This is a genomic window from Nostoc linckia z4 (assembly GCF_002608075.1).
GTDB classification, from domain to species: domain Bacteria; phylum Cyanobacteriota; class Cyanobacteriia; order Cyanobacteriales; family Nostocaceae; genus Nostoc; species Nostoc linckia.
In genome coordinates this window covers 1-57671 of sequence record NZ_LAHA01000038.1, presented here as the reverse complement: position 1 = coordinate 57671, position 57671 = coordinate 1, and the positions used below count along the sequence as shown (strand labels likewise).

52 protein-coding genes and 1 pseudogene are annotated in these 57671 nt (G+C 38.9%); 28 read left to right on the top strand and 25 right to left on the bottom strand.

The genetic code is table 11. From position 1 onward, the window contains the following. The first annotated feature begins 317 nt into the window (after positions 1–317). Complete coding sequence (locus VF06_RS25230) at positions 318–1040, top strand: FkbM family methyltransferase (protein ID WP_180267559.1); 723 nt, start codon at positions 318–320, stop codon at positions 1038–1040. 242 nt (positions 1041–1282) lie between these two features. Here VF06_RS25230 and VF06_RS25225 read toward each other — a convergent pair whose 3' ends face one another. Then, positions 1283–3937: a non-ribosomal peptide synthetase gene (locus VF06_RS25225; protein WP_244918102.1), complete on the bottom strand. Its 2655-nt coding sequence runs from the start codon at positions 3935–3937 to the stop codon at positions 1283–1285. 1105 nt (positions 3938–5042) lie between these two features. Further along, a complete protein-coding gene (locus VF06_RS25220) occupies positions 5043–5834 on the bottom strand; it encodes an ion transporter (RefSeq protein ID WP_099071253.1) in 792 nt (263 codons plus the stop codon). 93 nt (positions 5835–5927) lie between these two features. Between VF06_RS25220 and VF06_RS25215 the strand changes: the two genes are divergently transcribed. Beyond that, entirely contained in the window at positions 5928–6353 is a 426-nt protein-coding gene (locus VF06_RS25215) for a nucleoside deaminase (protein WP_099071268.1), read from the top strand. A gap of 309 nt (positions 6354–6662) precedes the next feature. Here VF06_RS25215 and VF06_RS25210 read toward each other — a convergent pair whose 3' ends face one another. Beyond that, on the bottom strand, positions 6663–7328 hold the full coding sequence (locus VF06_RS25210) for a response regulator (RefSeq protein WP_099071252.1): 666 nt from the start codon (positions 7326–7328) through the stop codon (positions 6663–6665). Continuing rightward, on the bottom strand, positions 7325–8590 hold the full coding sequence (locus VF06_RS25205) for a sensor histidine kinase (RefSeq protein WP_099071251.1): 1266 nt from the start codon (positions 8588–8590) through the stop codon (positions 7325–7327). Before VF06_RS25205 ends, VF06_RS25210 begins: the two co-directional genes overlap by 4 nt. A 200-nt stretch (positions 8591–8790) precedes the next feature. Here VF06_RS25205 and VF06_RS25200 point away from each other — a divergent pair, with 200 nt between their 5' ends. The 10 genes from VF06_RS25200 to VF06_RS25155 all read left to right on the top strand — a co-directional run bounded on the left by VF06_RS25200 (position 8791) and on the right by VF06_RS25155 (position 16930). Then, positions 8791–9294, top strand: coding sequence for a Spy/CpxP family protein refolding chaperone (locus VF06_RS25200; protein ID WP_099071250.1), 504 nt, complete (start codon positions 8791–8793; stop codon positions 9292–9294). Between the two features lie 627 nt (positions 9295–9921). Continuing rightward, positions 9922–10164, top strand: coding sequence for a regulatory protein SipA (sipA, locus tag VF06_RS25195; RefSeq protein WP_099071249.1), 243 nt, complete (start codon positions 9922–9924; stop codon positions 10162–10164). Between the two features lie 57 nt (positions 10165–10221). After that, the gene (locus tag VF06_RS25190; protein WP_099071248.1) at positions 10222–10779 is read left to right on the top strand and encodes a peroxiredoxin; all 558 of its coding nucleotides are present in this window, start codon (positions 10222–10224) and stop codon (positions 10777–10779) included. Between the two features lie 280 nt (positions 10780–11059). Beyond that, the gene (locus VF06_RS25185) at positions 11060–12022 is read left to right on the top strand and encodes a homogentisate phytyltransferase (protein WP_099071247.1); all 963 of its coding nucleotides are present in this window, start codon (positions 11060–11062) and stop codon (positions 12020–12022) included. Positions 12023–12025: 3 nt separating this feature from the next. Continuing rightward, the gene (locus VF06_RS25180; RefSeq protein ID WP_099071246.1) at positions 12026–12502 is read left to right on the top strand and encodes a tetratricopeptide repeat protein; all 477 of its coding nucleotides are present in this window, start codon (positions 12026–12028) and stop codon (positions 12500–12502) included. Positions 12503–12766: 264 nt separating this feature from the next. Further along, positions 12767–13792 carry a tetratricopeptide repeat protein gene (locus tag VF06_RS25175; RefSeq protein ID WP_099071245.1) on the top strand — a complete coding sequence of 342 codons (1026 nt, stop codon included), beginning with the start codon at positions 12767–12769 and terminating at the stop codon, positions 13790–13792. Between the two features lie 11 nt (positions 13793–13803). Beyond that, complete coding sequence (locus VF06_RS41235) at positions 13804–13992, top strand: hypothetical protein (RefSeq protein ID WP_143861994.1); 189 nt, start codon at positions 13804–13806, stop codon at positions 13990–13992. After that, entirely contained in the window at positions 13962–15575 is a 1614-nt protein-coding gene (cobA, locus tag VF06_RS25165; RefSeq protein ID WP_099072965.1) for a uroporphyrinogen-III C-methyltransferase, read from the top strand. Before VF06_RS41235 ends, cobA begins: the two co-directional genes overlap by 31 nt. Positions 15576–15643: 68 nt before the next feature. Continuing rightward, complete coding sequence (gene coaE, locus VF06_RS25160; RefSeq protein WP_099072966.1) at positions 15644–16240, top strand: dephospho-CoA kinase; 597 nt, start codon at positions 15644–15646, stop codon at positions 16238–16240. Between the two features lie 390 nt (positions 16241–16630). Continuing rightward, positions 16631–16930: a hypothetical protein gene (locus VF06_RS25155; RefSeq protein WP_099071764.1), complete on the top strand. Its 300-nt coding sequence runs from the start codon at positions 16631–16633 to the stop codon at positions 16928–16930. A gap of 111 nt (positions 16931–17041) precedes the next feature. Here VF06_RS25155 and VF06_RS25150 read toward each other — a convergent pair whose 3' ends face one another. From VF06_RS25150 to VF06_RS25130, 5 genes are all read right to left on the bottom strand, one after another. After that, a complete protein-coding gene (locus VF06_RS25150; RefSeq protein ID WP_099071748.1) occupies positions 17042–18469 on the bottom strand; it encodes a hypothetical protein in 1428 nt (475 codons plus the stop codon). A gap of 274 nt (positions 18470–18743) precedes the next feature. Then, positions 18744–20138 carry a TldD/PmbA family protein gene (locus VF06_RS25145; protein ID WP_099071749.1) on the bottom strand — a complete coding sequence of 465 codons (1395 nt, stop codon included), beginning with the start codon at positions 20136–20138 and terminating at the stop codon, positions 18744–18746. 190 nt (positions 20139–20328) lie between these two features. Next, complete coding sequence (locus tag VF06_RS25140; protein ID WP_244918101.1) at positions 20329–20556, bottom strand: DUF5615 family PIN-like protein; 228 nt, start codon at positions 20554–20556, stop codon at positions 20329–20331. Positions 20557–20558: 2 nt separating this feature from the next. Beyond that, positions 20559–20933, bottom strand: a complete 375-nt coding sequence (locus VF06_RS25135; RefSeq protein WP_099071750.1) for a DUF433 domain-containing protein — start codon at positions 20931–20933, stop codon at positions 20559–20561. A gap of 243 nt (positions 20934–21176) precedes the next feature. Then, positions 21177–21641, bottom strand: coding sequence for a hypothetical protein (locus VF06_RS25130; protein WP_099071751.1), 465 nt, complete (start codon positions 21639–21641; stop codon positions 21177–21179). A gap of 507 nt (positions 21642–22148) precedes the next feature. Between VF06_RS25130 and VF06_RS25125 the strand changes: the two genes are divergently transcribed. Together VF06_RS25125 and VF06_RS25120 are read left to right on the top strand one after the other, a co-directional pair. Continuing rightward, the gene (locus VF06_RS25125) at positions 22149–22550 is read left to right on the top strand and encodes a hypothetical protein (protein ID WP_099071765.1); all 402 of its coding nucleotides are present in this window, start codon (positions 22149–22151) and stop codon (positions 22548–22550) included. Then, complete coding sequence (locus VF06_RS25120; RefSeq protein ID WP_099071752.1) at positions 22543–23532, top strand: caspase family protein; 990 nt, start codon at positions 22543–22545, stop codon at positions 23530–23532. Before VF06_RS25125 ends, VF06_RS25120 begins: the two co-directional genes overlap by 8 nt. A gap of 59 nt (positions 23533–23591) precedes the next feature. Here the strand turns inward: VF06_RS25120 and VF06_RS25115 are convergent, their stop codons facing one another. The 3 genes from VF06_RS25115 to VF06_RS25105 form a co-directional block, all read right to left on the bottom strand. Further along, on the bottom strand, positions 23592–24074 hold the full coding sequence (locus tag VF06_RS25115; RefSeq protein WP_099071753.1) for a hypothetical protein: 483 nt from the start codon (positions 24072–24074) through the stop codon (positions 23592–23594). 93 nt (positions 24075–24167) lie between these two features. Next, positions 24168–24419, bottom strand: a complete 252-nt coding sequence (locus tag VF06_RS25110) for a hypothetical protein (RefSeq protein ID WP_099071754.1) — start codon at positions 24417–24419, stop codon at positions 24168–24170. A 7-nt stretch (positions 24420–24426) separates the two neighbouring features. Further along, positions 24427–26880 carry a DUF4350 domain-containing protein gene (locus VF06_RS25105; protein ID WP_099071755.1) on the bottom strand — a complete coding sequence of 818 codons (2454 nt, stop codon included), beginning with the start codon at positions 26878–26880 and terminating at the stop codon, positions 24427–24429. 354 nt (positions 26881–27234) lie between these two features. Between VF06_RS25105 and ileS the strand changes: the two genes are divergently transcribed. From ileS to VF06_RS25095, 3 genes are all read left to right on the top strand, one after another. Next, a complete protein-coding gene (ileS, locus tag VF06_RS25100; RefSeq protein WP_099071756.1) occupies positions 27235–30171 on the top strand; it encodes an isoleucine--tRNA ligase in 2937 nt (978 codons plus the stop codon). Positions 30172–30412: 241 nt separating this feature from the next. Then, positions 30413–30640 (top strand): hypothetical protein, encoded by a 228-nt coding sequence (locus tag VF06_RS39500; protein WP_143861648.1) that lies wholly within the window; start codon positions 30413–30415, stop codon positions 30638–30640. Between the two features lie 351 nt (positions 30641–30991). After that, the gene (locus VF06_RS25095) at positions 30992–31795 is read left to right on the top strand and encodes a PEP-CTERM sorting domain-containing protein (RefSeq protein WP_143861647.1); all 804 of its coding nucleotides are present in this window, start codon (positions 30992–30994) and stop codon (positions 31793–31795) included. 546 nt (positions 31796–32341) lie between these two features. Here VF06_RS25095 and VF06_RS25090 read toward each other — a convergent pair. Beyond that, on the bottom strand, positions 32342–32746 hold the full coding sequence (locus VF06_RS25090; protein ID WP_099071758.1) for a hypothetical protein: 405 nt from the start codon (positions 32744–32746) through the stop codon (positions 32342–32344). Positions 32747–33099: 353 nt separating this feature from the next. On the opposite strand from VF06_RS25090, the gene ppsA reads away from it, so the two are divergent. The 11 genes from ppsA (at position 33100) to VF06_RS25030 (ending at position 49527) form a co-directional block, all read left to right on the top strand. Then, on the top strand, positions 33100–35571 hold the full coding sequence (gene ppsA, locus VF06_RS25085; RefSeq protein WP_099071759.1) for a phosphoenolpyruvate synthase: 2472 nt from the start codon (positions 33100–33102) through the stop codon (positions 35569–35571). Between the two features lie 231 nt (positions 35572–35802). Continuing rightward, positions 35803–36366: a GNAT family N-acetyltransferase gene (locus VF06_RS25080; RefSeq protein ID WP_099071760.1), complete on the top strand. Its 564-nt coding sequence runs from the start codon at positions 35803–35805 to the stop codon at positions 36364–36366. 38 nt (positions 36367–36404) lie between these two features. Continuing rightward, positions 36405–36548, top strand: a complete 144-nt coding sequence (locus VF06_RS41230; protein WP_180267560.1) for a hypothetical protein — start codon at positions 36405–36407, stop codon at positions 36546–36548. Between the two features lie 31 nt (positions 36549–36579). After that, the gene (locus VF06_RS25070) at positions 36580–38181 is read left to right on the top strand and encodes a dolichyl-phosphate-mannose--protein mannosyltransferase (protein WP_099071761.1); all 1602 of its coding nucleotides are present in this window, start codon (positions 36580–36582) and stop codon (positions 38179–38181) included. Between the two features lie 526 nt (positions 38182–38707). Next, a complete protein-coding gene (locus VF06_RS25065; protein WP_099071762.1) occupies positions 38708–41014 on the top strand; it encodes a sensor histidine kinase in 2307 nt (768 codons plus the stop codon). After that, positions 40959–41405: a response regulator gene (locus VF06_RS25060; protein WP_099071763.1), complete on the top strand. Its 447-nt coding sequence runs from the start codon at positions 40959–40961 to the stop codon at positions 41403–41405. The genes VF06_RS25065 and VF06_RS25060 overlap by 56 nt, the downstream gene beginning before the upstream one ends. A gap of 165 nt (positions 41406–41570) precedes the next feature. Further along, the gene (locus tag VF06_RS25055; RefSeq protein WP_099068314.1) at positions 41571–42734 is read left to right on the top strand and encodes a hybrid sensor histidine kinase/response regulator; all 1164 of its coding nucleotides are present in this window, start codon (positions 41571–41573) and stop codon (positions 42732–42734) included. 1040 nt (positions 42735–43774) lie between these two features. Next, entirely contained in the window at positions 43775–44476 is a 702-nt protein-coding gene (locus VF06_RS25045; protein WP_099068312.1) for a helix-turn-helix domain-containing protein, read from the top strand. Then, positions 44391–47117, top strand: coding sequence for an ABC transporter transmembrane domain-containing protein (locus tag VF06_RS25040; RefSeq protein WP_099068311.1), 2727 nt, complete (start codon positions 44391–44393; stop codon positions 47115–47117). Before VF06_RS25045 ends, VF06_RS25040 begins: the two co-directional genes overlap by 86 nt. Positions 47118–47195: 78 nt before the next feature. After that, positions 47196–48722, top strand: a complete 1527-nt coding sequence (locus VF06_RS25035) for a beta-barrel domain-containing protein (protein ID WP_099068310.1) — start codon at positions 47196–47198, stop codon at positions 48720–48722. 58 nt (positions 48723–48780) lie between these two features. Beyond that, positions 48781–49527 (top strand): peptidylprolyl isomerase, encoded by a 747-nt coding sequence (locus tag VF06_RS25030; protein ID WP_099068309.1) that lies wholly within the window; start codon positions 48781–48783, stop codon positions 49525–49527. Positions 49528–49859: 332 nt separating this feature from the next. On the opposite strand, the gene VF06_RS25025 is transcribed toward VF06_RS25030, so the two are convergent. From VF06_RS25025 to VF06_RS42165, 12 genes and pseudogenes are all read right to left on the bottom strand, one after another. Beyond that, positions 49860–50753, bottom strand: coding sequence for a CPBP family intramembrane glutamic endopeptidase (locus tag VF06_RS25025; RefSeq protein WP_099068308.1), 894 nt, complete (start codon positions 50751–50753; stop codon positions 49860–49862). A gap of 143 nt (positions 50754–50896) precedes the next feature. Then, entirely contained in the window at positions 50897–51703 is an 807-nt protein-coding gene (locus VF06_RS25020; RefSeq protein WP_099068307.1) for a peptidylprolyl isomerase, read from the bottom strand. A 5-nt stretch (positions 51704–51708) separates the two neighbouring features. Further along, positions 51709–52719 (bottom strand): aldo-keto reductase family protein, encoded by a 1011-nt coding sequence (locus VF06_RS25015; protein ID WP_099068306.1) that lies wholly within the window; start codon positions 52717–52719, stop codon positions 51709–51711. Continuing rightward, positions 52719–53840, bottom strand: coding sequence for a T3SS effector HopA1 family protein (locus VF06_RS25010; protein ID WP_099068319.1), 1122 nt, complete (start codon positions 53838–53840; stop codon positions 52719–52721). The genes VF06_RS25015 and VF06_RS25010 overlap by 1 nt, the downstream gene beginning before the upstream one ends. A 109-nt stretch (positions 53841–53949) precedes the next feature. Then, positions 53950–54120 (bottom strand): bacteriocin, encoded by a 171-nt coding sequence (locus VF06_RS39495; RefSeq protein ID WP_143861646.1) that lies wholly within the window; start codon positions 54118–54120, stop codon positions 53950–53952. A gap of 55 nt (positions 54121–54175) precedes the next feature. Next, complete coding sequence (locus VF06_RS39490; protein ID WP_143861645.1) at positions 54176–54352, bottom strand: bacteriocin; 177 nt, start codon at positions 54350–54352, stop codon at positions 54176–54178. 445 nt (positions 54353–54797) lie between these two features. After that, positions 54798–54986 carry a hypothetical protein gene (locus VF06_RS25005; protein ID WP_099068305.1) on the bottom strand — a complete coding sequence of 63 codons (189 nt, stop codon included), beginning with the start codon at positions 54984–54986 and terminating at the stop codon, positions 54798–54800. A 43-nt stretch (positions 54987–55029) separates the two neighbouring features. Further along, complete coding sequence (locus tag VF06_RS41225; RefSeq protein WP_180267630.1) at positions 55030–55197, bottom strand: hypothetical protein; 168 nt, start codon at positions 55195–55197, stop codon at positions 55030–55032. A 92-nt stretch (positions 55198–55289) separates the two neighbouring features. Then, positions 55290–55475: a protein-tyrosine phosphatase family protein gene (locus tag VF06_RS25000; protein ID WP_099068304.1), complete on the bottom strand. Its 186-nt coding sequence runs from the start codon at positions 55473–55475 to the stop codon at positions 55290–55292. A gap of 91 nt (positions 55476–55566) precedes the next feature. Continuing rightward, positions 55567–55752, bottom strand: coding sequence for a hypothetical protein (locus tag VF06_RS24995; RefSeq protein ID WP_099068303.1), 186 nt, complete (start codon positions 55750–55752; stop codon positions 55567–55569). A 521-nt stretch (positions 55753–56273) separates the two neighbouring features. After that, positions 56274–57470, bottom strand: coding sequence for an aminoglycoside phosphotransferase family protein (locus tag VF06_RS24990; RefSeq protein WP_099068302.1), 1197 nt, complete (start codon positions 57468–57470; stop codon positions 56274–56276). Between the two features lie 19 nt (positions 57471–57489). Next, positions 57490–57671 (bottom strand): annotated as a pseudogene (locus VF06_RS42165) (hypothetical protein); the annotation flags it as partial.

The following is a 57671-nucleotide window of genomic DNA, read 5'->3' as shown; positions in this document are numbered from 1 at the left end:
AAAATACTTTTTATCCTGTTTTCCAGGAAAGTTTTGTTCTCTTACTCTTAAGAAAGTAGCATTATGTCTGCTGAATTGTACGTATACCCAAAGAAATAAAAAATAGAATTTTTTAGGCGTTTCTGTATATATTTATACTTTTTCTTTTTTTCAATACTTTTTTATAAATAGATATTCCAATTAATATTTTTCTCTGGAAATAAAATATTTAATAATATATCTATAGATAGATTTTATATTTTGCAAGTAACTCTTATTGTTACTAACGAACATGTAATATAAAGTTAATATCACTCAGAAATAGAGCAGGGGAAAACGTGAAAACACAACTGGTTTCTGGGGTATTTCAGAAAGTATTTCACAGCATATTTCATCTACTGAGCATAGATGAAATAACTGGTACAAAAATCTTATCACGCAAGGATTTATTACATATAGGCACAGATTATGGTGGTTGGGTAGTTCCGAAAGAGCTACTCAACCCAAATTCTATATGTTATTGCGTTGGTTGTGGGGAAGACATTACATTTGACTTGGGGTTGATAGAAGAATTTAACTGTAACATCTATGCTTTCGATCCTACTCCTCGTGCAATCAAGCACGTTCGAGAAAAGGCCGCACATTATGATAAGTATCATTTTTTTGATATAGGACTGTGGGATCGAGAGGAAAAACTAAGATTTTACGCTCCAAAAGATTCAGCGCACGTATCACACTCTGCCTTAAATCTACAAAAAACTCAAGAGTTTTTCGTAGCTCAGGTAGATAGACTGGCAAACGTGATGCACAAGAATGGACACACTCATCTCGACTTACTCAAACTAGACATTGAAGGAGCCGAGTATAAGGTTGTAAACTCCATTATTGAAGACGAATTGGATATTAAAATACTATGCGTTGAATACGATGAATGCTTCAATCCTTTAGATACAAACTATAGGGACAGGATCAAAGAGTCTGTAGCTAGTCTCCTGCAATTTGGCTATTCACTTGTGTATGCTCAAGGTAATGGAAATTATACGTTTTTCAAAGACGTATAAGCTGTTTTGCATTTAAGTTGCAGATTAACTCTATTAGATTCTTGACTGTTGACCGTTAACAGTTAACGGTTAACAACCACACTAATGTAGTGGTCTGCCAACCCAAAAATGCTGGGTGAGGGCTGGGGAAAGGGGAAAGGGAAAAGGGTAAGGGATTTAAAACCTTTCCCCCTTCCCCCTTACCCTTTACCCTTTAAAGAGCCAAGCTTACTTGGCGAACTACTAGCAGGGATTGTGGTTTTTTAAAGACTCTGAACCCGATCTAAACAAGCTTTTAATTTTTCCGCTAAAACTTGTACATGGGGTTCTATAAGTATGCTGTTGTGGTCTCCGGGAATTTCATGAATCTCTATACCCTGCGAAGCCAGTCCGCCCCAGCCCCCTTGAGGATCGAAGTAATATCTTGAAGATCTTAATTTGGCTCGAAACAGGGTGATATGGCTGGGATAAACTTGCGGTACGTAGTTTTTGCTGGCGTGGATGTTAGCTTCTAAAACACTCAGATTGTGTAGAGTTTGAGGCGAACGTTCCACATTACCTGATATCAGAGAAAGTTGATGAATAGGCTTGGCGATTCTTTTGCAGATTTGCCACTTTAACCTTTGCCAGATATAGACTAGTTGTTCTTGAGGTTTGAGTTGTGCAAGATTATTTACATGCCCAGAAATTAAATCAAAGAATGTGGTGGGTAAATTATTCAATCCAGCACTATCGAACAACGATAGCAAAGCGACTTTTTCACCTTGGGCATAGAGTTGTTGAGCCATCTCGAAAACTACTGTACCCCCAAAGGAAGCCCCTCCCAAAAAATAAGGGCCATTGGGTTGGATGGTACGTATTTCTTTGATGTATTGAGCTGCCATATCTTCGATTCTGGTGTGTGGGGCAGTTTTTCCATCCAAACCTTGAGCTTGTAGCCCATAAACTGGTTGATTTAAACCCAAATGGCGTGCTAAATCGCAGTAAGAAAGAATGTTACCACCTACGGCATGGACAAGAAAAAAAGGAGGTTTAGAACCATTGGGTTGAATTGGTACTAAGGAAGACCAAGGCTTTACCCATTCTGGTTGGCGTAAGATGTTAGCTAGTTCCTCAATAGTAGGAGCTTGTAGGAGGGTAACCAAAGGTAGATTTTTACCAAAAGTCTTCTCAATTTCTGCAAACAAGCGTACTGCAAGTAAGGAATGTCCTCCCATATCAAAGAAATTATTTTTGATACTCATGGGTTGGATACCTAAAACTTTTTCCCAAATCTTTGTCAACCTTAGTTCTAATTCATCGCGGGGAGGTACAAAAATCTTGTTTGATGGTTGTATGTTTTGGTTAGAGACCCTGAGAGCGCGTGAGTCTACTTTTCCATTGGGAGTTAAAGGTAGAGCATCTAAGACTACCAAAGAGTTTGGCAACATGTAATAAGGTAGTTTTTGTTTGAGAAATTCACGTAGTTCAGTAAAGGTAGGTGTCTGTTCTTTCTTGGGAACAATATAGGCTATTAATCGCTGGTCGCCGGGGTTATCTTCTCTTGCTATGACCACAGTCTGTTGTATGCCTGGGTGTTGTGCGAGAATTGCTTCAACTTCTGCAAGTTCGATGCGAAAACCCCGCACCTTAACTTGATTGTCAAGGCGACCGAGAAACTCAATGTTGCCATTATCAAGGTAACGGGCTAAATCACCGGTCTTATATAATCTTGCTTTTGGCTCATTGCTCAAAGGGTTGGGAATAAATTTTTCATTGGTGAGGTGGGGACGGTTGAGGTAACCACGAGCAAGTCCAGCACCGCCAATATGTAGTTCCCCTAATTGACCAATAGCTACAGGTTCCAAATTTTCATTCAGGATATAAATCTGTGTGTTGGCGATCGCGCAACCAATGGGAGCAATGAGATAATTGCTATTGCGATGACATTTCCAAAAAGTGGCATCAATGGAAGCTTCTGTCGGGCCATAGCAATTATATAGAACGTCGTCTAAGTTCAATTTCGTAAAGAAACGTTCTATGAGTTCCACAGGTAAAGCTTCGCCACCGCAAGTAATGTGTCTGAGAGATTGACAATTCTCAATTTGCTTCTCTTCCAGTAATACTCGCAGCATGGAAGGTACTAAAGCCATAACAGTGATTTGCTGTTGGAGAATTAACTCAACAAGATATCTACTATCTAGATTTCCACTAGGACGAGCCATAATCAATTGCGCTCCCCAACACAAAGGCCAGAAAATCTGCCACACGGAAGGGTCAAAGCTCAAAGAAATGTTTTGTAAAACTTTGTCTGCTGGAGTCAATCTAAAAGTTGTTTGTCTCCAGGTAATTTGGTTGCAAATCCCACCATGAGTAATCATTACACCTTTGGGTTGTCCTGTAGAACCAGAAGTGTAAATCGTATATATCAAGTTATCAGGGGTGGTATTACAAACGAGATTTTCTCGATTGTTCTCACTAATCACATGCCAATCTGAATCCAGACAAACGATGTGGGTTATACCATCGGGTAAACTACTTACTAATTGCTGTGTGGTGACGATCGCTGATATCCGGCTGTCTTTTAAGATATAAGTTAAACGTTCTGATGGATATGCTGGGTCTAGAGGTAAGTATGCACCTCCGGCCTTGAGAATTCCCAACAGTCCTACCACCATTTCTAAAGACCGTTCCAGGTAAATACCAACAAGCACCTCAGATTTAACGCCTAAAGTACGTAGGTGATGCGCCAGTTGATTTGCTTGTTGGTTTAACTGCTCATAAGACAGTTGGTCATTTTCAAATACTACAGCAGTTGCTTGGGGCGATCGCTCTACCTGAATTTCAAACATCTGATGAATACATTGATGTGGAGCAGATGTTTGACTAACTTGACTATTTCTGAGATTGATTTGCTCTAAATTATTATTAGTACTCATTTCTAATATTTTGAATACCTCACGAAATTGTTGATATAGCAATCGGTTTGATTTGGAGAAATTACTTGTGTGGTTAGGTAATAGTGACTAATGACTAAGGCTAATATAATTCCCTACTACACAGGCGTTCGTGTAGCGTATTTTAGAGAAGTCCGCCTGCACTTACTGAAAAATCAAGGGTTTGAAACCCAGTAACGGTAGCTTTTGTCTGTATAGCCACGATTTTTAATGGCCGAGGCTGGTATTAATTTAGACTTTTCAAACAAACTCTTAGAACGGTTAGAAACTTAAAACTATAGGAATCCGCTTTGATTCGCTGAAATTCTTTGTGTGGTGCGCGTTCGCGCAGCGCAAGCGCGATAGGAAGGGAACTCTTAACAGGGAATAGGGAATAGGTCAGAAAGAATCAAAGTGTACCTAGCTTAACAAAAATCAAATACGAATCCTATAAAAGAAATAAGCAATCGGTCTGTAATTATGGAGAGAAAGAAAACTATCGTTTAAATCAATTGATTCATTCATTTTCTGGAAGTCCCTTATCGATTATCAATTCTCACCAGCAGATACTATTTTTTAGAAAACTTTTGTAAGGCACTAGTTTATCTTTGGTGCTGAATTTTTATCTAAGATATTAAACGCGTTTTAGAGCTTTTAAATTGATTTTTTTGTAAAATTCAGGATCGAAGCCTTTAAATAATCTTCAAAATATCTAATTGAGAGCCGATGTTTGTTGTTGAATTAGTGAAAATTCAACTAAACTAAACCATTAAATCAAGCTAATATCGCTCTAGCCTTACTTCTCAAGACATAAAATCATCATTATATTGTTAGATATTTGTATTAAAAATGACATTAATATCAATTTTGTCTTAAGGGACTAGTAGTTCGCCAAGTTTACTTGGCTCTTTAAAGGGGAAAGGGGAAAGGGGAAAGGTTTTAAATCCCTCACAAGCGTATTTTTGGGTTGGTAGACCACTAGAAGTTGCGGCTATACAAACAAAACCCACCTGCGTGTTAAAAATCTTGATTTTTAATTAGTTCGTGCAGGTAGATTTTGCTTGTGTGGTAGGAAATTATATTCGGCTAAAACTTTTGCCTTGTTTGGTCAATTAACCCTTCGACTGGGTAACTTAGTTCCACAGCTTTTACAAAACACAGCATCAATATCGTGGAAAGCTAAACCACAATTTGAACACACTGTTTGTACTTGATTGGCTGTTTTCACCACTTGCTTAATCAAATCTCCTACTTGCCAAGGAATCAAGGCTATTCCTGTAAAAATCATCAATACTGTTAGCAAGCGTCCTAATTTTGAAATGGGGATTACATCGCCAAATCCGACAGTTGTCATTGTGACAACAGAGAAATAAAATGCATCCAAAAATGTAGCGTATTTTTCAGGATTAACCGGATGCTCGACTTGATAAATTAAGCCGGAGTAAACAAAGACAATGGCAAATAATGTAAATAATATTCGCGCAAAAATCAAGCCATCTTCGGTGCTGATACTGGCGAATAAATATTTTCTATCTATAAATCTAATTAATCGTAAAATTCTAAACCATCGCAGTAAGCGGATAAATCTGATATCTACTATTCCGAGAAATAATGGTAAAATTGCCATTAAATCAATAATCGAATAAAAACTAAAAATATACTTACTTTTATTTTCTGCACTCCAGAGACGGAGTAAATATTCTATTAGAAAAATAATGGCGATCGCAGTATCCGCTACGCTCAATTGAAAGCGAACAGAATCAGGAATATTATAAGTTTCTGCAACAAAAATTCCTGATGAAATTAACACCAATACTGCAAGTGTTAAATTAATGGCTTGACCTAATGGTGTTTCCAAGTCTTTTAAGTAAAAATCTGTTGTTTTTCTAGTCAATAACATATTCGACCGTTAACTAATTTTACTTCATAGGAATAACATTCGGAATAGGATATGATTAAACATTGTGTTGTCTTGATGTTATCTCCAGGTTATATGAACTCAGAATATTTTATGCATTTAGCATTGGCAGAAGCCAAAAAAGGTGATGCGCCTTACGGTGCAGTAATTGTTAAAGATAACGAAGTTGTTGCCATAGGTCATAATACTGTCAAAAGAGATAACGATCCATCCGCTCATGCAGAAATCAACGTCATTCGGAGTTTAACAGCTAAACTTAAAAACCCCTCTTTAGAAGGTTATAGCATATATACCACTGGTGAACCTTGTCCGATGTGTGCAACTGCTTGTGTTTGGAGTGGTTTATCAGAAATTATCTATGGTGCTTCAATCCAAGATTTAATCTCGGTTAATCAATCACAAATTAATATATCTTGCGAAGAAGTGATTGCTCAGTCATTTACAAACATCAAAGTAACTAAAGGTGTTTTAAAAAAAGAATGCTTGGAGTTATTTAAATAATTTTCAAAGAAAACAGGGAACAGGGAACGGGCAACAGTTCAATACCCCAGACTTAACCAGTTGCGTAAGTCCTAATAAATAAATTTAGTTGCTCTGAACCCAGTATTTTGGGAGGTTTTGAAAGCTGTTAGGGACTTCCAAGGAAAAAAATATTCCACAGAAGACTGTTAACTCTTGATGGTTGACAGTCAGTAGTCAACAGCCAACGACCTGAATCGGAACAATTTATTTTTTGGAGTTCTGTTACCTGTTCCCTACTTCTACGAGTAATTCTCCAAATCAACTAAATTTCTATTATAATAATTATTTTTAATTTGGCTCATTCAAATAAGATAAATAACTATTTGCCCAAATTGCAGCTTGAGTGCGATCGCGCAAATTCAATCTGTTTAAAATATTGGTAACGTGGTTTTTTACTGTCCCCTCAGAAATGTAGAGTTCCTGAGCAATTTCTCGGTTACTAGCACCTGTAGCAATTAACCGCAAAACCTCCTTTTCTCTGGGAGTGAGTTCAGTTAAACCAGATGGTATGGGTGGTGACTGAATTGGTGTAGCCTCAGAAAACTGGGTCAACAGTTTTTTAACTATGCCTGGGCCTAATTGAGTATATCCTTTATAAACAGCGCGAATAGCAACAGCTAATTCTTCTGAGGGTGTATCTTTCAATAAATAACCCATTGCGCCATTTTGCAAAGCTGCGGAAACATATTCATTATCATCAAAAGTTGTAAGTACTAAAATCTTGGTTTTGCTAAAATGTTTTTGGATTTCTCGTGTGGCTGCAACTCCATCCATAATCGGCATTCTGATGTCTAATAATACGACATCTGGCTGAAATTGAGCAACAAAATTAATTGCTTCTTTACCGTTTTCGGCTTCACCTACTATTTCTAAATCTGGTTCTAATTCTAATAAAGCTCTTAATCCTTGACGAATTAAACTTTGGTCATCTACTAGCAATACTTTAATACTCATATAAACCTCGTTAAGGGGATATTAACTATAATTTTGCAGCCAGAACCAGGAGTGGTGTTAATATTAAATTCACCTCCCAGGGCTAAAGTGCGATCGCGCATACTATGAAGCCCAAAACCAGTGGTATTTTGTCTAATATCAAAACCTCTACCATTATCCTGAATTATTAATCTTAAATTATTTCTAATGCCAGTGAGTTCTATTTTAACCTCTGTGGCAGAAGCATATTTAGAAATATTAGTCAAAGATTCTTGAATAATCCGATAAATAGCAGTATTGATGTCAGGAGGTAAAGAATATTCGAGATTGATTTTATAAATTGGGAGAATACCATTTGAGTGATGAAAATTTTCTACAAGACCAGCGATCGCCAGTTCTAAAGACTGTTCTTGTAAAGGATTAGAACGCATAGTTGAAACAGATTGACGCACATCTTTGAGCGCTTTTGAACCTAATTCCTTTGCAGTTGCTAGAAATGTTTCAGCCTTAACTGGATTCGATTGCCACAGTTTTAAAGCAGTTTCTAATTGGAGATTTAAAGCAGTTAGTGAGTGTCCTAATGAATCATGAATCTCGCGAGCAATGCGGTTGCGTTCTTCCAAGGTGGCTTGATTTTCTATTCGCATAGCATATTGGCGAAGTTTTTCATTAGCAATGGCAAGTTTTTCGCGACTGTAGCGTTCAGATAACACAGCATTCATCATCAACAACACGAAAACTAAACTCAGACCAAACACTAATGACCAATTTAAACTTAGAAATCGAAAACGCTCTTGAGCTTGCGGTGAAGATTGAAAACTGAATAATTGATATTTTAATTGTGTGGTCAATAAAAATAAAGTAAATGACAGACTCGTCATGAATAAACGTCCAGGTAACTGAAAAATTAGACAACTACGAGTCACTAAAATTATATAAAGAAAGGGAAAAAGCCGAGCAAATCTTTCACCAAAAAGTCCAGTCAATAAAATCAAGAAAATTTGAATAGCTGTGTATGTTAATTTACTTTTACGATTGTTTTGGGGTAACCATAACCCCATTAATGCAAAAATAACCAGGCTATAAATTGACAATTCTGGTAAGAAATTACACACTGACAAATCTGGAAATGTTCCACAAATTGATAGCTCTGCCCGTCTCGGACGAAACCGTCGTAAAGGAGGTGGGATAACTGCTATTACAGCCGTAATTGTCAATAATATCCATTCTAAATAAAGTAGAGATGGAAAAGGATGTTTTTTAATTTGAATTAGAGGATTCATGATGATAACACCTGATTGTTAACTCTTAACTCCTAACTCCTAACTCTTAACTCTCAACTTCTATTATTGTCAGTCACATTAGTCATAATTGAATCATGACTTTAGTCATAGGCATAACCGTGACTTTCTCCTCATGTAAGTTTTGAATCTAAATTCTTATGATGGTGGCATCCACACAGGCAAGAACCACGAAATAAATAATGAAACTCAAAACATTATCATTAATTGCTGGAGCGATCGCTTTAAGTTTAAGTGCAACTTCCTTTGCTGTAGTAGCTCAAACAGCTTCTCCCTCACCCCTGCAACTCGCACAAACTCCACAAAAACCAAAGGGCCCCTGGGCAGAATTAGGGCTAACCGATGCACAAAAAAACCAAATTCAGACAATTCGCCGAGACAGTCGCGCCAAAATTGAAGCAGTTTTCACTCCAGAACAAAAAGCAAAATTAGAAGCTGCTAAGCAAGCGCGTCAAGCTCAGCGCCAAGCCGGTCAACAAGGTCAACGTCAACCCGGTCAGCGTCGCGGTGGATGGAAGAACTTTGCAGAATTAAATCTCACTGAAGCACAAAAAACTCAAATCCGACAAATCCGAGAATCCGAAAAACAACAAGTTCAAGCAGTTTTAACCCCCGAACAGCGGCAAAAACTCGAACAAATCCAGCAAAACTTCAAACAGCGTCGTCAACAACGCAATACTCAATAATCTTGAACAATAGTTTGGGATGGGCAATATCGCCCATCTCATCCGAAACTAGCTCAGGATAGTAAATCCCACAACCATAAATGAAAAAGGAATCTAACCTACTTCCCACTCCCTTTTTCAAAATAAATTTATGATGCAACCTTCTACCGCTTCCCCAAATCTTTCTCCCCGCATACTTTGGATTTGAGATTTGGGATTAAGAATGCCTTTTATATCTCGGTTTTATTAATCCCTTAATATCAAAATTAAAAAATTATACAGACTTCTTGCAGAAGATGGGAAAGGAGAAACAATCGAACTCCTTTCCCTTTCCCTATTGGGGAATAAAACAGCCCTGCTGCTTTTTAAGGGTGTTGGGGTATCTAATATCATGTCATCACTCAACATGATTTTCAAATCAAACTAGAAATTTGAAAAATTTTAGGTTAGCCCAGTTGCATTAACTACTGTGAGTTGCTACTATAACAAACAGAACAAGAGTAGAAAAATCTCTTGACCCCTAAACCCCGTAGTGGTTTGGCATCGCTAAACCACTACTCCCCATATTTTTATTAGAAGCTAGTCAATTACGGGAAGGTTCCCCATTTCCCATTACCCATTCCCTACCTTGAATCTAGCTTTTTTATCATGTCTAAAGAATTTTCTATTGGTAGTAAAGTCCGCGTTGTAGCACTACCACCTTACGTCAAAACTGCCGAACCTATGCCCATGCTCCGCCCCCCTGATGTGATTCACATTGGTGAGGAGGGTACAGTCATTGACCGGAGACCAGGTGGATATTGGGGTATTCGCTTTGCTAAAGGAGCCTTTCTCTTAGATAGCCAATACATCGAAAGTACAGATATCCCTCTTGAATCTGAATCACAGTGAGATTATTAGTAACCAGCAATTGTAAACTTGTGTAAAGTTGTCATTCTGGTTTACACCATGATTTCCCGCCGCACTTTTATAAGCGTATTACTTGCCAGCTGTATTTCTATTATTAGCTGGCTGAATTTTATCCCTACAGCTAATGCTCTTGGTGGTAAACTTCCTGCAATTAATCAACCCGCACCAGAATTTACTTTACCAACTAACACAGGTGATGGTAAGATTTCCCTCTCTGATTTTCGTGGTAAGTGGGTAGTTTTATACTTTTATCCCAAAGATTTCACCTCTGGTTGTACTATAGAAGCTCGTCGTTTTCAGGAAGATTTACCGAAATATCTGGCAAAAAACACTCAAATTCTTGGTGTCAGTGCTGATGACATTGATTCCCACGCGAAATTTTGTGATTCAGAGGGACTAAAATTTCCTCTGTTAGCTGACACTGACGGTTCGGTGAGTAAAGCTTATGGTTCGTGGTTAAGTTTCTTATCTATGCGCCACAGTTTTATTATCGATCCTCAAGGGATTTTGCGCGAGACTTTTGTGAAAGTTAACCCCACTATTCACAGTTCAGAAGTACTAGCACGACTAGAAAAATTACAATCGGTGTCTTCTTAGGGACTTCCAAGAAATTAATTACCACTACTTGTGGGGTGGACATACGCCTTAATTTTGATCGACAAGTATCAAAGACTCGTTGGTGAATATTAAAGACTTTTGCAGATGAGGGAGACAAGGGAGACAAGGGAGACAAGGAGAATAATTCCCAACTCCCAACTCCCAACTCCCAACTCCTAACTCCCAACTCTTAACTCCTAACTCCCAACTCCTAACTCCCAACGCCCAATTTCTGTGACAATGGTTAAGAGTAAGCCGGAATAGAGTATTCAAGCTACTCATGAGTGATTCTCAAAACAGTTCTTTGTCAAGCCAACCTGTTCCATTTTCTTTTGATTGGTTGCAGGCTTTTTGGAAATTCTCTCGCCCGCACACGATTATTGGTACTAGTCTTAGTGTGTTGGGTTTATATTTAATTGCTATTGCTGTTAGTGGAGATGTGATTCATCGCGTCTCTACGAATTCTCTACTGCCTTTGTTGGGGGCATGGATTTCTTGTTTGTGTGGCAATGTCTATATTGTGGGGCTGAATCAATTAGAAGATGTGGAAATTGACAAGGTTAATAAGCCCTATTTACCTTTAGCTTCTGGGGAATTTTCCCGAAAAACTGGGCAATTAATTGTCGGAATTACTGGCATTTTGGGGCTAATTATAGCTTGGCTAACTGGGCCATTTTTGTTCGGTATGGTGGCAATTAGTTTGGCCATTGGGACTGCTTATTCTTTACCGCCAATTCGTTTGAAGCAATTTCCGTTTTGGGCGGCGCTGTGTATTTTTTCGGTGCGCGGTACGATTGTGAATTTGGGATTATATTTACATTACAGTTGGGCATTTGAGCAAAGCCAAACAATTGTACCTGCGGTTTGGGCGCTGACGTTATTCATTTTGGTGTTTACCTTCGCCATTGCCATTTTTAAAGATATACCCGATATTGAAGGCGATCGCCTTTACAATATCTCTACTTTTACTATCCAACTCGGCACCCAAGCTGTGTTTAATCTCGCTCTTTGGGTGATAACTGTGTGCTATTTGGGCATAATTTTAGTTGCGGTGCTTGGTGTCGCCTCGGTTAACCCGATATTTGTGGTGATTACTCATTTAGGATTGCTGCTTTGGATGTGGTTACGGAGTTTCAGGGTAGACTTAGAAGATAAAAGTGCGATCGCCCAGTTTTATCAATTTATCTGGAAACTCTTTTTTATCGAATATCTGATTTTTCCCATCGCCTGTCTTTTGGCTTAGACAATGTTAGAAAACTTGCAAATTAATTCTATTATCGCCGGAATCATAGTTACTATAAGTCTGGTAATCCTTGGATATTTCGCTTGGAAAACTTTGATTACCTCAGATTTATTTCAAAAAGGCATCAATCTCGCTCAAGCAGAAGATTATGAAGGTGCAGAAGCCGCTTTTCGCAAAGTTATTGCCCTCAATTCTACTAATGATGTGGTGCGCTTATTTCTTGGCGATGTTTTAAATCGCCAAAACCGAGCAGCAGAAGCTAAAGAATTATTTTGCGAAGTAATTAACCGCAGCCCGAAAAATCCCGAAGCTTACTTGCGTCTAGCAAATGTCTTAATGCAAGAAGATAAACGAGAAGAAGCAAAAAATAATTTACAACAAGCTAAAGATTTATTACAAAAACAACGCCAACCAGAAAAAGCCGCCAGAATCGCTAATTTGTTGGAAAAAATGAATGCGAAAACTAGAAATGGGGAGTAGGTAATGGAGAATAATATGAAAAATTGCATATAGGAATCTGGTTTGATATGTGAAGTGATTTGCGCGGTGAGGCAATAGGTTTTCAGAGAATCTAGGTGTACGGGATTATTTTCACCCAATCAAATAGGAGTTATATATAAAAAAATACGGCTCAGATAAGCCTGTTTTTTATTACCCTATTCCCTGTTCCCTATTCCCTTACTCCATAAAAAAACTTTCTTAACACCAAGCGTATTGGCATATAAAATAGGTAAATTAATAACAATGGTAAAAATCAATAATTTCCTGGCTATAGCTATTGTTTGCTGGGGTTTGAGCGGTGCGAATGTTGCTTTTGGGCAAGAAATTGACACTGTTTTAGCAACAGTTAAAAACTCTCTTCAAGCTACGCTTCCTCATAATAAAAAAGCACTAACAAACTTTGAACAAGGAGCCAATCTCTACAAAAAAGGAGATTTAAAAGGAGCAGAAGCGGCTTTTCGCCAAGCAATTGCAATAGAACCAAAATTTGTCGAAGCTTATGTAGCTTTGGGAAATACCCTTGATGATGGAGGTAAACAACAAGAAGCCATTGCCCAATATCAAAAAGCCATCAGCATCGATCCTAAATTTGCCAAAGCTCACTTTTTCTTAGGAAATGCTTTCTACGTTCAAGGTAAATTTTCAGAAGCCATCGCCGAATACAAACAAGCGATTAACTTCAATCCCCAAGATGCAGCAGCTCACTATTATTTAGGAAATGCTTTTTATGCTCAAGGGAAGTCAGCAGAAGCAATGGCAGAGTATACAACAGCCATTCGCCTAGAGCCGAAAAATGCCGCAAGTTATAACGCCTTAGGAAATGCACTGTACGCCGAAGGCAAACTAGAAGAAGCCATCGCCCAGTACCAACAAGCCATTAGCATCGATCCTCAAGATGCAGACGCTCATTATAATTTAGCAAGCGCTTTTTACGCCCAAGGCAAACTAGACCAAGCAATAGCCGACTATACCGAAGCAATTCGCCTCGATCCCAAACACGCACAAGCTTACACCGGTTTAGCAAACGCAATGGACGATGGAGGTAAACCCCAAGAAGCCATTGCACATTATAAAAAAGCCATTAGCCTTTTACCAGATTATGCCTACGCTTACTATAATTTGGGGATTACTTTGGGAAGAGAACAACAAACACAAGAAGCGATCGCTAATTTCAAAAAAGCCAGAGAATTATTCCAAGCCGAGGAAAATAACGAGATGGTTGAGCAAATCGATGGATTGATTAAAAAAATTGAGGCGAGTGGTGAGTAGTGACTGGGGAGGTGGGGAGGTGGGGGGATGAGGAGATGGGGGAGATGGGGAGATGGGGAGATGGGGAGACAGGGGAGATGAGTTTTTCTCCTCTGCCCAATGCCCCATGCCCAATGCCCCATGCCCCATGCCCCATGCCCAATGCCCAATGCCCCATGCCCAATGCCCCATGCCCAATAATAAAGGTAAAGTCTATTTAGTAGGTGCTGGCCCTGGAGATGTGGCTTATCTGACGGTAAAAGCTTACAATCTCTTAGCCACTGCTGAGGTGTTAGTCTATGATGCTTTGGTAGATGCTCAATTATTGCAGTGCGTAGCACTTGATTGTTTGAAAGTGGATGTGGGTAAACGCGGTGGTAAGCCCAGTACCAGTCAAGCACAAATTAATCAGTTACTTGTAAATTACTGTCAACAAGGGAAACAAGTGATCCGGCTCAAATCAGGAGATCCTTTTGTTTTTGGGCGTTGCACTTCGGAAATTGAAGCAATGATGGCATCCGGTTGCGATTTTGAAGTGATACCAGGAATTTCTTCAGCCCTGGCTGCACCATTATTGGCAGGAATTCCCCTCACAGATCCGGTTTTAAGTCGTTGTTTTGCAGTGTTTACAGCCCACGAAGTAGAGGCTTTAGATTGGGAAGCGCTATCGCGGTTAGAAACACTGGTAATTTTGATGGGAGGGCAACATGTAGGGGAAATTGTACATCAGTTGTTGCGATATGGGCGATCGCATTTAACACCCATAGCCATCATCCGCTGGGCAGGAACTCCACAGCAACAAATTTGGACAGCAGAACTAGGGAATATTTGCGAACAAATCACCGGATTATCCCTTTCCCCAGTGGTAATTGTGATTGGCGAAGTTGTTGGGCTACGGAAGTACTTGCAACCTGAGAATATATATAGAGAAAGGTACGCCAGTATTCCAAAAGCCCAACCTATGTCAACTAACCCCCCTCTCTCTCCCTCATCTCCCCTTCCCCTTGCTGGCAAAACAATCCTGGTGACACGTTCAGTCGGACAATCAAATCAATTTAGCAATCGTCTCATGGCTATAGGTGCAACTGTCATCGAAATGCCTACCTTAGAGATTGGCCCCCCTTCGAGTTGGGAAAATTTAGATAATGCGATCGCTAGTTTATCTAACTTCCACTGGTTAATTCTGACTTCCACCAATGGCGTAGACTACTTTTTTGCCAGATTAATTGCCCAAGGTAAAGATAGCCGTGCTTTGGCTGGCATCAAAATTGCCGTTGTTGGTGAAAAAACAGCCCAAAGTCTCAAGCAATATTCTCTGCAACCAGATTTTATTCCCCCCAACTTTGTCGCCGATTCTTTAGTGGAAAATTTCCCAGAAGAATTATCTGGTAAAAAGATTTTATTTCCCAGAGTTGAAAGCGGCGGCAGAGAAGTTTTAGTTAAAGAATTGACAGCCAAAAAAGCAGAGGTAATAGAAGTAGCCGCATATCAATCTTGTTGTCCTACTAGTATCCCACCTGCCGCACAATTAGCACTGCAAAATCATAAGGTAGATGTAATTACCTTTGCCAGTTCTAAAACTGTACAATTTTTCTGCCAACTTACTAAAAATATATTTGGAAGCAACTCTAACAGCAGTCAATTCTTAGATGATGTTTGTATTGCCTCCATCGGCCCTCAAACTTCCCAAACCTGTTATTCCTTATTCGGACGTGTAGATGTCGAAGCCCAGGAATACACTTTAGATGGTTTAACAGAAGCACTGATTCTGTGGGGAATGGGGGATGGGGGAATAGAGGGATGAGGAAGCAGGGGAGAAAATCTTCTCCAATGCCCAATGCCCAATGCCCAATGCCCAATGCCCAATGCCCAATGACTAAACGCATAATCGGCTTAACTGGTGGTATTGCCACAGGTAAAACCACTGTCACTAATTATTTAGCTAGCACTTATAATCTGCCGATTTTAGATGCAGATATTTATGCCAGGGAAGCAGTATCACTGGGTTCGCCTGTTCTTGACGCCATCGCTAAGCGTTACGGGCAAGAAATTTTACTAGCAGATGGGAATCTCCATCGCCAAAAGTTGGGCGAAATTATTTTTAATCGAGAAGATGAACGCAACTGGCTAGAGAGTTTGATTCATCCTTATGTGCGCGATCGCTTTGTTGAAGCTATTATCCAATGTTCTTCAGAAATCCTGGTGTTAGTAGTGCCTCTGTTATTTGAAGCTGGGATGACTGATTTGGTTACAGAAATTTGGGTAGTACATTGTTCTCAAGAACAACAATTACAGAGATTGATGCAACGAAATCATTTAAATCAACAACAAGCACAAGTTAGGATTAATAGTCAACTATCCCTCGCAGAAAAAGTGGCTCGTGCAAATATTGTTTTGGATAACTCTTCCAGCCTAGAAGTATTACTAAAACAGGTAGATATGGCCGTCAAAGCCCCAAGTGTAAACTAGAAATATATTTATTTTAGAAAAAGACATATACACTAAATTTTGCAGACATAAAATCTTCTGTGAATAAATCTTAACAAATTCCGTGAAAATTGCTAAATTTAGCCAATCTTATTAAAGAATTCGGTGATTTTACAGTTGAATCTGCTGTTAGTAATACTGTAGATTTAAATTGTTAATCAATAATTAGCCACTACCGTCTCTGGTGTTGTACTAGATGCTCAAGATTGCCAGAAAATCAAGTAATTCATCAATACGATATTCAAAAATTAGTAGTGACATCAAAGGACTTTTCACCATAAGATAGAGTTGATGAAAAGTTAAAACTTAATAAAACTTAGCCATTAATTATTAAATTATATTAAATTTTAATTTAATTTTGACATGAAGTATATGAATTTAAGTGTTAGCTTCTTCAATAAGTTAGTCCTGGTAACCTCTCCACTAAAAGAATTCAAACAGCAGACTAAAATACATGACTATAGCCAACAAGTCAGTGGAAGCGACTACATCTTTGAGCGACTCAATGAAGGAACAATAGGCTACATGACTGGAGTAGGGAACGGTATTAAAGCTAGCGATCGCATCATCCTACGACAAGACAATAAATCTTATCAATATCAAATCGAGGAAATTGATTACTATTCCTATCCGTCTGACATGTGGATGGCTTTACTCAAGCAAGTACATTAATAATTAGAGTTATATCGATTCGCTGTTCAACAAACGCATACATAAATTTTTTCAGAAGTTGAGACTCTGAACTTTTGGAGTTTGATTTTCATTTATCTTACTTATCAATTCTCAATTCTGCTTTATCCGATCTATATTGAGCAGAAAATGAGCTACTAAGGTATTCCTTTCGTAGGATAATAAGTAAATATGTAACAGATTTGAGTTATCGCGATCGAGATGCATTACAGAACCATCAACTGCTAAGCGATGATGATCTATCCAGCGTTGTTGGGAATCTAGTAACACACTGAAGAAGGGACTCACATCTGGATGATTTTTGGTTAATTCTTCGTAGCTTTGATAAAAGGGAGGTATGCCAATTCCCATTGGCATATATAAGCCTTTAGGATACTCTTCCACAGGTAGTTGAGGAAGGTTTTTCAGATTTACACCACTGATAAATAATTTATTTTGTTCGCCGTTGTTAGTATCTGTGAAAACTAACTCAATTTCGTCAAAATTTGACTTAACACCAGTTGGTTTCACGATTCTCCAAATTGCTTTTTCAAATTTTCCTATTCTCCAGTATTGATTTCCCCAAGGCTTGTTTTGATTGTATAATCCCGGTGGCAGAAAACTGGCAAATTTGATTTGATGATGATTTTCATATAAATCTCTCCAAGTTGTGATATTAGTTGCTAGGGTAGTCCTGACTTTTCTACTTTGTTCTCCAGCTACAATTATCCTTTCATCTAGTGGAAATTGAGTAGCTATTTCTTTTTGAGCGATTACATTTCTCAGCAGTTCGGTGTTAACGATTGTCCCACTTGGATCTTGCCAGTGTTCTAATCTCCACCAGTGACGCCAATAAGAAATATTGTTAATTTTTTCAAAAACATTTTTATAATGTCCCATTGGGAAAGTAAACCAACTCTGATAATAAAGAGTTTTATTATTTTCATCTTTATTGAATAGCAAAATTTCCCAATATCCTGCATTTAAACAATTGTTAGCCAAAGCAACCTCAACGAGGTTTTGTTTTTCAAAACCATCTCCTCCAACAATTTCTATATTTGGGGAATTTGCAGGAAAACTAATTTGCTGTCTGTTCCATTCTCTATCTGTAAAAGCTATTAATTCTAAACCTTCATCTTGTTTAACCCAGGCAGGTACTTTGGGAACTAATAATTCTAAATCAATGTTTTTAATAACTATTTTTGCTGTTTTTTCATCTGTTGGTTCTAAAACAAAATCGAAATGGGTATCGTCTTTTTTGGTGATTGTTAACTTTCTGTGTGAATATCTTTGAAAATTTTTCCCTAACAAAGCGGGATTTATAGGATAATCAACATTAGATAATTCCTTTAATTTGACATTCATTTTATCTTGAAATTCATATCTGGATTGAAACCAAAAACCACCGAATCCCACCAAACCTACACTGAGAATCAGGGTACTAAATAAAATTTGTTTCTTTGTAACTCTAAAAACTCTAAATTGATTTTTGCCAGATAGGGGAAAGCCTGCATCTTTTTCTCTTGCGGAAGGATTTTTCATGAGACAAATTCCTCTATATGAGAAGTTTGATTAACAGAATACAGTTCTGTTAAAATGATTTTCCATTTATCTTAAATAAATTCACAATAATCTACAGTTAAAGGTCAAGATAGTGGAGGTAAGGGAATAGGAAACGGGGAACAGGGAAGAAGAAAAAACAGGTCTGTCTGAAGTGTATTAAGTTAAAGGTGCGTTAGCCTGCGGCATAACACACCCTACAAAATTTCATGGCTTATGAAATAACAATATTGGCGTTAGTTGTTTGAATCTTGATTTATATTTCTCCACCAACAACTACATCTCGAATTCGGAGACTAGGGCCGCCACAGCCTACCGATAAGCCGTTTTGTCCTCCCTTTCCACAACCACCGGATTCATCCCAATAAAAGTCATCACCAATTGCTTCGATATCAGCTAAAGTTTGGAATACATTTCCCGACAGTGTGACATCGCGTACAGGTTCGGCAATTTTGCCGTTCCTAATCATCCAGGCTTCCCCAGCGCTGAAGGTGAACATTTCGCCGTTGGTCATTCCACCCAACCAATTGCGGGCATAAACTCCTTCTTTGATACCAGTAAATAAGTCTTGCACTGGTGTTTTACCCCGTTCAATCCAGGTGTTTGTCATGCGTACAATGGGGGCAAAGTGATAGTTGAGACAGCGGGCATTCCCCGTAGGTGTTTCGTCTAATTTGCCTGCGGTTTCACGAGAATGCAAACGTCCAACTAAAACGCCATCTTTAATTAGTTGAGTGGTGGTGGCAGGAGTGCCTTCATCATCGTAAAAATAGCTACCGCGATGTCCTTCTGGGGCAGCACCATCAAAAATTTGCAGTTCTTCTGGGCCAAACCGTCGCCCAATGGTCATGACTTCTAATAAATCTGGGTTTTCATAAGCCATATCTGCTTCCGAAAGGTGTCCGAAGGCTTCGTGGACAAACAAACCAGTGAGAATTGGGTCAATGACTACGGTGTAGGTATTGCCTTTGACTGATGGCAGAGATAAAGCTGCGATCGCTCTTTGAGCTGCACTTTGGACTTGTTCGTCCAAGTTAGTTAAATCTTCGTAGGCTTTGCGAGAACCGGTGGTTTCTCTACCAGTTTGGACAGTTTCGCCATTTTTAGCGGTGGCGGCAAAGCGCATTTCCATATCCACCCAAGATTGTTCTATAAAAGTGCCCTCAGAGGTGGCGATGATTACTCTTTGGGCGCTGTCTCCATAGCGCACCGAGGTAGTGGTAATTCTGCGATCGACACTTTTGAGCAATTCTGTGTAGCGATCGCATAATTGTTTTTTCTTGGAAAGTGAGATTTTTCGCGGATCGGTGCCGACCAGAGGCAGATTGCATATTACTTGCACCGGGTCAATGGGTGCGAGTAAAGTTTCTTCATCGCCAACCATCCGCGCCGCAGCAATGGCTTCTTCGATACGATCCTTGATTGTGGAAAGTTGGTTAAAGCAACTCAACCCCCATCCACCTTTATAACAAGCGCGAATATGTCCGCCAATTGAGATGCCTTCACTGAGGGTTTCTACCTTGTCGCCACGCAACAAGATATCAGTCCCTTCTGCTTCTTCAAGGCGAATCATCAGATAATCCACACGTTCTGAATAACGGGCAATGAGGTCAGAAAGTAAATTTTGTGCGTCAGCAAGTGTAGTCGGCATTTCCAGGTAATAATAATGACGAACTGCATTTATTCTGCAATTATTTGGAAATTTCCGCTACTCAATTTTCCAGTTCAGTGATGAATGCAAAAATGCAACAACTTCCTAAAACAGAGGAAGAAACTCTATTCGGTCTTGATACTCGTTATCAAGGGAACCCTCAGCTATCAAAAATAACTGCTCAAGATTTTCACCAACGCTTAATTTTGGATTCAGGATGAATATTCCAATGATCTGCCAAATGCACTGGCATCGATTTGCGATTGTTTGTGACTAGAATACATTCATGTTCTTCACACCAAAGCAAAATTTCTGGGTCTAGAGTTCCTTTTTTTGGAGTAGTTAAGTCTCCCACTGCCATTACAAATAAATCGGGCTTGAGACGGCGAAGTTGAATTGTGTAAACTTGGATCGACATTCTCATCTATGAGATATTTGAACGCCATCACCTTGAATCGCCATTTTTTCAGCTTTTAATTTTCGTAGTTTCTCTACAACTGGGTTGGGATTTTGGCGTTGTTCTTCTCTCATGCGTTCACGAAGTGACTCTGAAAGAGTATCGCCCCACTCTAGCCAATCCGTCATGTAGGCATCTACCGCTTGTTTATTATGCAAGTAGTAGAGAATGGTTGCATAGACTTGTTCTAAAGTCAATGAGGTGTAAGTCTTGGCAATCTCTTCTGGAGTTTTAGCACGGAAGAGGTAGTCAAACAAAATCGTTTCAATTCCTACCCGTGTACCCTGGAGTCGAATATCATCAGGAGCTAGAAAGTTAAAGTAGTCTTCAAGTTGCATAGTTAGCTAAGACTGATGGTATATATTCTGCGATCCTAGCATTGGTCTAATTTGAGCGATCGCTCATCGTCAATCATCGATAGTTTAATGGGGATGTAGTGCGATCGCTTCTTCAGCATAAATATAAAGAAGGAAATCATCGTTGCATTACTCTCAACCGCTAATTGAGATAAAAATAAATACTGCTGCGATCGCTTCTACTTGAAAAAGATTTATCTTATCTATTTTGGTATATAAACATAGTTATTTTGCTCTAGTCCACCAGCGTAGTATCTTCAAATTAGATTCTATTTCCTGCCAACAGTTTGCTGTAGAATCTGTTTTTTTCAGTGTTTCCAGTGTTTTAGCTACATAGTCTAAATTTGCCAGTCCTAGCTGTTTTCTTAGTTCATTATCAACTTGAATATCTTGCTTAAAATATTCCAAATGATTGGGTAACTCTCCTTTTTCCCTGGTTGGCATATTAGGGATTTTATTAAGTTGTTCTTTAATTTTATCTACTGCCTCAATTGCTTCTTTTGGGCTTGGCTTTTTAGCTTGTAATTTTAAATCTTCTTGAGAGAAATCTTTTTCTTTTCCAGAGGGATCTAATTTGACTTTAACTTGTGGGTCGGAGAAGACTGAAAATATTCCGTTATAAACTTTATCGTCAATTACTTCGCCTTGTCCATTCGGAGTTATTACCTTATCGCCTTTTTCAATGTTCATAATTGGTATTGCCCCTAAATTTAGTTATTAAATAACTACCTATTGATGTAGGTTTTTATTTATTTTAACTTTCATTGGGGTTGAATATGTAACGAAAAATAAAAATATTTAAGACAATGGCATTTCACGCACATCTGCTTTTGCATCCTTGCAAATCCTTATATTGCTTGAGTTTCATTCATCTGGAAGAGAATCAACAAGTCAACAAGTAAGCCCACATCGATCTGATTGTTAGATCGAGGAACATGCTAAATGACTAGTTTATAACCGCGCAGCACTATCAACTTTTCTGTTGTTGACGAACTTGAGCAGCTTTGTTTCCGTGAAACCGTCTTAGTCTAAAGTCCAGCCAAATAGGAATTTTGTTAAATAAAAAGAAAAAATTTATACAAGGTAGTATACAAGTAGTATACTTTGCTGTGTTGGTAAATCTTAGTAAATATACACAAAACTGTTAATCTAAAATTTTTCCCGTGAGTACTTTATAACATGACTTTGGAGGTTAAAATGGCAGACGAACCCACGATTAAATTCACTTTTGTCGTTGATGACGCAGATTTAGATGATGAGGAGCGGCAAAAAATAGCTAACAAGCTGCTACGGGAAATCCGGGAATTAGATGAAGTAGAGAAAGCCGAACGTACCGAAGATTTGAATCCAGAAGCGGGAAGCAAGTCAGCGTTTGCCACCTTAATAGGAGTGCTTACGGCTGAAGTGAGCATGAAGAATGTTAAAAGCTTTTTCAGTTTTTTAAGCGATCGCCTAGCAGATAAACCCATCAAAATCAATCTCAAGGTTGCAGCGGAATCTAAAGAAGTGAATATTGAAGTTAAAAGCCGAAAAGAGCTACAAGAAGCTGAGAGATTAGTAGAAAAGCTTTTAGAAAAGATGGATAGTGGAAATGTGTAAGAAGATAGCACTACTAATTGGAGTCAGTGAGTACGGTGAAGGTATCCCTTCCCTCTCAACACCTCTCAAGGATGTGGAAGCTATGCAGAAAGTTTTGCAAAACCCGAATCTGGGAGGTTTTGATCAAATTGAAAAGCTGCTGAATCCCGATTTGATTGAAATGCGAAAAGCAATTGTAAAGCGGTTTGAGAAAGCTAGTAACAATGATTTAGTATTATTATATTTCTCTGGTCATGGTTTTTTTAATCAAGATAACAAGCATCTTTATTTAGCAAATCGGATTACTACTAAAGATGATCTTAGAGCTACCAGTGTAGAAGCAAGTTTTATCCAGGAAGAATTCAAGTTACGCTCTACGCGTGGTGGTAAAAGGCAAGTTTTAATTATTGATGCTTGCTTTAGCGGTGCTTACGGTTTACAGGCAAAAGGTGATAGTTCTGTCAAGCTCAAAGAGCAGCTAAAACAGCAGCTAGGTGCTAAGGGAAGTGCGGTTCTCACTTCTTCCAATGCAACTCAAGAATCTTTTGAAAGACAAGACTCAACGCTTTCAATTTACACGCACTATCTAGTAGAGGGAATTCAATCTGGAGCAGCAAACAAAGACAATGATGGTAAGATTTCCATCCGTGAATTACATGGATACATCAAGGAAAAAGTTGAAGAAGAAAGCTGTGAGATGACTCCAGATATCTTCGTCGATGGCGAAGGCTATGATATTATCATAGCCAAAGCCTTAATAAAATTTCATGCTGAGGTTGTAAGAAATAAGCCATCCGAATTAGAAAGACTTATTAATATTCATTTTCCTCCAGATGAGTTAAATGAAGTTTTATATATTTGTAGTGATATATCTTACGAAGAATTTACTGGCAAAAACCGAGAGGAGAAAGTGAAGGCGTTAATTCTTAAATTGCAAGAGGAAAATTATACTAAAACTTTCATTGAAGAGATGAAGAAACGAAAACCTGATGTTTTTATTTAAATAAAAAATTATTATATATTCTCTTGCGTCTTATTTAAGGTAATTCAACCAGATAATCTTTATTTCCAATTTTCATATATTTCTTTTAATAGTTTGAGTGCGTCTAGCTCTGCAAACCTATCAATTAAAACTCTGATTTTTTCCTGCACTGTTGTTCCTATTTCTTCATATTTGATTTGTAAAATATCAGTAGCTTGTTTATTTCTATTGATTTCTTCTACAAAAGATTGTAAGTTTGTGTCGTTTCCAAAAAAATATTCTCTAAATTCTGCTCTCAAGTCTCTTACTTCTGACGAACTTATGAAAGTTGATTTTTTTGTTGATACCAGATTATTAGGCTGATTTAGAGTTTTTTCCGAGTTTTCTAAAATTGGGTTATTTAGTAAATTCTTTCCTATTAATGTGTTTTTCTCTTCTTGTTCTGTTTCAGGTGACATAGGCGATGAATTGTTATGTTCAACAAGCTTGAACGACAGTACATAACCTTCAGAATTGTCTAAATTCAATAACCAAGCTTTGCCAATAATATCGTTAATGTTCATAAAAAGCTGTTGGTTGCTACTCAAAATTGCAGCATCTCTTTACAAAAAACCTAATATTTCAATTTCAACTTTGGGATATATACAAATTTATTTCTAGGAGTTGTCAATCATAAATTGGATACACTCCTCTATCTTAGATATTATTTGTTGATCTTTAATTTTTTTACACTCTCTACAGAATTGGTCATCTTGCATGACTGCACTCAAAGCATCATCAGAACCACGCAAACTTCTATATTTTCCTCGTTGAATGGAATCTAGACATTGGTCAAAATAATCCCTTTGTGGTTTAGTTAATTTTACTCCTATCACTGCGATTGTTTCATGAAATTCATACGAATCCATAACTTTATTACTCCAAGTATTTTTTGATTACTAGATTTACTGGGCATTCAGGGTGTAAACAATGACGATGACATTGCAGCCTTTGTTGTTCGGCACGAATTTCATTAACGTGTTTCCTCAGTAGCTGCCAAATGCTTTTTAGGCGTTCGGTGGGTGAGGTAGCGTTATTATCATCGTCTTTTTTCAACAAACCTTCCTTAATCTTACCAGGAGATAGAAGAAATTCTACTCTTCCACTGTTTTCAATAATACCAAAATCTACATCTGCTGCTTTAATTACAGCCTGAACTACGCACTTAGAGCCGCATTCCTTACCGAAGATGCTTTGAATCTCTTCTAAATATTCATATCCTTCTTGATATTTTGAAGGGTAAAAAGGTTCAAAACGTTGAAAGTATTCGCTGCTTTTTTGAATAAATGTTAAACTCTCGTCGTAGCTAAATAAGAAGTCTTTACGCCGATAAACTGTTTGACTAACGCTCCCCTTGAGACGACGTAGTATAGTCAACTCCAGCCAAGTAGCAAATCCTTCATTTAGGATGATACTACTGTGATGCAGAGTTTCAATTGCTGATCTGTATTCATCCTCAAGAAAAAGTTGCAAGTAGGGAGATTTCAATCCTTCACGATCTACTTCGCGGAGCAATCCATGACGGTATAAGATGGCTAGTTGCTGCCCTACTTTTGTATGCTTATAAAAAAATCCATGACCGTATTTTTCATGTAGAAGTAAAGCTGCAATATTACCTTCTAGCCATGTTTGACCGTAACGCTCATCTCCTTCTATACTCTGAAAATTGTATGCTAATTGTTGCTCAAAGAATGGATGTTCTTTGAGAAGATGTGCTGCTAATTTTGGGTCGTAGGGAATACAACATCCATGTATAGGTGAATAAGTGGGTGCAATGAACTGTAGTAATTTTTCAACCAAGGGTGAAAAACGTTTATTTTCACTTCTGGCTGCTTGTAGAACTTCTAAAAGTTGCTCTTTGGTACTGTAGTTATAAAGGCGATTGACTTGTTCTTCAGGAGTCAACAATTCAAAGGGAATTTGTCGGATTTCTTCACTATCAAACTCTTGGCGTATTTGAGATACTTGATAATGGATTTCTGCTGCTAAAGGTGTCACTACGTCGCGTTGAATTTTTTCAATTTGGTTTTTTGCAGATGGATACGCATGAACCATGCGAGTAATTTTTTGGTTGATATCGTTGATATAAAGAGTAATTAACCAATCTCCTGGATCTAAGACTGTCAAATACCATCGTTTTGGTGATATTTGTTCTACTTTAATGTGAGTTAAAGGACACTCTAGTTGCATTTTTATGGGAACAGCTTTCGCATGGTTTTTCCAACGTGCGATCGCCTGTACTTCAAAAGTAACTCCGGTTTCGACAATTTCTTGAGCATTACCTTGAAAATTGAGGAATACAAGGTCAAACTCTGCATCGGGTACACACTGGAATTGAGCAACTGGAGCGAAAAACAAAGATGAGGTTTTATTGATTTCTGAGTTATCAGATTCGGGAATATCTATAGTTAATCTGAGAGTTTGCTGTCCTAGTTGCTGAGGAATAACAGTCCATCGTAGTTGAGTTTTGCCTTTACCAGGAAGAAAACGAATTTTTTTGATTGGTTCCTGAATTAGAACATTTGTATCTGACTCCAGAGTACAAGTAATATTTTCTAAACGTTGTGATTTTGGGTTGGCGATCGCAATTGAAAACTCTGCACTTTGTCTGTAAACTACTTTTGATAAAATCGTAGCATCACAACAGTCTAATAAATTTTTATAAGCCAGCCAATTAAAAATGTTAGATGCTAGTTTTCTGTTATTACTAGCATCGATATATTTATTGCTAAAAATTAAATAATTTCCTAAAATTACTACTCGTCCTGATTGATTGTCATTAGGAACTTCTAGAGCCGCCAATAAAGTTTTGCCAGTATCAGGCAAAGTAGCTATTATATCAACATTCGGATAAGAAGAATTGGGCAGTGTTTTGATATAAACAGGTTCTTTAATCTTTAATTGAGATACTTCAGAACTGAGATAGTGTGGCAGCAGATTCAAAACTTGCTCTGGAGGATAATTTAGTAACTCTTCAAAACGCAATCCAAAAGATTCTAATACCGCATTTATACTATCACCCTTATTGATAACAAGTGATTCTTGGTCACTAGCAATCAGAAGTGATTTTCCTTGCTTAACAAAACTTACTATTGCTTTTACTTCCTCTGGACTCAAACGAGATTTAGGAGCAGCCAGAATTAGCAATTGATATTCATTAAGTACCTGACGAGTCAGTAGTTCCTTTTGAAAGGAGATTGCATCATTTCCAAATAACTCTTTTACAACCTGATCGCACAGAATTGTCCATGCTTCTTTTGGAGTATTGTCTCCCTGCGACTGCGAGCAGGACAATTCCTCATGAAATTCATCAAATAGAACTTTTATCACTGGAGTTTCAAGTGGATCGACGAGTTTTTATTGTCTTAAGTACCATCTGAAACACTTAGTATAATAGATTTTTTGAACTTGGCAACTAGTTTATAAGTGCGATCGCATTCTTCTTCTGTAGCGATAACTTTAGGTTAAAACTCTACTATAAGTTAACTATCAATAGTTTTATTAAAAGCATTAGTCATAATCCTTTGCGTTCGTTCAGCAGTTTAGCGTAATTGGAGGATTTGCGGTCGTTATCAGAGACAATTTGTATAATAACTTACTTACCAATTGTCAAGTTGATTTTTTGGTCTTTATCTCATCTTCTATAATTGATAAAATCTGCTCAATTAATTTAGGCATGAGACTGTGACCGAATCAGGAAACTACAAAGATACTGTAAACCTACCCAAGACTAACTTTGAGATGCGGGCAAACGCCATCAAGCGGGAGCCGGAAATCCAAAAATTTTGGGAAGAAAATCAAATTTACCATCGCCTCTCTCAAGAAAACCCAGGCGAATTATTTATACTGCACGATGGCCCTCCCTACGCTAACGGCTCGCTGCATATTGGTCATGCCTTAAATAAAATTCTTAAAGATATTATTAATCGCTACCAACTCTTAAAAGGGCGTAAAGTTCGCTACGTCCCTGGTTGGGATTGTCACGGATTGCCCATTGAGTTGAAAGTTCTGCAAAACATGAAGTCAGCAGAACGGCAAAATTTAACGTCTTTGCAACTGCGACAAAAAGCCAAAGAATATGCCCTCGCTACGGTAAATGACCAACGCCAAAGTTTTAAAAGTTACGGTATTTGGGGTGATTGGGAGCATCCTTATTTGACGCTGAAGCCGCAATATGAGGCGGCGCAAATTGGCGTGTTTGGGCAAATGTTTTTAAAAGGATACATTTATCGGGGTTTGAAGCCGGTTCACTGGAGTCCTAGCTCAAAAACTGCTTTGGCGGAGGCTGAGTTGGAATATCCAGAAGGTCACGTTTCCCGGAGTATCTATGCGGCTTTCCCAGTTACGAGTTTGGGAGACGGGGTGAAGTCGCTGCTGGGGGAATATTTACCAGATTTGGGTGTGGCTGTGTGGACGACTACGCCTTGGACGATTCCGGCGAATTTGGCGGTGGCGGTGAATGGGGATTTGAATTATGCGGTGGTGGAGGTGGAACCCCACCCCCCAATCCCCTCCCCGCAAGCAGGGAGGGGGAGCGAGGAAGTTTCTTCTCCTTCTCAGTTAACGGGGGTGAGGTTCCGCTATCTCATTGTTGCTGCTGATTTAGTAGAACGTTTATCTTCAACGCTTGGTGTTGAGTTGACGGTAAAAACCACAATCAAAGGGAGCGATTTAGAACATACTACTTACCGTCATCCTTTGTTTGACCGGGAGAGTCCGGTAGTTGTGGGTGGGGATTATATTACTACTGAGTCGGGTACTGGGTTGGTACATACTGCTCCGGGGCACGGTCAAGAAGATTACATTGTTGGTCAGCGTTATGGTTTGCCCATTCTTGCGCCTGTGGATGATAACGGGAATTTTACTTCAGAGGCGGGAGAGTTTGCTGGGTTGAATGTGCTGGGTGATGGAAATCAGGCGGTGATTGATGCGTTGGCGCGTAAAGGTTCTTTGTTGAAGGAAGAAGCTTATCAGCATAAGTATCCTTATGATTGGCGGACGAAAAAGCCGACGATTTTCCGGGCTACTGAGCAATGGTTTGCTTCGGTGGAGGGATTTAGGGAGGAAGCGCTCAAGGCGATCGCCACTGTAAAATGGATTCCAGCCCAAGGTGAAAATCGCATCACGCCGATGGTGGCGGAACGTTCTGATTGGTGTATTTCCCGCCAGCGTAGTTGGGGTGTACCCATTCCAGTGTTCTACGATGAAGCCACGGGAGAACCGTTGCTGAACGAGGAAACTATCAACCACGTCCAAGGAATTATCGCCGAAAAAGGTTCCGATGCTTGGTGGGAACTTTCAGTGGAAGAGTTATTGCCAGAATCCTATCGTCAAAACGGCAAATCTTACCGCAGAGGTACAGACACAATGGATGTATGGTTTGATTCTGGCTCATCTTGGGCGGCTGTGGCGAAACAGCGTCCAGAGTTACGCTACCCCGCAGATATCTACTTAGAAGGTTCCGACCAACATCGTGGTTGGTTCCAGTCAAGTTTGCTGACTAGCGTGGCGGTGAATGACTGTGCGCCTTACAAAACTGTGTTGACTCACGGCTTTACTTTGGACGAACAAGGCCGCAAAATGAGTAAGTCTGAAGGCAATGTGGTTGACCCAAATGTAATCATTCAAGGCGGGAAAAATCAAAAAGTAGAACCGCCTTATGGTGCAGATGTTTTGAGATTGTGGGTATCATCGGTGGACTATTCCTCTGATGTCCGCATTGGGAAAAACATCATTAAGCAACTGAATGATGTTAGAGGTAAAATTCGCAATACAGCGCGGTTTTTGTTGGGTAGCCTTGATGATTTTGACCCAGAGAAAGATGCAGTACCTTTCGAGGAATTGCCAGAACTCGATCGCTACATGCTGCACCGCATCTTGGAAGTGTTTGAAGAAGTAACAGCAGCTTTTGATAGTTTTCAATTCTTCCGGTTCTTCCAAACAGTGCAGAATTTCTGCGTGGTGGATTTATCCAACTTTTATTTAGACGTTGCTAAAGATAGACTGTACATCAGTGCGCCCAATGCTTTCCGGCGTCGCAGCTGTCAAACGGTGCTGAAAGTTGCTTTAGAGAATTTAGCACGAGCGATCGCTCCAGTATTATGTCATACTGCCGAGGATATCTGGCAATATCTTCCTTACCAAACACCTTATAAATCAGTGTTTGAAGCCGGTTGGGTGCAGGTGGATGAAAAATGGCGCAATGATGAATTAGCCGAATTTTGGGAAACACTGCGAAAACTCCGCACCGATGTCAACAAAGTTTTGGAACAAGCCAGAATTGAAAAACTCATTGGTTCTTCCTTAGAAGCAAAAGCTTTGATTCACATCCCTCACAAACAGTTAGGCGATGCAATTAAAGCCTTTAACCCAGCTAAAGGTAACGGTGTTGACGAACTGCGCTATTTATTGCTGACTTCCCAAGTGGAATTATTAGATTCTGCTGAAGCACTGCAAGGATTAAAATATACAGCCGAGACAGAAGATTGGGTAATTGGTGTAGCCAATGCTGACGGCGAAAAATGCGATCGCTGTTGGAACTACTCCACCCACGTGGGAGAATCAAAGGAACATCCGCTAATTTGCGAAAGATGCGTTGCTGCTTTAGCCGGAGAGTTTTAACACAATCAAAGTTACAACTCTTGTACGCACAAATTATGTAACGTCAGGGCGATCGCACACTTCTTTCCGGGATGAGGCGATCGCCTTTATCATGCTTTTGTATAGTTTAATCTTTATACTTATTAACTAGTAAGTAGATAGTCATGATTAAATCTAAGATGTCATTGCGAGCGAAGCGAAGCAATCGCAAAGTCTCTGGGATTGCTTCGCTTCGCTCTCTACGAGACGCTACGCGAACGCAATGACAGAACATATTATATTTATTTATGTCCATCTACTTATCACCTTCCGCAAAACAGGCGAATACTATAGACGAGATGACGAAGTACACCACCAGCGATTATACGACACAGCAACGATCGCAAATGCACTCCAGCAGGTAGGCTTCGGGGTTCAAAGCACTCATAGTTATGGTGAATACAAACTATCGCCTGGTCATGCAGTGTTTATTGCAAGACGGTTGAATTAAGCCCAAAAAGGTTGGATTTCAAAATAGACTGCACTTTCGGGACGCAGCAAATTCTGATTATTCCTGCAAAATCCAGTAACCTGATAATGCGATCGCTTTTATTGTTCTAATTCTTCTCAGTGATTTATGGTAAAAGTTTATATATGTTTTTATTATACAACACATATATAGTATTAATACTGCGAACATTAATATTAATACTGTTAACTCTTCATTAAATTTCAATCAAACAGCCGTCATTTCAGCAATTAAAATCAATCAATAAAACTGGTAAGATTGCGACTTTCAATTGATATTGGGATTCCTTAGGATGAGAGTCGAAACGAACCTCAGATGTTCCCAGGAGTTCCCTTGAATAAGCAACTTTCTACTAACGCTTTAGTTATTTTCATTAGCTTGCTTGGAGTATGTTCTTCTGTCACCCCTGCTTCAGCTAAATTGACAGGGATAATCAAAACAGTTACAAACACTACAGTTACTCCAGTGGTAGAAAATGTAACTAAAACTACTAGTACTGTTGAAGTTGGAAAAAACGTTACCGCTACTGTCCAAGAGACAACTAATACTACCGTTGGTCAAGTAGCAGGAGCTTCAACCGATTCTACAACCACTGCAAAAGTAGACCCAAGTCAAATTGTACCGTCTTTAACTAACCCGACAGAGTTACTGCAAATCACTGGTGGAGCGGCCCTTGGAATTCAAAGCAATCAACAAAGTACTCAAGCTGATGCACAAGCCAACTTGGGAGTAGGAATCGGAGATTTTGCCACAGTAGGTATTTGTTTGGACGCCAATGCAACCTTAGGAATTTTGAATCAAGGTAGCTCAGCTAATTGTCCCAAAGACGTTGAAACCCCACCCCCACCAGCTCCGGTTGACACCCCACCCCTGACGGTTGAAACTCCACCCCTGACGGTTGAAACTCCACCCCTGACGGTTGAAACCCCACCCCTGACGGTTGAAACTCCACCTCTTAAGGTTGAAATTCCACCTATTGTAGTTGAAACTCCACCTCTTAAGGTTGAAACTCCCTATGTTCCTATTAAGATCCCACCCGTTAATGCTGAACCTAATTCTGTTCCCGAACCTACAACTTTTGGAGGACTTGTTTTATTGGGAGTTTACTTTATTTCCCGCCGTCGTCAAATCTCTTAATTGACAACACACATCAACAGTTAGAACAATTGTTAGGAGGTTAAAATAAAGCACATTTTGTCAATCAGTTAAAAAGCTCAAAATAGTTTAATGAAAATGATAATGGTGCGAGAGAAAGGGGCAAAGAGCGTTGCCCCCTTTCTATTTTAGATATAAGGTAAAAATGTAATTCAAATCACAGTCAACTACTTTTAAAACAACCTTTAAGGATTTCGTGCATTACGCTAAAGGCTAACGCTGATAACGATATAGCGTTTCCTAAGCGGCTGAGGTACTGAGTAAATCACTAATAAAATTAGGTAAGCCTCTGCGTACCTTTGCGTTTAACTCTGCGCTCCTCTGCGTTTAAAAACATTATTTCTGTACCTCACGTAACTAGGAATTGCTATAAAATAGAAAAAATTAAATTATCAAATCAGTCAATCAATTCTTAGAAAGACTCGATTATATCGGAGGAAATTAAATTTCTGGTTCCCTCCCCTTTACAAAGGGAGGGTTAGGGTGTGGTAAAGCCTGTTTTACTTTTTAATTCTGACTTTTACTGTACTATTTATTTGGTTGAGCAACTCGCGCTTCAATATCTTCCAAAGTTTGTAATAATAAACGCCTTGCTTGCAATTGCCAACCCCATTTTTGAATTCTGTAAGCTGCTACAGTCCCAGCTACAGCAGCTAACAAGGCTATGGGTTGATTTAAAGAAATTCCCAGCAATAAACCTAAGCCAGCAATTCCCCAAAATGGTAAGGCTACGGTTTGTCGTTGTTCTTCGACAATTTGAGTAATCATACTAGATTTATTTGTAGCTAATAATGCTTCTTTAACTTGCCGTTGTTCCGCCGCCGACACTGATAAACCTATTTTACGGCGTAGTTTTTCAATTTTCCGAGCATCAGTACTGTACTCAGTTAGCTCATCTTCTGCCATGAGCAGCAGTCTTTCTAATTGCCCCATTGTGGATTGTATCTAATATTGCGATACAGCTATTATCTCCAATAATTGCTATTTTTGGATTATGGCTTGGCATTTAATTGCACAATGTAAAATTACGTCGATCTGATGAGACTAGCTGCAAAATTTACAATTAAATATGGGAAAAATATACTACTAGTCGGAAAAGCCGTCATAGATTAGAAATATACCCCTAATAGCGAAAGTTTTCTCAAGAAGAGTAAACCCTGTTGGTGTTATGTTTCTTAATAAACTCCTGCGGGATCAAACTAAAACCTTGCAAAATTTATTTTTGGCGGCAAATTAGGTAGTAATAATTACAGAGTTTTCACACATTAAATTCAGAGGTAATACATATGGCTATAGTATCTACAAGCACTTTATCTGCGGCTTCCAAAGAGCGATCGCTCATCCTCTGGTTTGATGAAGTTGGTATTAGTGATATTCCCTTAGTTGGTGGGAAAAATGCATCACTCGGTGAAATGATTCAACAATTAACACCCAAAGGGATTAATGTACCTACAGGATTTGCTACCACTGCTTATGCTTATCGTTATTTTATTGAATCAGCTTTTTTAGAAGCCAAGCTGCGGGAATTATTTGCTGACTTGGATGTAGAGGATGTGAAAAATTTACGCGAACGGGGAAAAAAAGCGCGATCGCTGTTAATCCACACGCCATTTCCTGTAGAATTGCGAAAAGCGATCGCCGCAGCTTATCAAAGTCTTTGCGAAAAATACAACGCAGAGACAGATGTCGCAGTCCGTTCTAGCGCCACTGCCGAAGACCTCCCCGACGCAAGTTTCGCCGGACAACAGGAAACTTACCTCAATGTCGTTGGTGTGGAAGGAGTTTTAGCAGCTTGTCATAAATGCTTTGCTTCCATATTTACCGACCGCGCTATTTCTTATCGTCACACCAAGGGATTCGATCACCTTAGCATAGCCCTTGCCGTTGGCGTTCAAAAAATGGTGCGTTCTGACTTAGCAACCTCTGGGGTGATGTTCTCCATTGACACAGAAACCGGCTTTAAAGATGCAGCGCTAATTACAGCCGCCTACGGTTTAGGAGAAAACGTAGTCCAAGGGTCAGTAAATCCAGATGAATATTATGTTTTTAAACCAACTTTAAAAGCCGGGTTTCGCCCAATCATCGATAAAAAATTGGGTAGCAAAGAATTAAAAATGATTTATGATGACGGCTCAAAATTTACTAAAAATGTCTCAGTTCCCTTCAGAGAAAGAGGTAAATTTGCTATTAATGATGAAGAAATTCTACAATTAGCCAATTGGGCATGTTTAATTGAAGACCATTACTCTCAAGTCCACGGTAGTTACACACCAATGGACATCGAATGGGCAAAAGATGGAATTACCAACCAACTTTTTATTGTCCAAGCACGTCCTGAAACCGTACAATCTCAAAAAACCGGAAATGTCCTGCGGACTTATCGTTTTCTTAGAAGAGATGAAGAAGAAAAATTAATAAATTCTCCCTCATTTCCCCAACCCCTCGTCACCGGACGCGCCATCGGCGAAGCAATTAGTCAAGGAAAAGCACGTTTAATTTTAGACGTTCAAAAACTCGAACAGTTTCAACCAGGGGAAGTTTTGGTAACAGAAAGAACTGACCCAGATTGGGAACCAATTATGAAACGCGCCAGTGCAATTGTGACTAATTCTGGTGGCCGAACCTGCCATGCCGCGATTATTGCGCGAGAATTGGGTGTACCTGCGATCGTGGGATGTGGCAATGCTACAGATATATTGAATACTGGTGAAGAAATCACAATTTCTTGTGCTGAAGGTGAAGAAGGAAAAGTTTACCCTGGTTTGTTACCTTTTGAAGTTGAAGAAGTCGCCTTAAAAAACTTACCCCGCACCCGCACACAAATTTTAATGAATGTGGGTAATCCCCAAGAAGCATTAAGTTTATCAGCAATTCCCAACGATGGAGTCGGTTTAGCGCGGACAGAATTTATTATTGCTAACCAAATCCAAGTTCATCCAATGGCATTAATTCATTATGATTTGTTAAAAGATGAATTTGCCAAAGATAAAATTGCGAAACTAACTGCACTTTATGACGAAAAACCGCAATATTTTGTGGATAAATTAGCCCAAGGTATTGGCAGAATTGCCGCAGCCTTTTATCCGAAAACGGTGATTGTGCGAATGTCAGATTTTAAAAGTAATGAATATGCAAATCTGTTAGGTGGTCAACAATTTGAACCCGATGAAGAAAACCCCATGCTTGGTTGGCGGGGGGCGGCGCGTTACTATGATGAAGGTTACAGACAAGCTTTTGCCTTAGAATGTGATGCCTTGAAGCGGGTACGCCAAGAAATGGGTTTGACCAATGTTATCCCCATGATTCCTTTTTGTCGCACCCCCGATGAAGGGCGTTTAGTGTTAGCAGAAATGGCAAAAAATGGTTTAAAGCAAGGTGTTAATGATTTGCAAGTTTATGTAATGTGTGAATTGCCCAGCAACGTGATTATGGCGGAAGAATTTGCTGAGGTATTTGATGGTTTTTCCATTGGTTCCAATGATTTAACTCAGTTGACATTGGGGTTAGATAGAGATTCCGCCTTGGTGGCGCGGTTGTTTGATGAACGCAGTGAAGGTGTGAAGCGAATGGTGAAAATGGCTATAGAAACCGCGAAAAAATGCGGGCGCAAAATCGGTATTTGTGGACAAGCACCAAGCGATTACCCAGAATTCGCCCAGTTTTTAGTTGAACAGGGAATCGATTCTATTAGTTTAAATCCAGACTCAGTATTAAAGACAATGTTGGAAGTAGCAAAAGTTGAAGGCACTAATTTATAATTCGAGTAAATTTATGCCGGCTAGAGACCGTTATCACGAGAACTTAAAGAAGGTACTATGGAGCAATACAGACAGCTAATTTGCAACATTCTCATCGAGCATACCAATTTTAATGTCTTCCATCAAAAGGAGGATTTAGAAAAATCTCAACTTTTGGTTACCTCAACCACGACTTTGAAAACATCCTCTTCATGTCTGGCAAAATAGTAACTTTGTTTAGTCAAAGGTAAGATGACAAATCTGTTAGAAACCGATCGCTTAATAATTCGCAGCTGGATACCCGAACGCGATGCTGAACAGGCCTTTGCTATTTATAGCGACCCCGAAGTTACCTATTTTCTTGGTAATGGTTCTCGCGTCACAAGCATTGAGTCACAGCGTCAGCGCTTAGTGGATAATCTAGAGCGATCGCAACGACGCAACAATGGTACTGGTTCCTGGGCAATTATCGAAAAGCAAACCACAACAATTGTCGGAACCATTCTTCTCAAACAATTGCCCGACAAAGACGGCCTAGCCACTCAAGATTATGAAGTAGGTTGGCACTTACGGCGAGCATCTTGGGGTAAAGGATATGCAACCGAAGCAGGGCGAAATATGCTCAAATACGGATTTAACGTTTTAAATTTGCCAGTGATTTATGCAGTAGTGAAGCCAGAAAATCACGCCTCAATCCGTGTAACTCAAAGATTGGGTATGAAACCAATAGGGCCAACAACAAAGTATTACGGCATTGAACTGCTACTATTTGAACAAAATGCCTCAGAAGTTAGGGAGTGGAAAGCAGGAGGATGAGGGAGCAGGGGAGGCTCTTGAGGCAGGGGAAAAGGTTAATGGTTCGACAAGCTCACCAACCGGGAAAAGGGAAAAGGAATAAATTTAATCTTTCCCCTTTTCCCAATGCCCAATGCCCAATACTTCTCTGCGAGAGGCTGCGCCAACGACTACGCTCAGTACAAGTGCCCAATGCCCCATGACTAATGACCAATGACCAATGACTAATTACTAATGACTAAAAAATGGTTCCGAATTGGAATAGCGGGTGTATTTCTAATGTCCCTTGCCTTAAGGTTTTGGGGACTAGAGCGATTCAACACCTTGGTATTTGATGAAGTTTATTTTGCCAAATTTGGTAATAATTATCTCACTCATACGCCATTTTTTAATGCTCATCCGCCGCTGAGTCAATATATTATTGGTATCGGCATTTGGCTTGGCAGTCACATTCCTTTTTGGCATGATACGGTAAATGGACTAACGGGTTCATTGCGATCGCCTTGGACTTATCGTTGGTTTAATGCCCTTACTGGTTCATTTATTCCTGTAGTTGTAGCTGCCATCGCTTATCAATTAAGTTATCGTCGTACCTTTGCTTTGCTGGCAGGTTTTTTCACCGCTTGTGATGGTCTATTTATTGTTGAATCTCGCTATGCTTTAAGCAATATTTATATCGTTATTTTTGGTTTATTAGGGCACTGGTTTTTATTATTAGCATTGGAAAATCAAAATCAACGTCGCTGGTTTTGGTTAGTTCTTGCTGGCATTAATTTTGGAGCTTCAGTCGGTACTAAATGGAATGGTTTATGGTTTCTTTTCGGCGCTTATCTCCTTTGGGTAACAGCTTGGATAATTCAGGGAATTTATTCTTTTTCTAACTCTAAACTTATCCCATCATTGGACATGGGGCATGGAAGATTGGGCATAGGGCAAGCAGCAGGTGTGGGAGGAAGGGGAACAGAGGGAAGCATAAATTCTCTTTCCCCCCACACTCCCCACACTTCTCTATCTCCCCATCTCCCCATCTCCCCATCTCCCCATCTCCCCATCTCCCCACCTCAGACCCCACTGCAAAATTTAACTCAATTAAATGTTTTCCAGATGTTATTTTATCTGGGAATAATACCAGCTTTTATCTATAGTATTATCTGGATTCCTCACCTCCAACTCGATAAAACTTATGGTTTTATTGCAGTACATCAGCAAATTTTGAAGTTTCATTTGCATTTAGGTGGTAATAGTTCGGATGTGCATCCCTATTGCGCTCCTTGGTACAAATGGCCTTTGATGACTCGACCAATGGCGTATTATTATCAAACGGCTGGAAGTATCAACGAACCGCTACCTGTTGTGGGGCCGCCTTTACCTTCTGGTGCTGAAAAAATTATTTATGATGTCCATGCAATGGGCAATCCATTTTTGTGGTGGTTTGGTGTTGCTGCGATGTTATTTTTAATGGGAATGCTGGTGTTGCAAGCCTTAATTCCTTGGGTGAAGAAAGAGGGTTTTTCTACACCTGCAACTCTTAGCGTTGATACTTGGATTGCCTTGTATTTAGTAATAAATTATGCCGCTAATTTATTACCTTGGGTAAAAGTTACAAGGTGCGTTTTCATTTATCATTATATGTGTGCATTGGTGTTTGTATTTTTGGCGATCGCTTGGTTTGTCGATCGCTGTCTTCACAGTTATTATCAACAACTCCGCGCAGTGGGCGTCACCATTACTTTTATCATCTTCGCTGCTTTAATTTTCTGGATGCCCGTTTATTTAGGTTTACCCCTCTCCCCTGAAGATTACAAAATGCGGATGTGGTTCAGGTCTTGGATTTAGTATAAGGGCATTGGGCATGGGGCATGGGGCATTGGGAGTTTGGAGTTTGGAGTTATGCAATTTGGTTTGGGGAAAAGGTTAATGGTTCGACAAGCTCACCAACCGGGTAAGGGTTAAAGGTTTTTTCTTTGCCTTTTCCCCTTTCCCTTTCCCCCTTAACCGACAAGTATCAACACCAATATTATTCACAACTGAAATAGGATTGCTATATGTGGTTTAATGACTAAATATGCTGTTTATCGAAAAATTCCTCAACTAATTTTTATACTTCACATAACTACATATATATAGATTTTTTTAATCACATGATTTTTATATTTCTTATCTCTATCTAACTTCCTTGACTGTTAGACTTTTAAAGCGCAAGCAGATCGTAAAAAGCTGCAATACGCAATATCAGGGCATGGGAAATTAGATACTAAGTAAAAATGATGAATCAGAAATTACATATTTTGACACTCATCATTTTCGATAATTTATAGATACTCTAGTTTTGATGCTCCCAAACCGCACCAGGAGGATCGTCATGGAAATGAACATACAATTGCCAGGGATTAATTTAATCAGCTTAAAAGAAGCACCAATTCACATTTCTAGTCAAATTCAGCCTCATGGTGTTCTGTTGGTGTTGGAAGAGCCAGAGCTAAAAATCCTACAAGTTAGCAATAATACGTCAACAATTTTCGGAATTCCTCCGGAAAATATGTTGCAAAAAAAACTCGAAGATTTACTGGATTCGTTTCAAATAGAAAGAATTAAAGCAGGTTTATCTGAGGAAAATCTAGATTTTATTAATCCGACGAAGGTTTGGGTAAGAAAAAAAGGTGATGAATATGTAGTATTTGATGCAGTTTTTCACCGCAATCTAGAAGGATTTCTGATTCTAGAGTTAGAACCCGCCATTACTCAAGAAAATATTCCATTTTTAAGCTTTTATCATCTAGCTAGAGCTTCCATTAACCAACTGGAAAAAACAGCTAGCCTCCATGATTTTTGTCAAGTTATCGTTAAAGAAGTCCGTAAATTAACGGAATTTGACAGGGTAATGTTATATAAATTTGATGATGATGGTCATGGTTGTGTTGTTGCTGAAGACAAATTAGAAAATCTAGAACCATACTTGGGACTCCATTACCCAGAGTCGGATATTCCTAAACCAGCGAGAAAGTTATTTGCTTCCAATTCCATCAGAATTATTCCGGATGCTTATTCACAGCCAGTAAAACTTTTTCCGGTAAATAATCCCATTAGCGATCGCCCCATTAATTTAACTAACTCTATCCTCAGAAGTGCTGCTAGCTGTCACCTAGAATATTTACATAATATGGGTGTTGGTGCATCGCTGACTATCTCATTAATTAAAGACCAAAAACTCTGGGGACTAATTGCTTGTCATCATCAGTCACCAAAATATGTTTCCTACGAATTGCGTAAGGCTTGCGAATTTTTAGGACGAGTCATATTCACAGAAATTTCTGCTAGAGAAGAAACAGAAGATTACTATCACCGGATAAATTTGACACATATTCAATCATTGTTGATTGAATATATGTCCCAAGAAGAAAACTTTATTGATGGTTTAGTTAAAAATCCCCAAAGTCTTTTAGATTTAGCCAGCGCCCAAGGTGCAGCGGTATGTTTTGGTGGAAATTGCACGGTAGTTGGTGAAAGTCCCAAAGAAGAAGAATTAAATTTTTTAGTGCAATGGCTGAAAAATAACGTTGAAGAAGAAGTATTTTATACAGATTCTTTACCGCAGATTTATCCAGATGCCGAAACATTTAAAAATGTCGCCAGCGGCTTGTTAGCTATTCCCATCGCCAAACGCAATTACGTTTTGTGGTTCCGACCAGAAGTAATTCAAACTGTAAATTGGGGCGGCGATCCGAATAAGGCATTTGAAGTTAGCCAGTCAGAAGGAAATGTGCGTCTGTGTCCGCGCAAATCATTTGAACTGTGGAAAGAAACCGTTCGCTTAACTTCTTTACCTTGGAAAGAAGTAGAAATTAAAGCAGCATTGGAATTGCGAAAAGCAATTGTGAATATTGTGCTGCGTCAAGCCGACGAACTCGCCCAGTTAGCGCAAGATTTAGAACGTTCCAATGCCGAATTGAAAAAATTCGCCTACGTCGCATCCCATGACTTGCAAGAACCACTAAACCAAGTGGTGAATTACGTGCAATTGTTAGAAATGCGTTATCACGAAGAACTCGACGAAGATGCCCAGGAATTTATCAGCTATGCTGTACAGGGAGTAAGCCTGATGCAGACATTGATAGATGATGTGCTGGCATACTCGAAAGTTGATATGCAAGCGATCGCCTTTCAAATGACTGAGGTAGAAACAGCCTTAAATCGAGCTTTGGGGAATTTGCGTCAACGCATTCAGGAAACTGGGGCTACCATTACCCACGATCCCTTACCAATAGTCATGGCTGACAGCACCCAACTGATGCAGCTATTCCAGAACCTCATTGGTAACGCCATTAAATTCCACAGTAAAGAGCCACCACAAATTCATGTGCAAGCAGAAAGAATAGAAGATGCATGGTTATTCTCAGTGCGAGATAACGGAATTGGTATCGACCCCCAATTTAGCGATCGCATTTTCGTTATCTTTCAGCGGCTACATACGCGGGATGAATATACTGGTACAGGTATGGGTTTAGCAATATGTAAGAAGATTGTCGAATGCCATCGGGGACGGATCTGGGTAGAATCAGAACTGGGTAAAGGCGCAACCTTCTACTTTACGATTCCAGTTGGAGGACGCGAACTTGAGCGTAGAAACGGGAGAAAAACACAAAACCATCTTTTTGGTAGAGGACAATAAGGCAGATATTCGCTTAATTCAAGAAGCATTGAAAAATAGTTCAGTGCCACACGAAGTGGTAACGGTCAGGGATGGCATAGATGCTATGGCTTATTTACGCCAAGAAGGGGAATATGCCAACGCACCACGCCCTGACTTAATCTTGCTGGATTTGAACTTGCCTAAAAAAGATGGTCGAGAAGTGCTGGCGGAAATTAAAACCGACCCAGTACTCAAACGTATTCCAGTTGTTGTGTTAACAACCTCAAAAAATGAAGATGATATTTATCACAGCTACGACTTACACGTGAATTGCTACATCACAAAATCCCGCAACCTCAACCAGCTATTCCAAATCGTCAAGAGTATTGAAGACTTTTGGCTTTGTACTGTGACGCTACCATCGGATTGAGGGGATTGGGGGGATGGGGAGATGGGGAGATGGGGAGACAAGGGGGATGGGGAGATGGGGCAGGGGAAAATAATAACTCAACAGTCAACAGTCATCAGTCAACAGTCAACAGTCATCAGTCATCAGTCAACAGCTAGCATTTTCCAGGGGACATACTCGAAGATTATGACTGGGAGCGATTTAGTCAAAATTTTATTAATTGAGGACAACCTGGCTTCTGCTAGGTTGTTACAAGAGTTTCTCATGCAAGCCCAGTCGCAAGAGTTTATTTTGGTTCATGTAAAGCGATTGGCAGAAGCATTGGAGGAATTAGGTCAGAGTAATTATGATGTTATTTTATTAGATTTAACTTTACCCGACAGTCAAGGATTATCATCTCTGCCTCCTCTGATTGGTCAAGCCCCAAGTGTACCGATTGTTGTCCTCACTAATACCAATGACGAACAACTGGCAATTGAAGCAGTACGCCAAGGGGCACAAGATTATTTAGTCAAGCGACAGGTAAATGTAGATGTGTTGGTGCGATCGCTACGTTATGCCATCGAGCGCAAACAGGTATTAGAATCTTTACGCACGGTGAATCAGACGTTACAAATCCGAGTTGAAGAACGAACTGCGGAACTGGTGAAAGCTAAAGAACTCAATCAGTTTAAATCGGAATTTGTGTCGATGCTCTCCCATGATATCCGTAATCCCCTCAATACTATTCTTTTGGCTGCTGGATTGTTAGAAAGTCACGATGACAAATTGACCAAAGAGAAAAAACTCAATCATTTAGAAATGATTCGCTCAGCAATCAAAAATATGGCGCAGTTATTAGATGAAGTTTCATTGATTGGTAAAGCTGATTCTGGGAAAATGCCATGCGATCTCATTTCTCTCGATTTAGAAGCTTTTTGTCGTCAAATTGTTGATGAAGTGAAATTAACTACCAATCAAAAGCGTCTGACTTTGCTGTTCGGTAGTTTTGGGCAATTAGGTCAAGGACTATGGGACGAAACTCTGCTGCGTCACATTTTGGTCAATTTACTTAGCAATGCAATTAAGTATTCATTACCAGGCGGTATAGTGCGCTTTGAATTAATTGGCCAGGAAAAAGCGGTAATTTTCCGAATACAAGATTGGGGAATTGGCATTCCTGAAGAAAACCATAAGCGACTGTTTGAGCCTTTCCATCGTGCAGATAATGTGGGAAGTATTCCTGGTACTGGTTTGGGGCTAGCGATCGTCAAAAAGTGTGTAGAAGCACACGGAGGCGGGATTATAGTCAATAGTCAAGTCGGAGTAGGTACAATTTTTACTGTCACCTTGCCTTTACTGGAACTTTAGGATGTTATGGCAGGGAACAGGCAAATAAAGCTTATTGCATTGGGGTTTTAGATTAGACTTCTAAGAGAAGTGGGAAAAGGGTAGGGGGTAAAGGGGAAAGGGCAAATAAAAACCCTTTTCCCTTTAACCTTTTCCCTTTCCCCCTCTTGCAAAAGTAACTTTTGCAAGAGGTCTATTGTTCAGGATAAAAATTGTGAATTATTGTAACTAATAACTCGTTTCCCCTAGTTTTACCCGATTGTTATTTAATCTCAAAATATCAATTTATGGAAAACCACTTATACAGTAAGCCTTAAGTAGGGTAGGCAAGATAAGCGGTAATCTTCGCTGATTATAACTGTCTTGGCGTTAAGCTTTAGCCTAACGCACCTTACAAAAACTATATCAGGTACGTACTTAGATCCCCTAACCCCATCCTTAAGGAGGGGGTAGGGGGGATCTATGTTTTGTCCCTAAAAATACAAATCAAAATTATCAACCACATTATGTTCGGATAATTCATTATGATTACCATAGTCACTGCACCCTGCCTCTTAATTCTGTCTGCGATTAAGCGGTATTTTTTTATACTTGTAATATTGTTCGGGCTAGAGTACGCCATCATCCAACTGGGGTTTTTGGGATGTGTAACACTTGAAGCGCAGCTTGGCAAATAAACCAATGGTCAAAGCTTTGTTGTCAAAGACTTTCAAGCCTGTTTTCCCAGTAATCCCACTATGATTTATTTTTTCTCTCTTGAGATTTATTTGATTTATCTTTACAAAAAGTTTAAGTCTGATTTTCGGAATTTCTAAATACGATTTGTAGGTTAATTTATCCCTAAAAAAGCAACAGCCCAAAAATACTGTAAAAAATATCACTATGCAAAAATACAAATTTTGCATAAAATACAAAGCAAATAGTGATAAGTATTACAGAGAAAATAAAAATGAGCTTTTGCAATGTCTCTAGTATTTTCTACTTAAATTTAGAGACTAAAGTTCAAATAATCATAAAGCATCGAATATTTCCAGGGATATAAATTAGGTGAATTTACGCATATGTCTGACTATGATACGAAAAATAAACCAAAGTATGCAGATGTAAATGCTGGTAAGTATTTAACAACATTCCAGCGAAAATTACTGGTAGTGAATTTACAGAAAGATTTACCAGAATCTTACCGACAACGCATTGAAATTATGTTGTTGGCAGATGAGGGAAAAACTCAAACCCAGATTTGTCAAATTTTGGGATGTTGTCCAGCAACAGCAAGACATTGGACGCACATAGCGAAGACAGGAATGGCGCATCAATGGCAAGATTGCCCCATTGGTCGCCCGAAGGCAATAAACGACGAGTATTTGGAACGTTTGCAAGAACTGATGAGAAATAGTCCGCGAGATTATGGCTATTCTTTTCGGCGGTGGACAGCAAACTGGCTAGCGAAACATTTGGCAAAAGAATTTGGAATTGAGCTAAGCGATCGCCATCTGAAGCGACTGCTCAAACAAATGGGGTTATCCACACGGCCAAAAGCCAACAATACCGAAGTCAGCAACAACGAGCAGACTCAAGGTAACAAAATTTTGATTGGTGACCTCAAATCGGTAACTATTGCGGAGGATTCCGAATTATTACCTATTAACTTTGCAAAATTCGCAAAAGATTCAAATAATGGCGCACAACACATCCAATCAGTTGCTTTCTGTGCAACAACTCAACAATATTCTGGGACATTCTCTCTCTCAAGAAGAATTTGAACGATATCTTCCACAATTTCAAGAAAGCAACCCAAAAGTCGGCAAATTTTGGCAAGGAACTGACGTTGAGCCAGGTATATATATTGCCATCGCTGGTAAGGTACGATTACTCGATGGTGCTGACGAATTAATCGCTACTTTAGAACCGGGAGATTCATTCGGGGAATTTACCTTATTCCCAGATACGCAATTTCAGCCTTATGCAGCTAGAGCCTCAGTAAATTTACAATTGTGTTTTATTCCTGGTGAGGTGCTGCGATCGTTGATGGTAAAGTATCCTCAAATTCGGGAGCATTTATGGGCGAGGGCGCTATCTCGCAATCCCCAGCAGATGGAATTAGGGAATGCTGGCGGCAAAGTTGAGACAAATACGCATCCTGAAACAGATATTTTCTCGCAACCAGCAGACATACCCCAGGGTAAGAAAATTAGCAAAGCTTATTTTCCTAATCCTACTCAGCGAGTCGGGCATTTATGGCAACGAGTCACACGACGCTATCCATTTTTTGCCCAACAAAGTGCATCTGACTGCGGCGCAGCTTGTTTGGTGATGGTGTCTCGCTATTGGGGAAAACGCTTTAGCGTCAATCGCTTGCGAGATATCGCCAATGTTGACCGCAACGGCGCATCTTTGCGCGGGTTATTGGTGGCGGCGGAAAGTTTGGGCTTTGCTACACGACCTGTAAAAGCTGGTTTGAAGCAATTAGCAAAGCAAAGTTTACCAGCGATCGTTCACTGGGAAGGCAAGCATTACATTGTTGTCTACGAAATTACCGCTAAACATGTGATTGTAGCCGATCCGGCCATCGGTCAACGTACCCTGACTCACGCCGAATTTAAAGCCGACTGGACTGGTTACACCTTGCTGCTGCAACCCACAGCCATGCTCAAAGAAACTCAAGAAAGTTCTACGCCTTTTTGGCAGTTCTTTGAGTTGATGAAGCCTCATTCTTTGGTGATGGTGGAGGTGTTTGTTGCTTCAATATTTATTCAGATATTTGGACTGATTACCCCGTTATTTACCCAGTTGATTTTAGACCGCGTGGTGGTGCAGCGATCGGAACTCACCTTAACAGCAGTGGGTATAGGGTTGCTGATATTTAATCTTTTTCGGGTAGCAATGACAGGGTTGCGACAATATCTCCTAGACCACACAGCCAATCGCATAGACTTAGCACTCATTGTTGGATTCATTCGCCATACTCTACGCCTACCCTTAAATTTCTTCGAGTCGCGTTATGTGGGAGATATTATCTCTCGCGTCCAAGAGAACCGCAAAATTCAACGCTTTCTTTCTGGTGAAGCATTATCAATCCTGCTTGACTTACTCACTGTTTTTATCTATGTGGGATTAATGTTTTGGTACAGTTGGAAAATGGCGTTGCTATCATTGTTAATTATTCCACCTTTTGCTTTATTGACCTTAGTTGCCACACCTTTTTTACAAAAAATTTCCCGCGAAACATTTAACGCTGTTGCCAAAGAAAGTAGTTATTTAATTGAAGCCTTAACAGGTGTCAAAACAGTCAAAGCAACGGCAGTAGAACAAACAGTACGTTGGCATTGGGAAGAGTTATTAAATAAAGAAGTAAAAACTAATTTTTCTGGACAAATTATTAACAATCGCTTACAAATTTTTAGTAACACAATTCATGCATTGATGACTACTGGTTTGCTGTGGTTTGGGGCATACCAAGTAATTCACAACCAATTATCTATTGGTCAACTAGTGGCATTTAACATGCTATTAGGTAATATAATATCGCCATTTCAACGCTTAACTGTCTTGTGGAATCAGTTCCAGGAAGTGGTGATTGCGATGGAACGTATTAATGATGTGTTAGATGCAGAACCAGAAGAAGATTTACACCAACAACCACGGCAAAATTTACCAAAAATTAAAGGTAATATTCGCTTCGATAAAGTGACATTTCGCTATCACTCAGACAGCGATATCAATATATTAGAAAATCTCAGCTTTGAAATTAAACCAGGGCAAATGGTGGCGCTGGTGGGACGTAGTGGTTCCGGAAAAACTACCATTTCTAAGTTGGTTTTAGGATTGTATCCTCCCACAGACGGCAAAATTTTGATTGATGGCCAAGATATTACTAGTATTTCCTTAAGTTCCTTACGTCAACAAGTGGGGGTAGTTGACCAAGACACATTTTTATTTGGCGGTACAATTCGAGAAAATATTAGTTTAGGACATCCTGGATCTAATTTAGAAGAAGTAATCCAGGCAGCAAAACTAGCCGGTGCTGATGAATTTATTAAAAAGTTACCAATGGGATATGAAACCCAAATTGGTGAAGGGGGGGGATTATTATCTGGCGGACAAAGACAAAGGATAGCTATTGCTAGGGCTTTATTAGGGAATCCTCAATTGTTAGTTTTAGATGAAGCAACCTCTCATCTAGATACGGAATCAGAAAGAATTATTCAGCAAAATTTTAATACAATTCTCAGAGGAAGAACCACTTTAGTAATTGCTCATCGTCTTTCTACAATCCGCAATGCCGATTTCATTTTGGTATTAGACAGAGGTGTATTAATTGAAAGCGGAAATCATGAAGAATTGATGGCGAAGCGGGGGCATTATTTCTATCTCAATCAACAGCAGTTACAGGTGGCGGCATGAACTCTCAAAACAGAAATTTTATTCTTAATTAATGGTTCATAAATTATCCACCTTAAAAAATATCTCTCCAAAATAATTATGCCCAATACTATATTAAATGGACGAGTAACCAACTCAGTACCAGAAGAAATATTTGAACAAGAAATTTTAGAGCCACAAATTCCAGAAAAAACCACTGATGATTGGTCTGAAATTACTAAGGAATCACTTGATAGCTTTCCCCAGATTTGGACAAGAGGGTTATTATATTTTTTAGTGATATTTGTGTCTATAATTTTACCTTGGTCAATGCTATTTAAGGTCGATGAAACTGGCACAGCTAGAGGACGAACTGAGCCTAAAGAAAAAACAATTAAACTGGATTCTGCTGTGGCTGGAACTGTTGCGGAGATTCGAGTTAAGGAAGGTGATACAGTAAAGCCTGGTCAGACTTTATTGGTACTAGAATCAGAACTAGTAAAATCAGATTTACAGCAGGCACAAGATAGATTAGAAGGACAATTCAATCGGCTGGCTCAGTTAAATGCATCTAAAAATCAATTGCTTGTGTCTTTAGCGACTCAACAACAACAAAACCAATCTCAACAGTTGGAGAAACAAACCCAAATCGCTCAAGCAAGCCAAAATTTAGATGCTCTGAAAAATGCCTACGAATTGCAAAAAGAAGAAAAATTATCTCAAGTTAATCAAGCAAAGAAAACTCTCGAACATAGTCGAAACAATAGTAATTTGGCTGAAAGTAGTTTGAGAAGTAGTCAGCGAGAAGTTGAACGTTATAGCAAACTCAAACAAGAAGGAGTAGTTCCAGAAATTAATGTTGTAGAAAAGCAAGATATCGCTCAAGAAAAACAAAAATTATACGAACAAAGTAAGTCAGATATTGAACAAGCCAAATTAACTTTGGCAGAGCAACAAAGTAATTACGAGCGGAGTATCCGCCAAATTAATGCAGATATTGAACAGGCTAAATTGCGATTAAAAGAACAAGAAAGAAGTTATGAAACTTTGACTCGTTCTGGTCAGTTAGCTGTGTTAAAAATTGCAGAACAACAAAAAAGTTTAGAAACTGATATTACTTCATTACAAACCGACATTGCCCAAACTAAAAGACAAATTTTAGCATTGAGATTTCAGTTAAGCCAACGAGAAATTAGAGCTACCAGCAGTGGTATATTATTTCATCTGCCCATTGAAAAAGCTGGTTCTGTCGTGCAGCCTGGAACAATGGTGGCGGAAATTGCATCGCTGAATTCGCCTTTAATAATTCGTGCCCAAATGGCAACCACACAAAGTGGTTCTTTACAGACAGGATTACCTGTAAAACTCAAATTTGATGCTTATCCTTTTCAAGATTATGGGGTGATATCAGGGGAATTAATTAAAATTTCTCCTACTACTACAGAGATAGATACACCCAATGGGAAAGTGGCAGCTTATAACTTAGATATTGCCCTCAAACAGAATTGTATTCCCTCTGCAAATAAATGTATTCCGTTGCGTCCTGGAGATACCGCCACAGCGGAAGTGATTGTGCGCCAGCGGCGAATTATTGATTTTCTACTAGATCCATTTAAAAAGTTACAACAAGGAGAGGTTAAATTATAAAACAATCTCAAATGATTATTTTTTTGCTAAATTTAATTTTCTTATTTAGGAGCGTCTTATGTCACAACCTCTAACAATTACTTCCGAAGATATTCTCAATCAGGTAAAATTATCCTGCAAAATTCCTGAGATAATTGAAGATATTATCACTCTCCAAATTATCAAAGATGCTGTAGATAAAGCAGGTATCAAAGTCGAAACCGAAGAACTTCAGCAAACAGCAGACCAAATCAGATTAGCTCAAAAGCTGAATAATGCTGACGATACTTGGGCGTGGCTAGAAAAACATAGTTTATCTCTTGATAATTTTGAAGAATTAGTCTACAACACTGTCATCTCTGGAAAATTAGCGGCTCATCTGTTTGGTGATAAAGTCGAACAGTATTTCTTTGAACATCAACTAGATTATGCCACTGTCTTGATTTATGAAGTTATTTTAGATGATGAAGATTTATCTTTAGAACTGTTTTATGCCATCCAGGAAGGTGAAATTACTTTTTATGAGGTGGCTCACAAATACATTGAAGATAAAGAATTACGGCGGAAATTAGGTTATCGTGGGAAATTGTACCGTAAAGATTTGAAACCAGAAATTTCTGCTGCGGTGTTTGCTGCTAAACCTCCTCAACTCCTCAAACCCATTGTGACTTCTAAGGGAATACATTTAATATTAGTTGAGGAAATCATTCAACCAGAGTTAGATAATAAGCTATCTCGTCAAATTCTGACAGATTTATTTACTGCTTGGTTAAATTCACAAATTGAAAAATTTGAATTTGTACCTGTTATGGCTTCAGAAAAATAAGGGTTTTAGGGATTAATCAATTAATATGGTCGGTTTGCTAAAGTCTTTTTTACGAACCACAGAGACACAGAGAACGCAGAGAGAAGAGACAGAAATAAAAGAAAGGAAGAAAGACTGAACTCAACTGTATAGACTTATAAATCAATACGCTTCGGTTAAGTATTTCTTTCTTCTCTTTGCGTCCTTTGCGGTTTGTTAAAAAATTGACTTTGGCAAAGAGTTTTAGCTTTAACTGAACTGAATTGACTTATAAATAATAAAATATCCAATTAATTATTGTGGGCTGGCAATTTTGTCCAGTCCACAAAGTTAGATAATTTATTTGTTGGATTTTACTTTATAAATGACTTTTTAGAACTGGCATATTCATAAATAAATAGACCGATATTGACAGCTATTAGAACTAAAAAACCAGCTAATCCTGTAACACCAACTGTTAAATCGTTGCCCCCTTTGATTGCTAAAATAGACAGCCCTGCTGTGGCATTTAATGTTCCATGTAGAATAGACGTAGCAATTACAGATTCGGATTTTAGTCTGATATAACTAAAAATTGGTGATAACAATAGAGTAAAAATTGTCATCATTAAAACACCTAAAAATGGGTGTTGAGGATAGTTATGTCCTTGGATAATTAAGGGGGCGTGCCATATACCCCAAATCAAACCGATAATAACTGAGGACTTCCAGAATCCTAGATGATTAAGTTCTTTTTGCAGCAACCCCCTCCAACCTAATTCTTCACCAAAGGCTGCAACAGCGTTGATGGTTGTACCTGCTATTAAACCCTGTACTAAGCTAATCCAAATTAGGGGAATTGGCAAAGCTGCGATTTGAGTTTTTACCTGCTGCAATTTTTCTGGAGAAAGCACGGTTTCTAGTTGTGCAAATAGCCCCGTCATTTCTGGAGAATATTCAACTCCAGGAAAAAGTAAACTAACTCCAAAGGTAGTAAATGCTATAGTTGGCGGCAATAACCATGCTACTAAAAACCACCAATTGAATTTAAAAGAAATACCCAATGGTTTTTGCAATGGTTCGTGGTAAATTAACTTCTGGATAACTACAGTAACAATCATCGGAATAAACATATAAGCTGTAGTTACTATCAGCGAACCAGGTACGACCCATTTACCACCTAAGGCTAGGTAGAGAATCACTAACAAATAATTAAAGAAAAAAGTTAGCCCCAGAAAGAGCCAAACTTTTTTGAAATGTCTTTTCATAAATTCACCAATATACCTGAGTTTGAGGTACTGATGTCTAGATTGATGACGCATTGACATAGCTTGATGATTACATTGTATAGATATTATGTCTAAAATTTCCTGGATATTGAATATAAATATCCAGGAAATTTATGTGATTTTTAATTATTTTTTACTGTTGACAGACTATCAGCATCAGAATGGGTTTGACTCTTGATCCATGTTTGGAGAAGGAATTCTAATACTTGCTCTTTAACTTCTCTAAATTCATGGGAAAACCATTTTTCAATTTTGAGAATGTGATAACCTAATTTGGTTTGAATTGGGCCAATCACATCACCATCTTTTGCTTCTGCAATGGCTTGTCCTAGTTCTGGCATGAGTTCTGAAACAAAACGAATACCTACAAAACCACCATTCTGTTTCGACTGCTTACCTTTTGAATATTGTAGTGCCAAACTGCAAAAAGCAGCTTTATCTTCTTGCAATGCTTTGACTATTTTTAACGCTTCTGTTAAATCGACTACGAGAATTTGGGATAAAGCAACGCGTTTAAAAATATAAGGATCGACTAGATATTGAGTATCTATAGTTGAGCCAAATAAATGTTCTTTTAACTTTTGTGTTAGCAGTGCCACTTTAATACTTTCAGACCATTCTTCTACTTTTAAGCGCTGCTGTGCTAGCCATGCCAAAGTTTCTGAAGCTGTTAATAATTTGTGGTCTTGGCGAAAGGTATCTCCTGCGGCTTGCAATTCTTCATCAGAAACTGTAATTTCTAGTTGTTCGCAGAGGCGCAAAATCAAGATTTCTTGTTCGGCATCAGCAGCAACAGCACTAATTTTATGTGAATGGCGGAGATGGTCTAATATTTGTTCGTTTGTTGCCAGTGAAATTTCTGGCAGTTTCAGTGTTGCTAAAAGGTTTTCGCCGCTAGATATTCTTGGTGTAGCTACATTTTCTGTCATGATTATTAACCTCTGTAAATTAATTTATCTGTAGGAATATTTTGGGATTGAAAACGATGACGATGTAAGTCACCATAAACATTGAGATACTCTATTTCTTCTGCGGTAAGTTTACCTTTTTGAATACCTGCGATCGCTGCATCTATATGTTCCCGTTTTTCTGAACCCATCAAGCAGACATCTACACAGTTTTGGCTCAAAGAATAGCGGTATAAATCGGGAACTGAAGGCACCCAACATTTTTCTGGCAAACCAGCAGGAGGATGCCACAGGGGCCCGTGCATTCCCGCAGACTTAAAGGTGACAATACCCGATCGCTGCGGATCTTCCGCTTGCAAATTGTTGAATACTGATTTTTGAGCAGTACGGTGAGCAACATTATGTCTCACCATCGCCACATCTATTAAAGAATTATTCAGCCATTTGTTAGCTAAATCTAAGTCGTGAAAGGAAGCGCCAATATAACGAACAGCCCCCATTTTTTTCAGACGTTCGGAAACACCAAACATTCTTTCAACGATTCGTTCATAAATGCTACCAGCACCTCTTAAATCGTTGGAACGGTCTAAGCATTTCTCAAACATTGGCTCATCAGTAGTGCCAATCCAGCCCCAAAAGAAGACATCAATATAGTCCATTTTCAGGTCTACAAATTGGTCGATGATGGCTGCCATTGCCGCATCTGGATTTTTAATATAACTCACCGTTGCCAATACTACTTTTTCTCGCACTGATGAGCCACGACCACACAATTTCCGCAGTCCTTCAGACATGTGGCTGTAGAGATAGTGGTGTAAATCGCTAGAGTAAAAAAAGAAGTTAACTCCTTGGTCAAAGGCGTAAAGGGTATCTTCACTGGAGATTTTGCCCCCACCTCCCAATCCGAGAGCGCTAACAGTTAAATCAGTTCGTCCAAGTTTTCGGTAGAATGGCAAATCTGATTCCGGAAATTTATTGCTGAAATTAACTTCGTTGGAAGTTGCTACTTTTGGCGGCGCAAGGTCGAGTATTTGCATTAGTTTAACGGTGTGTAGATGTCTTCAGAGTTGGCATTCAGATAAGAACGGTGTAATTCAATTCCCAGAAGAGAAAAGTTTTCGAGAATAGCTTTCATCCGTTCTTCGGGAGAGTTTTTTCCCTGTTGGCTGGCTTGTAGCAATCCATTAGCAATAATTTGACAGCGATTAGTACCAAAACTTTCTTGGGCTGCAAATCTCTGGTTTGGTTCTTCTGCCAAACTTAGCCCCGGCATCAGTAATTTTGTGAATAATGGCACTTGTGGATTAAAGTGCGATCGCATTTCTGTATAAACACTTTGTAAAACTAGTCGAACTGCTTCGTAGTAGCTTTTCTCAAAATAAAGTACTGCTGAATCATAGCGACCGTAGTCGGCGGGATTGTATAGTGCTTTAAATGTAAAAGGAATGTTAATTTCGTTGAGTTGCTGCGTTAGGCTACCCATGAGAGCAACCGCACCATCCGGACTCAAATTAAAATAAATGCGTACAGTTTGTGGCTGCTGATTGGGATTGCCGATAGTTTGGGGGCCAGCATTGCCAACTGCTAAATAAAATCCATTTTGCACTCGATTTTTAGGCAGCCGAATGGCAACTATGTCACCCACCACCGCAGATTGTTCGGCTGGTTGTAAGTGGTAATCGCGCTTAATATGTAAATTTAAACCGCCCTTGGTGACCATTAAGGTATCATCGTTGACTTGTTTCACGACAGACCAATTGGCGTCAAAGTAACCTTCACCAGTATTGCTGTTGTGTAAGCGATCGTAAAACGCCAAGTCTACCCCTAAGAAAGAGTTATTTTCTAAATCTTGGTGTAAATGCAGATTCGATGAATCTCCATCAAGCGCCAGAGTTGTTTGTAGAGAACCATTGTAATAAATTCCATAAAGAAAACTCCGTAACTGCAAATTCGAGTATCTATTTTGAACATCCTTAGACATCTTTCTGAAACGAACTATCACCTCCTCTGGCAAATCCAAAGGCTTATAATTTGGGTGACGAATGCAAAAATCAGACTCGATTTGAATGTTGTTAACGATGTCTTCTAAAGCATCCCACAGTTGTCGAGTTGCTTGTGTTGATTGACTTTGGCTAATTTCTAATAATTCAGCAATCATTGATAACTTAGTTAATAAATAGACATAATTTACTATTGTTTTAGGAGTAACAGTGCTGGATAAAGCACTGTTACTCATGCTGAGAAAAGCTACTATATAACTTTGAATATTACAAAGTAATAGTGATTGTAATAGTTACAGTTATAGTTAGTGTAATTCCAAGCAATCCGCCGTTGACGTTGTTTAATTCTTCAGCATTTAATTCATTGAGGAAGCTTTCAGAATCTTCAAATAATTCGGAACCAGCGGGACTTAAGTCGTGCAATTTGATATTAGCCATGATGAGTTAATTTCCTAGTTGAATAAAGTGAATTCAATGATGAATTTATATCTTGTTAAGCAGCCTTAGCAAGAGTGACTGTAATTGTGATTGTAATCGTGATAGTGATTGATAACAATCCTCCATTGACGTGGGTTAATTCTTCAGTATTGAGTTCATTGAGAAAACTTTCAGAATCTTCAAATAATTCAGAACCAGCCGGACTTAAATCATGCAATTTGATATTAGCCATGATTAGTTAATCTCCTATTTGACTAACTTTAAATGAATGATGAACTTTTTAGTTCATGTTTAAATATTGGCATACTGCTTTGGGTAAAACAACCAAAAAACAATGCTTTTTCGGGCACAACTAAAACTTTTATGTCATGTTTTCTTTAGCTGATTTATCCTATCGAGCTACAAAAATCCGCCTTCAGACAATAAACTTCATTGATATGGCAAGGAAGACAAGGGAGACAAGGGAGACAAGGGAGACAAATCAATTCAAAATTCAAAAACTTTTGAATGCCTGACTTTTAAATGCCCAATGCCCAATGACTTTTAATCGATGTTTGCAAGAAGTCGAATGTGTCATCTAAGCAGAACTCAAACCTTACCAAATTATCTGTTTAAACATAGAAACAAAAAAAGACAGTTCTGGAAAACAGAACTGTCTTTGAGGTAAAACTAAAAAATTACGCAGCCACAGCAGTAACAGTATAAGTCCAAGTCAAACTCAACGTTGGAGTTAAAGGCAAAGTAATTGATAACAGACCACCACGTGTTGCTAGTTCTGTATCTGTTAGTTCATTGAGAAAGCTTTCAGAATCTTGAAACAGTTCAGAACCAACTGGACTTAAGTTATTGATTTTGATAGTAGCCATTAGTTGTCATCCTCAAAAGATTGTGTGAATTATGAACAAAAAGTTACAAAAGAATAGTCCAAGTAATCGGCCAACAATAGGTAAATGATTGTGTTTTCAAGCCTCCTTGTAGCCCCAGTTCTGCATCTGTCAGTTCATTGAGAAAGCTTTCAGAATCTTGAAATAGTTCGGAACCAGCGGGATTTAAGTCATGAATTTTGATAGTAGCCATCGGTTTTGAACCTCAAAAAAATAATGTGTGAATTAGGAACAAAAAAAGACAGTACTGCTGGGCAGAACTGTCTTTTAAGCAAAACTAAAAAATTACAAAGCCCAAGTCCAAGTCCAAGAGTAAGTAACTGTCACAGTAACGCTAATACTTACTGATGCTAATGCTCGACCGCCATGTACTCCCAGTTCTTCATCTGTTAATTCATTGAGAAAGCTTTCAGAATCTTGAAATAAATCGGAACCGGCGGGGCTTAAGTCATGAATTTTGATAGTAGCCATAAGTTTTCATCCTCAAAAAAATAATGTGTGAATTACGAAGAAAAAAGACAATTGCAATAAATATGACTGTCTTGCAAGTAAAACTAAAAAATTACCAAGTCCAAGACCAAGAGTAAGTAACTGTCAAAGTAACACTAACAGTAACACTGACTGATTCTGCTCTCAAACCGCCATGTACTCCTAGTTCTGCATCTGTTAGCTCATTCAAAAAGCTTTCAGAATCTTGAAATAATTCGGAACCAGCAGGACTTAAATCGTGAATTTTGATCGTAGCCATGAAATTTTTCCTAGTTGAATAAAGTAAATTGAGTGATGAACTTTTTAGTTCATGTCTAAATATTGGCATAGGAATTAATAGATTAGCTAGGATAAATCATTAGTTTTTATTCCTTTAATACATCTTTTTTGTCATCTTTGCTTTTTATAATTTGTGAGCTAAAAAATCTATGTAGCACGTTTTTACATGCAACTAAACTCTAGTTATTTTTAGTCAAGAAAATAAACCTGCTTTAAAAATAGGCAGTGGTTATTGGAAGGCAGACAAGGGAGATAAGGAAGATAAGGGAGACAAGGAGAACAATGCCCATTCCAAATGAAGAATATACATAGGACATATACAAAAAAAGGTGAAATAACATGACTGTCATTTCACCTCAGATGCAAGGATTTTCACGCACAAAAAATGATTTTTTAGATAAGGTAATTTACTGTTAATCGTTGACAGTCAACTGTGAACAGTCAACAGTCAACAGTCAACACTGATATTGTTCACAAATGAAATAGAATTTCTATAGTTAATTAGTTAGATAATACTTCAGTCCGAGAGCTACTTAAGCGGGTTAGTTCTGCTGCTGTTGTGCCAAAAACGGTAGGAATAGATTGCTCTGGACGGCACAACAAACTTTTGGCAACTTGAAGCATAGAAATACCCATATTGCCAAAGGATTTTTGATACTGAATTATGGATTGAATTGCTTGAATTAATGCCAAGCCAGAAAATTGCACAACTCGCTGAATAAAATCAGGATAGTGAACCAAAATTTCTGGAAAGGACTCTAAATAAGCGCTAATCAAAGCATAAATAGAAGGTTGCAGCGATTCTAGGGGAGTGGTAGCTAGGCGCAGAGATTCATCGATGGTCATCTCTTTACTAACAATTAAGCTATTGAGCCAAATTTGCAGATAACTAGCGATAATACTTCCTAAATCAAAAGCTGGATCTCCCCAAGACGATCGCTCCCAATCAATTAGCCGTACAATACCGTTTGTTGATACTTCGGCTTCAGGGAATGATTGCTCCCAATCTTGATGCAATAAAATGTTGTTGAGTTTGAGGTCGTTGTGCGTTAAGCATCGCGGTGCAAAAGCTGTACTCAATTCTCTGAGTGCTTGTCCCAAGCTATCATATCGCTGATACAGTGCAAAAAATTTCAATCCATCAGCAGGTACTAAACCAAAAATTTCGGGGCCGATATGCTCCAATTTGCGAATCAAGAGCAATACCAAATCGGATTTGATATTATCGGCATTTTGAGAGAAGAAATCCTGATATTTTTGGGAATTGAAGGTTTCGCGATGAATTTTTGCAATACAACTACCAATTGCTGCTGCGATTGTGGGAGGGAATATATTTCCCTTCATATAGAAATCGTTTAAATCGCGATAATTATCTAGGTATTTAAAGACAATAACCGAATTTTCTCTATCAAAATGAAGTACTTCAGGCAAAAATGGTTTTGTGTAATTCAGTTCGGGAAATTTTTGTAATAACTCTTGAATTCGCCACTCATCTAAAAATTCGCCTGCTGTTTTTCCATCATGGTTGTGCCGTTCTTGCTTCACAAGAAGCTTATCACCGTCTGACAGGGTGATTAATAAATTAAAGTTTTTTGCAGGTACAACCTCAATATTCGTCACAGATTGCTGTGATTGAGTCAATAAGTCACGCTCAACTAAATAATCAAAAACATTGTTGGAGTTCAATATAAATGTCATACGCTATCAAATATGAGTACTAATCTTCAAATCTTTTGTCTTCTACGATTTTAGGCAAAATGAAGATTGTAGACTCTATTGTTAAAATTTTTCCTTCGACACAACTAAAACTTTTATGTCCCAGTGAAGGGGAGATGGGGAGATGAGGAGATGGGGAGATGGGGAGATGRGGAGATGAGGAGATGGGGAGATGGGGAGATG

What these genes read in the sequence shown, in the direction of transcription:
- VF06_RS25225 (WP_244918102.1), bottom strand. Translation starts at nt 3,937, where the DNA reads ATGAGTACTAATAATAATTTAGAGCAAATCAATCTCAGAAATAGTCAA.
- VF06_RS25220 (WP_099071253.1), bottom strand. Translation starts at nt 5,834, where the DNA reads ATGTTATTGACTAGAAAAACAACAGATTTTTACTTAAAAGACTTGGAA.
- VF06_RS25215 (WP_099071268.1), top strand. Translation starts at nt 5,928, where the DNA reads ATGAACTCAGAATATTTTATGCATTTAGCATTGGCAGAAGCCAAAAAA.
- VF06_RS25210 (WP_099071252.1), bottom strand. Translation starts at nt 7,328, where the DNA reads ATGAGTATTAAAGTATTGCTAGTAGATGACCAAAGTTTAATTCGTCAA.
- VF06_RS25205 (WP_099071251.1), bottom strand. Translation starts at nt 8,590, where the DNA reads ATGAATCCTCTAATTCAAATTAAAAAACATCCTTTTCCATCTCTACTT.
- VF06_RS25200 (WP_099071250.1), top strand. Translation starts at nt 8,791, where the DNA reads ATGAAACTCAAAACATTATCATTAATTGCTGGAGCGATCGCTTTAAGT.
- sipA (WP_099071249.1), top strand. Translation starts at nt 9,922, where the DNA reads ATGTCTAAAGAATTTTCTATTGGTAGTAAAGTCCGCGTTGTAGCACTA.
- VF06_RS25190 (WP_099071248.1), top strand. Translation starts at nt 10,222, where the DNA reads ATGATTTCCCGCCGCACTTTTATAAGCGTATTACTTGCCAGCTGTATT.
- VF06_RS25185 (WP_099071247.1), top strand. Translation starts at nt 11,060, where the DNA reads ATGAGTGATTCTCAAAACAGTTCTTTGTCAAGCCAACCTGTTCCATTT.
- VF06_RS25180 (WP_099071246.1), top strand. Translation starts at nt 12,026, where the DNA reads ATGTTAGAAAACTTGCAAATTAATTCTATTATCGCCGGAATCATAGTT.
- VF06_RS25175 (WP_099071245.1), top strand. Translation starts at nt 12,767, where the DNA reads ATGGTAAAAATCAATAATTTCCTGGCTATAGCTATTGTTTGCTGGGGT.
- cobA (WP_099072965.1), top strand. Translation starts at nt 13,962, where the DNA reads ATGCCCAATAATAAAGGTAAAGTCTATTTAGTAGGTGCTGGCCCTGGA.
- coaE (WP_099072966.1), top strand. Translation starts at nt 15,644, where the DNA reads ATGACTAAACGCATAATCGGCTTAACTGGTGGTATTGCCACAGGTAAA.
- VF06_RS25155 (WP_099071764.1), top strand. Translation starts at nt 16,631, where the DNA reads ATGAATTTAAGTGTTAGCTTCTTCAATAAGTTAGTCCTGGTAACCTCT.
- VF06_RS25150 (WP_099071748.1), bottom strand. Translation starts at nt 18,469, where the DNA reads ATGAAAAATCCTTCCGCAAGAGAAAAAGATGCAGGCTTTCCCCTATCT.
- VF06_RS25145 (WP_099071749.1), bottom strand. Translation starts at nt 20,138, where the DNA reads ATGCCGACTACACTTGCTGACGCACAAAATTTACTTTCTGACCTCATT.
- VF06_RS25140 (WP_244918101.1), bottom strand. Translation starts at nt 20,556, where the DNA reads ATGTCGATCCAAGTTTACACAATTCAACTTCGCCGTCTCAAGCCCGAT.
- VF06_RS25135 (WP_099071750.1), bottom strand. Translation starts at nt 20,933, where the DNA reads ATGCAACTTGAAGACTACTTTAACTTTCTAGCTCCTGATGATATTCGA.
- VF06_RS25130 (WP_099071751.1), bottom strand. Translation starts at nt 21,641, where the DNA reads ATGAACATTGAAAAAGGCGATAAGGTAATAACTCCGAATGGACAAGGC.
- VF06_RS25125 (WP_099071765.1), top strand. Translation starts at nt 22,149, where the DNA reads ATGGCAGACGAACCCACGATTAAATTCACTTTTGTCGTTGATGACGCA.
- VF06_RS25120 (WP_099071752.1), top strand. Translation starts at nt 22,543, where the DNA reads ATGTGTAAGAAGATAGCACTACTAATTGGAGTCAGTGAGTACGGTGAA.
- VF06_RS25115 (WP_099071753.1), bottom strand. Translation starts at nt 24,074, where the DNA reads ATGAACATTAACGATATTATTGGCAAAGCTTGGTTATTGAATTTAGAC.
- VF06_RS25110 (WP_099071754.1), bottom strand. Translation starts at nt 24,419, where the DNA reads ATGGATTCGTATGAATTTCATGAAACAATCGCAGTGATAGGAGTAAAA.
- VF06_RS39500 (WP_143861648.1), top strand. Translation starts at nt 30,413, where the DNA reads ATGACAGAACATATTATATTTATTTATGTCCATCTACTTATCACCTTC.
- VF06_RS25090 (WP_099071758.1), bottom strand. Translation starts at nt 32,746, where the DNA reads ATGGGGCAATTAGAAAGACTGCTGCTCATGGCAGAAGATGAGCTAACT.
- ppsA (WP_099071759.1), top strand. Translation starts at nt 33,100, where the DNA reads ATGGCTATAGTATCTACAAGCACTTTATCTGCGGCTTCCAAAGAGCGA.
- VF06_RS25080 (WP_099071760.1), top strand. Translation starts at nt 35,803, where the DNA reads ATGACAAATCTGTTAGAAACCGATCGCTTAATAATTCGCAGCTGGATA.
- VF06_RS41230 (WP_180267560.1), top strand. Translation starts at nt 36,405, where the DNA reads ATGGTTCGACAAGCTCACCAACCGGGAAAAGGGAAAAGGAATAAATTT.
- VF06_RS25070 (WP_099071761.1), top strand. Translation starts at nt 36,580, where the DNA reads ATGACTAAAAAATGGTTCCGAATTGGAATAGCGGGTGTATTTCTAATG.
- VF06_RS25065 (WP_099071762.1), top strand. Translation starts at nt 38,708, where the DNA reads ATGGAAATGAACATACAATTGCCAGGGATTAATTTAATCAGCTTAAAA.
- VF06_RS25055 (WP_099068314.1), top strand. Translation starts at nt 41,571, where the DNA reads ATGACTGGGAGCGATTTAGTCAAAATTTTATTAATTGAGGACAACCTG.
- VF06_RS25045 (WP_099068312.1), top strand. Translation starts at nt 43,775, where the DNA reads ATGTCTGACTATGATACGAAAAATAAACCAAAGTATGCAGATGTAAAT.
- VF06_RS25040 (WP_099068311.1), top strand. Translation starts at nt 44,391, where the DNA reads ATGGCGCACAACACATCCAATCAGTTGCTTTCTGTGCAACAACTCAAC.
- VF06_RS25035 (WP_099068310.1), top strand. Translation starts at nt 47,196, where the DNA reads ATGCCCAATACTATATTAAATGGACGAGTAACCAACTCAGTACCAGAA.
- VF06_RS25030 (WP_099068309.1), top strand. Translation starts at nt 48,781, where the DNA reads ATGTCACAACCTCTAACAATTACTTCCGAAGATATTCTCAATCAGGTA.
- VF06_RS25025 (WP_099068308.1), bottom strand. Translation starts at nt 50,753, where the DNA reads ATGAAAAGACATTTCAAAAAAGTTTGGCTCTTTCTGGGGCTAACTTTT.
- VF06_RS25020 (WP_099068307.1), bottom strand. Translation starts at nt 51,703, where the DNA reads ATGACAGAAAATGTAGCTACACCAAGAATATCTAGCGGCGAAAACCTT.
- VF06_RS25015 (WP_099068306.1), bottom strand. Translation starts at nt 52,719, where the DNA reads ATGCAAATACTCGACCTTGCGCCGCCAAAAGTAGCAACTTCCAACGAA.
- VF06_RS25010 (WP_099068319.1), bottom strand. Translation starts at nt 53,840, where the DNA reads ATGATTGCTGAATTATTAGAAATTAGCCAAAGTCAATCAACACAAGCA.
- VF06_RS39495 (WP_143861646.1), bottom strand. Translation starts at nt 54,120, where the DNA reads ATGGCTAATATCAAATTGCACGACTTAAGTCCCGCTGGTTCCGAATTA.
- VF06_RS39490 (WP_143861645.1), bottom strand. Translation starts at nt 54,352, where the DNA reads ATGGCTAATATCAAATTGCATGATTTAAGTCCGGCTGGTTCTGAATTA.
- VF06_RS25005 (WP_099068305.1), bottom strand. Translation starts at nt 54,986, where the DNA reads ATGGCTACTATCAAAATCAATAACTTAAGTCCAGTTGGTTCTGAACTG.
- VF06_RS41225 (WP_180267630.1), bottom strand. Translation starts at nt 55,197, where the DNA reads ATGGCTACTATCAAAATTCATGACTTAAATCCCGCTGGTTCCGAACTA.
- VF06_RS25000 (WP_099068304.1), bottom strand. Translation starts at nt 55,475, where the DNA reads ATGGCTACTATCAAAATTCATGACTTAAGCCCCGCCGGTTCCGATTTA.
- VF06_RS24995 (WP_099068303.1), bottom strand. Translation starts at nt 55,752, where the DNA reads ATGGCTACGATCAAAATTCACGATTTAAGTCCTGCTGGTTCCGAATTA.
- VF06_RS24990 (WP_099068302.1), bottom strand. Translation starts at nt 57,470, where the DNA reads ATGACATTTATATTGAACTCCAACAATGTTTTTGATTATTTAGTTGAG.